56 protein-coding genes and 1 tRNA gene (2 of these 57 running past the window's edge) are annotated in these 56,756 nt (G+C 54.6%); 26 read left to right on the forward strand and 31 right to left on the reverse strand.

Annotated elements, in window-relative coordinates; all coding sequences use genetic code 11:
* The 3 genes in view from zwf to pgi are tightly spaced (at most 7 nt apart) and all read left to right on the forward strand, a layout consistent with a single transcriptional unit that may run on beyond the window.
* On the forward strand, positions 1-17 hold the 3' end of the coding sequence (gene zwf, locus H1D41_RS00835; RefSeq protein WP_107495926.1) for a glucose-6-phosphate dehydrogenase. The gene continues 1,435 nt to the left of window position 1, outside the view; the window shows 17 of its 1,452 coding nt (coding positions 1,436-1,452); its start codon lies off the left edge, out of view; it ends in the stop codon at positions 15-17.
* Positions 14-688: a 6-phosphogluconolactonase gene (gene pgl, locus H1D41_RS00840; protein WP_228847133.1), complete on the forward strand. Its 675-nt coding sequence runs from the start codon at positions 14-16 to the stop codon at positions 686-688. Before zwf ends, pgl begins: the two co-directional genes overlap by 4 nt.
* Before the next feature lie 7 nt (positions 689-695).
* Positions 696-2,309, forward strand: a complete 1,614-nt coding sequence (pgi, locus tag H1D41_RS00845) for a glucose-6-phosphate isomerase (RefSeq protein WP_324250244.1) — start codon at positions 696-698, stop codon at positions 2,307-2,309.
* On the opposite strand, the gene H1D41_RS00850 is transcribed toward pgi, so the two are convergent.
* The 7 genes from H1D41_RS00850 to H1D41_RS00880 all read right to left on the reverse strand — a co-directional run bounded on the left by H1D41_RS00850 (position 2,306) and on the right by H1D41_RS00880 (position 7,436).
* On the reverse strand, positions 2,306-2,785 hold the full coding sequence (locus H1D41_RS00850) for an acyl-CoA thioesterase (protein WP_228847135.1): 480 nt from the start codon (positions 2,783-2,785) through the stop codon (positions 2,306-2,308). The two genes, pgi and H1D41_RS00850, sit on opposite strands and share 4 nt — an antisense overlap.
* A gap of 9 nt (positions 2,786-2,794) precedes the next feature.
* On the reverse strand, positions 2,795-3,085 hold the full coding sequence (locus tag H1D41_RS00855) for an SCP2 sterol-binding domain-containing protein (RefSeq protein ID WP_228847136.1): 291 nt from the start codon (positions 3,083-3,085) through the stop codon (positions 2,795-2,797).
* Between the two features lie 76 nt (positions 3,086-3,161).
* Positions 3,162-3,425, reverse strand: a complete 264-nt coding sequence (locus H1D41_RS00860) for a hypothetical protein (RefSeq protein WP_228847137.1) — start codon at positions 3,423-3,425, stop codon at positions 3,162-3,164.
* Positions 3,426-3,521: 96 nt separating this feature from the next.
* The gene (locus H1D41_RS00865) at positions 3,522-4,679 is read right to left on the reverse strand and encodes a CaiB/BaiF CoA transferase family protein (RefSeq protein ID WP_228847138.1); all 1,158 of its coding nucleotides are present in this window, start codon (positions 4,677-4,679) and stop codon (positions 3,522-3,524) included.
* Between the two features lie 410 nt (positions 4,680-5,089).
* Positions 5,090-6,157 (reverse strand): dihydropteroate synthase, encoded by a 1,068-nt coding sequence (locus tag H1D41_RS00870; RefSeq protein WP_228847139.1) that lies wholly within the window; start codon positions 6,155-6,157, stop codon positions 5,090-5,092.
* An 11-nt stretch (positions 6,158-6,168) separates the two neighbouring features.
* A complete protein-coding gene (locus H1D41_RS00875; protein WP_228847140.1) occupies positions 6,169-7,098 on the reverse strand; it encodes a methylenetetrahydrofolate reductase in 930 nt (309 codons plus the stop codon).
* A gap of 38 nt (positions 7,099-7,136) precedes the next feature.
* A complete protein-coding gene (locus tag H1D41_RS00880) occupies positions 7,137-7,436 on the reverse strand; it encodes a virulence factor (RefSeq protein WP_107495937.1) in 300 nt (99 codons plus the stop codon).
* Positions 7,437-7,683: 247 nt separating this feature from the next.
* Here H1D41_RS00880 and H1D41_RS00885 point away from each other — a divergent pair, with 247 nt between their 5' ends.
* The 5 genes from H1D41_RS00885 to H1D41_RS00905 all read left to right on the forward strand — a co-directional run bounded on the left by H1D41_RS00885 (position 7,684) and on the right by H1D41_RS00905 (position 11,087).
* Complete coding sequence (locus H1D41_RS00885) at positions 7,684-8,427, forward strand: energy-coupling factor ABC transporter ATP-binding protein (RefSeq protein ID WP_228847141.1); 744 nt, start codon at positions 7,684-7,686, stop codon at positions 8,425-8,427.
* Positions 8,408-9,025 (forward strand): energy-coupling factor transporter transmembrane component T family protein, encoded by a 618-nt coding sequence (locus tag H1D41_RS00890; RefSeq protein WP_228847142.1) that lies wholly within the window; start codon positions 8,408-8,410, stop codon positions 9,023-9,025. Before H1D41_RS00885 ends, H1D41_RS00890 begins: the two co-directional genes overlap by 20 nt.
* A 74-nt stretch (positions 9,026-9,099) precedes the next feature.
* Positions 9,100-9,648 (forward strand): biotin transporter BioY, encoded by a 549-nt coding sequence (locus H1D41_RS00895; RefSeq protein ID WP_228847143.1) that lies wholly within the window; start codon positions 9,100-9,102, stop codon positions 9,646-9,648.
* A 246-nt stretch (positions 9,649-9,894) separates the two neighbouring features.
* The gene (aroQ, locus tag H1D41_RS00900; RefSeq protein WP_228847144.1) at positions 9,895-10,335 is read left to right on the forward strand and encodes a type II 3-dehydroquinate dehydratase; all 441 of its coding nucleotides are present in this window, start codon (positions 9,895-9,897) and stop codon (positions 10,333-10,335) included.
* Positions 10,335-11,087 carry a helix-turn-helix transcriptional regulator gene (locus H1D41_RS00905; RefSeq protein WP_107495942.1) on the forward strand — a complete coding sequence of 251 codons (753 nt, stop codon included), beginning with the start codon at positions 10,335-10,337 and terminating at the stop codon, positions 11,085-11,087. Before aroQ ends, H1D41_RS00905 begins: the two co-directional genes overlap by 1 nt.
* A gap of 437 nt (positions 11,088-11,524) precedes the next feature.
* On the opposite strand, the gene tsf is transcribed toward H1D41_RS00905, so the two are convergent.
* Positions 11,525-12,400: a translation elongation factor Ts gene (tsf, locus tag H1D41_RS00910; RefSeq protein WP_228847145.1), complete on the reverse strand. Its 876-nt coding sequence runs from the start codon at positions 12,398-12,400 to the stop codon at positions 11,525-11,527.
* Positions 12,401-12,477: 77 nt separating this feature from the next.
* On the reverse strand, positions 12,478-13,254 hold the full coding sequence (gene rpsB, locus H1D41_RS00915) for a 30S ribosomal protein S2 (RefSeq protein WP_107495944.1): 777 nt from the start codon (positions 13,252-13,254) through the stop codon (positions 12,478-12,480).
* Between the two features lie 276 nt (positions 13,255-13,530).
* Here rpsB and H1D41_RS00920 point away from each other — a divergent pair, with 276 nt between their 5' ends.
* From H1D41_RS00920 to H1D41_RS00930, 3 genes are read left to right on the forward strand one after another with little or no spacing between them, the layout of a single operon-like run.
* Positions 13,531-14,439 carry a PfkB family carbohydrate kinase gene (locus H1D41_RS00920; protein WP_228847146.1) on the forward strand — a complete coding sequence of 303 codons (909 nt, stop codon included), beginning with the start codon at positions 13,531-13,533 and terminating at the stop codon, positions 14,437-14,439.
* Positions 14,440-14,452: 13 nt separating this feature from the next.
* Positions 14,453-15,373: a pseudouridine-5'-phosphate glycosidase gene (locus H1D41_RS00925; protein WP_228847147.1), complete on the forward strand. Its 921-nt coding sequence runs from the start codon at positions 14,453-14,455 to the stop codon at positions 15,371-15,373.
* Between the two features lie 42 nt (positions 15,374-15,415).
* Positions 15,416-16,105 (forward strand): DUF502 domain-containing protein, encoded by a 690-nt coding sequence (locus H1D41_RS00930; RefSeq protein ID WP_228847148.1) that lies wholly within the window; start codon positions 15,416-15,418, stop codon positions 16,103-16,105.
* A gap of 63 nt (positions 16,106-16,168) precedes the next feature.
* Here H1D41_RS00930 and H1D41_RS00935 read toward each other — a convergent pair whose 3' ends face one another.
* The gene (locus H1D41_RS00935) at positions 16,169-16,942 is read right to left on the reverse strand and encodes a 3-hydroxybutyrate dehydrogenase (RefSeq protein WP_228847149.1); all 774 of its coding nucleotides are present in this window, start codon (positions 16,940-16,942) and stop codon (positions 16,169-16,171) included.
* Between the two features lie 274 nt (positions 16,943-17,216).
* Between H1D41_RS00935 and H1D41_RS00940 the strand changes: the two genes are divergently transcribed.
* The 6 genes from H1D41_RS00940 (at position 17,217) to H1D41_RS00965 (ending at position 23,145) form a co-directional block, all read left to right on the forward strand.
* The gene (locus H1D41_RS00940) at positions 17,217-19,031 is read left to right on the forward strand and encodes an extracellular solute-binding protein (RefSeq protein WP_228847150.1); all 1,815 of its coding nucleotides are present in this window, start codon (positions 17,217-17,219) and stop codon (positions 19,029-19,031) included.
* A gap of 2 nt (positions 19,032-19,033) precedes the next feature.
* On the forward strand, positions 19,034-19,147 hold the full coding sequence (locus H1D41_RS00945; protein WP_228847151.1) for an entericidin EcnA/B family protein: 114 nt from the start codon (positions 19,034-19,036) through the stop codon (positions 19,145-19,147).
* A gap of 78 nt (positions 19,148-19,225) precedes the next feature.
* Positions 19,226-20,749, forward strand: a complete 1,524-nt coding sequence (locus H1D41_RS00950) for a class I adenylate-forming enzyme family protein (RefSeq protein WP_228847152.1) — start codon at positions 19,226-19,228, stop codon at positions 20,747-20,749.
* Positions 20,746-21,408: a DsbA family oxidoreductase gene (locus H1D41_RS00955; protein ID WP_228847153.1), complete on the forward strand. Its 663-nt coding sequence runs from the start codon at positions 20,746-20,748 to the stop codon at positions 21,406-21,408. The genes H1D41_RS00950 and H1D41_RS00955 overlap by 4 nt, the downstream gene beginning before the upstream one ends.
* Entirely contained in the window at positions 21,405-21,908 is a 504-nt protein-coding gene (locus H1D41_RS00960; protein WP_228847154.1) for a metal-dependent hydrolase, read from the forward strand. The genes H1D41_RS00955 and H1D41_RS00960 overlap by 4 nt, the downstream gene beginning before the upstream one ends.
* Positions 21,898-23,145, forward strand: a complete 1,248-nt coding sequence (locus tag H1D41_RS00965) for a multidrug effflux MFS transporter (RefSeq protein WP_228847155.1) — start codon at positions 21,898-21,900, stop codon at positions 23,143-23,145. Before H1D41_RS00960 ends, H1D41_RS00965 begins: the two co-directional genes overlap by 11 nt.
* On the opposite strand, the gene H1D41_RS18445 is transcribed toward H1D41_RS00965, so the two are convergent.
* The 3 genes from H1D41_RS18445 to H1D41_RS00975 are packed head-to-tail and all read right to left on the reverse strand — an operon-like array spanning position 23,142 to position 27,518.
* Positions 23,142-23,417 (reverse strand): excalibur calcium-binding domain-containing protein, encoded by a 276-nt coding sequence (locus H1D41_RS18445; RefSeq protein ID WP_394355372.1) that lies wholly within the window; start codon positions 23,415-23,417, stop codon positions 23,142-23,144. The two genes, H1D41_RS00965 and H1D41_RS18445, sit on opposite strands and share 4 nt — an antisense overlap.
* A 48-nt stretch (positions 23,418-23,465) precedes the next feature.
* Positions 23,466-26,936, reverse strand: a complete 3,471-nt coding sequence (mfd, locus tag H1D41_RS00970) for a transcription-repair coupling factor (RefSeq protein WP_228847156.1) — start codon at positions 26,934-26,936, stop codon at positions 23,466-23,468.
* Positions 26,937-26,966: 30 nt separating this feature from the next.
* A complete protein-coding gene (locus H1D41_RS00975) occupies positions 26,967-27,518 on the reverse strand; it encodes a component of SufBCD complex (protein ID WP_228847157.1) in 552 nt (183 codons plus the stop codon).
* A 120-nt stretch (positions 27,519-27,638) separates the two neighbouring features.
* Here H1D41_RS00975 and hemB point away from each other — a divergent pair, with 120 nt between their 5' ends.
* From hemB to H1D41_RS00995, 4 genes are all read left to right on the forward strand, one after another.
* Positions 27,639-28,640 (forward strand): porphobilinogen synthase, encoded by a 1,002-nt coding sequence (gene hemB, locus H1D41_RS00980; protein ID WP_228847158.1) that lies wholly within the window; start codon positions 27,639-27,641, stop codon positions 28,638-28,640.
* Between the two features lie 212 nt (positions 28,641-28,852).
* On the forward strand, positions 28,853-29,287 hold the full coding sequence (locus H1D41_RS00985; protein ID WP_228847159.1) for a universal stress protein: 435 nt from the start codon (positions 28,853-28,855) through the stop codon (positions 29,285-29,287).
* 15 nt (positions 29,288-29,302) lie between these two features.
* Complete coding sequence (locus tag H1D41_RS00990; RefSeq protein WP_228847160.1) at positions 29,303-30,805, forward strand: alanine/glycine:cation symporter family protein; 1,503 nt, start codon at positions 29,303-29,305, stop codon at positions 30,803-30,805.
* A gap of 170 nt (positions 30,806-30,975) precedes the next feature.
* A complete protein-coding gene (locus H1D41_RS00995) occupies positions 30,976-31,545 on the forward strand; it encodes a lipid-binding SYLF domain-containing protein (RefSeq protein WP_228847161.1) in 570 nt (189 codons plus the stop codon).
* A gap of 63 nt (positions 31,546-31,608) precedes the next feature.
* Here the strand turns inward: H1D41_RS00995 and H1D41_RS01000 are convergent, their stop codons facing one another.
* Positions 31,609-32,478, reverse strand: coding sequence for an NAD(P)-dependent oxidoreductase (locus H1D41_RS01000; protein ID WP_228847162.1), 870 nt, complete (start codon positions 32,476-32,478; stop codon positions 31,609-31,611).
* 110 nt (positions 32,479-32,588) lie between these two features.
* On the opposite strand from H1D41_RS01000, the gene H1D41_RS01005 reads away from it, so the two are divergent.
* Positions 32,589-35,120 (forward strand): penicillin acylase family protein, encoded by a 2,532-nt coding sequence (locus H1D41_RS01005; RefSeq protein ID WP_228847163.1) that lies wholly within the window; start codon positions 32,589-32,591, stop codon positions 35,118-35,120.
* Between the two features lie 27 nt (positions 35,121-35,147).
* On the opposite strand, the gene hflX is transcribed toward H1D41_RS01005, so the two are convergent.
* The 9 genes from hflX to dusB all read right to left on the reverse strand — a co-directional run bounded on the left by hflX (position 35,148) and on the right by dusB (position 47,242).
* Positions 35,148-36,431, reverse strand: a complete 1,284-nt coding sequence (hflX, locus tag H1D41_RS01010) for a GTPase HflX (protein ID WP_228847372.1) — start codon at positions 36,429-36,431, stop codon at positions 35,148-35,150.
* 12 nt (positions 36,432-36,443) lie between these two features.
* Complete coding sequence (gene hfq / locus H1D41_RS01015; protein WP_107495963.1) at positions 36,444-36,680, reverse strand: RNA chaperone Hfq; 237 nt, start codon at positions 36,678-36,680, stop codon at positions 36,444-36,446.
* 188 nt (positions 36,681-36,868) lie between these two features.
* Complete coding sequence (locus H1D41_RS01020; protein ID WP_228847164.1) at positions 36,869-38,389, reverse strand: TrkH family potassium uptake protein; 1,521 nt, start codon at positions 38,387-38,389, stop codon at positions 36,869-36,871.
* 2 nt (positions 38,390-38,391) lie between these two features.
* On the reverse strand, positions 38,392-39,768 hold the full coding sequence (gene trkA / locus H1D41_RS01025) for a Trk system potassium transporter TrkA (protein WP_228847165.1): 1,377 nt from the start codon (positions 39,766-39,768) through the stop codon (positions 38,392-38,394).
* Between the two features lie 45 nt (positions 39,769-39,813).
* A complete protein-coding gene (ntrX, locus tag H1D41_RS01030; protein WP_228847166.1) occupies positions 39,814-41,223 on the reverse strand; it encodes a nitrogen assimilation response regulator NtrX in 1,410 nt (469 codons plus the stop codon).
* A gap of 7 nt (positions 41,224-41,230) precedes the next feature.
* Positions 41,231-43,501 (reverse strand): sensor histidine kinase NtrY-like, encoded by a 2,271-nt coding sequence (locus H1D41_RS01035; protein ID WP_228847167.1) that lies wholly within the window; start codon positions 43,499-43,501, stop codon positions 41,231-41,233.
* Between the two features lie 104 nt (positions 43,502-43,605).
* Positions 43,606-45,138 carry a response regulator gene (locus H1D41_RS01040; protein WP_228847168.1) on the reverse strand — a complete coding sequence of 511 codons (1,533 nt, stop codon included), beginning with the start codon at positions 45,136-45,138 and terminating at the stop codon, positions 43,606-43,608.
* The gene (locus H1D41_RS01045) at positions 45,138-46,256 is read right to left on the reverse strand and encodes a two-component system sensor histidine kinase NtrB (protein WP_228847169.1); all 1,119 of its coding nucleotides are present in this window, start codon (positions 46,254-46,256) and stop codon (positions 45,138-45,140) included. Before H1D41_RS01045 ends, H1D41_RS01040 begins: the two co-directional genes overlap by 1 nt.
* A complete protein-coding gene (gene dusB, locus H1D41_RS01050; RefSeq protein WP_228847170.1) occupies positions 46,253-47,242 on the reverse strand; it encodes a tRNA dihydrouridine synthase DusB in 990 nt (329 codons plus the stop codon). Before dusB ends, H1D41_RS01045 begins: the two co-directional genes overlap by 4 nt.
* Before the next feature lie 224 nt (positions 47,243-47,466).
* Here dusB and ispD point away from each other — a divergent pair, with 224 nt between their 5' ends.
* From ispD to H1D41_RS01065, 3 genes are read left to right on the forward strand one after another with little or no spacing between them, the layout of a single operon-like run.
* Complete coding sequence (ispD, locus tag H1D41_RS01055; protein ID WP_228847171.1) at positions 47,467-48,660, forward strand: 2-C-methyl-D-erythritol 4-phosphate cytidylyltransferase; 1,194 nt, start codon at positions 47,467-47,469, stop codon at positions 48,658-48,660.
* Between the two features lie 12 nt (positions 48,661-48,672).
* Entirely contained in the window at positions 48,673-49,176 is a 504-nt protein-coding gene (locus H1D41_RS01060) for a phosphatidylglycerophosphatase A family protein (protein WP_228847172.1), read from the forward strand.
* Positions 49,173-49,673, forward strand: coding sequence for a CinA family protein (locus tag H1D41_RS01065; protein WP_324250245.1), 501 nt, complete (start codon positions 49,173-49,175; stop codon positions 49,671-49,673). Before H1D41_RS01060 ends, H1D41_RS01065 begins: the two co-directional genes overlap by 4 nt.
* A 459-nt stretch (positions 49,674-50,132) precedes the next feature.
* Here the strand turns inward: H1D41_RS01065 and H1D41_RS18260 are convergent, their stop codons facing one another.
* From H1D41_RS18260 to H1D41_RS01085, 3 genes are all read right to left on the reverse strand, one after another.
* Positions 50,133-50,606 carry an acyltransferase gene (locus H1D41_RS18260; protein ID WP_267473558.1) on the reverse strand — a complete coding sequence of 158 codons (474 nt, stop codon included), beginning with the start codon at positions 50,604-50,606 and terminating at the stop codon, positions 50,133-50,135.
* 228 nt (positions 50,607-50,834) lie between these two features.
* Positions 50,835-50,911: transfer RNA gene (locus tag H1D41_RS01080), tRNA-Arg, on the reverse strand.
* A 106-nt stretch (positions 50,912-51,017) separates the two neighbouring features.
* Positions 51,018-51,173, reverse strand: a complete 156-nt coding sequence (locus H1D41_RS01085; RefSeq protein ID WP_228847173.1) for a hypothetical protein — start codon at positions 51,171-51,173, stop codon at positions 51,018-51,020.
* Positions 51,174-51,542: 369 nt separating this feature from the next.
* Here H1D41_RS01085 and H1D41_RS01090 point away from each other — a divergent pair, with 369 nt between their 5' ends.
* On the forward strand, positions 51,543-52,433 hold the full coding sequence (locus H1D41_RS01090) for a LysR family transcriptional regulator (RefSeq protein ID WP_228847174.1): 891 nt from the start codon (positions 51,543-51,545) through the stop codon (positions 52,431-52,433).
* Between the two features lie 10 nt (positions 52,434-52,443).
* Here H1D41_RS01090 and H1D41_RS01095 read toward each other — a convergent pair whose 3' ends face one another.
* The 5 genes in view from H1D41_RS01095 to sufD are tightly spaced (at most 19 nt apart) and all read right to left on the reverse strand, a layout consistent with a single transcriptional unit that may run on beyond the window.
* The gene (locus tag H1D41_RS01095; protein ID WP_228847175.1) at positions 52,444-54,177 is read right to left on the reverse strand and encodes a hypothetical protein; all 1,734 of its coding nucleotides are present in this window, start codon (positions 54,175-54,177) and stop codon (positions 52,444-52,446) included.
* Positions 54,161-55,378: a cysteine desulfurase gene (locus tag H1D41_RS01100; protein ID WP_228847176.1), complete on the reverse strand. Its 1,218-nt coding sequence runs from the start codon at positions 55,376-55,378 to the stop codon at positions 54,161-54,163. Before H1D41_RS01100 ends, H1D41_RS01095 begins: the two co-directional genes overlap by 17 nt.
* Positions 55,379-55,382: 4 nt before the next feature.
* Complete coding sequence (locus H1D41_RS01105; protein ID WP_228847177.1) at positions 55,383-55,982, reverse strand: YIP1 family protein; 600 nt, start codon at positions 55,980-55,982, stop codon at positions 55,383-55,385.
* Entirely contained in the window at positions 55,982-56,470 is a 489-nt protein-coding gene (locus tag H1D41_RS01110; protein WP_228847178.1) for a YIP1 family protein, read from the reverse strand. The genes H1D41_RS01105 and H1D41_RS01110 overlap by 1 nt, the downstream gene beginning before the upstream one ends.
* A 19-nt stretch (positions 56,471-56,489) precedes the next feature.
* A protein-coding gene (gene sufD / locus H1D41_RS01115) for a Fe-S cluster assembly protein SufD (RefSeq protein ID WP_228847179.1) crosses the window boundary here: on the reverse strand, positions 56,490-56,756 show its final stretch. Its footprint extends 1,017 nt past the window's final position; only the last 267 of its 1,284 coding nucleotides appear in the window; its start codon lies beyond the right edge, outside the window; it ends in the stop codon at positions 56,490-56,492.

Below are 56,756 nucleotides of genomic sequence, written 5' to 3' on the forward strand. Positions count from 1 at the left end.
GAGAGATCAAAGCATGAAGATTAACGAATACGCTGACGCGGAAATGATGATGATCGAGGTCGCGCAGGAAATTGCGTCTGATCTTGAAACCGCGCTGGAAGCCAATGGTAAGGCCAGCTTTGCGGTGCCTGGTGGCACGACGCCTGCGCCTTTGTTTGATGTGCTGTGCGCGGCGGATATTGACTGGGCCAATGTGACGGTGGTGCAGACCGATGAACGCTGGGTGCCGGACAGTTCACCCCGTTCCAATGCGAAACTGATCCGGGAACACCTGCTGGCGGATCGTGCGGCGCATGCGAAATTTGTTTCGCTTTATAATCATTGCGAAAATCCAGAGGACGAGATCGAAGAAACCCGTGCGAAAGTTGCGGATCTTCTGCCGTTGTCAGTTGTGCTTTTGGGGGTTGGGGCCGATATGCATACGGCAAGCCTGTTCCCTGGCGGTGATAATCTGGCGCTGGCGATTGATCCGGCGGCACCTTTGGTGATGCCAATGCGGGTCGACAGCCAGGATGAACCGCGTATCACCCTCACAGAACCTGCGCTGAACTCTGCCATGCACAAACATATTGTTGTAACGGGTGCTGAGAAAAAAGCAGCGCTGGAACGGGCGCAGGGCTTGTCCGGGATGAAAGCACCTGTGACGAAAGTCTGGGGCGGTGCCCGTATTCACTGGGCTGAAAGTTAATTTAAAAGTGGCTGATAAGATTATGTGGAATAAGTTAAAAACCTATACGGATGCGGCTTTGGATCTGAGCATTCCTGCGCTGTTTGAAGATGCCGGACGGGCGCAGGATTTCTCGGTTTGTGCCGCAGATATGCTGTTTGATTATTCCAAAACCAGCCTGACGGACGACAGCCGGGCCTGCCTGGTTAATATGCTGGGTGAGAGCGGTTTTGAAGCGCGGCGTAAGGCGATGTTTTCCGGCGAACATATCAATGAAACCGAAGGCCGCGCGGTGCTGCATACGGCTTTGCGGGCGGCTGCGGGCGCTGAAATCTTTGAGGATGGTGAAAATGTTGTGCCTGGCGTTCGGGAAACGCTGGACCGGATGCGGGCTTTTGCCGACGCGTTGCGCGATGGCAGCTTTCAGGGGCAGGGCGGCGCGATCACCGATGTGGTGAATATCGGCATTGGTGGGTCTGATCTAGGGCCGGCCATGGCCTGTCTGGCGCTGAAGCCTTACCACGACGGGCCGCGCACGCATTTTGTGTCCAATGTGGATGGCGCGCATATTCATGATATCCTGCAAGGGCTTAACCCGGAAACGACGCTGATCCTTGTGGCGTCTAAGACCTTCACCACCATTGAAACCATGACCAATGCGCAAACCGCGCGGGACTGGATGGCTTTAAGCGTATCTGATCCTGGCGCACAATTCGCGGCACTGTCATCAAATCTTACAAGCACAGCGGGATGGGGCATTCCGGCGGAACGGGTGTTTGGCTTTGAAGACTGGGTTGGCGGGCGCTATTCGCTTTGGGGGCCGATTGGCCTGACGATTATGATCGCGATGGGTGCCGACAAATTCGAAGAATTTCTGTCCGGCGCGCGGGCGATGGATGATCACTTTCGCACGGCAGCACCGCTGGACAATATGCCGGTGATGCTGGCGCTGACAGGGATCTGGCACAATCAGGGCCTGGGGTATGGAACACGCGCAGTTCTGCCTTATGATCAACGCCTTAGCCGTCTGCCTGCGTACCTGCAGCAGCTTGAAATGGAAAGCAACGGCAAGTCCGTCCGCATGGATGGATCTGACACGCCGGTGCATACAGGGCCTGTTGTCTGGGGCGAACCCGGGACCAATGGCCAGCATGCGTTTTATCAGCTAATCCATCAGGGCACGCGGGTCATTCCCTGTGAATTCCTGCTGGCGGTTGAAGGGCATGAAGCGGATCTGAAACATCAGCATGAACTGCTGGTTGCGAACTGTCTGGCACAGTCTGAAGCTTTGATGCTTGGCCGGTCTTTAGATGTGGCACGCGAGCTGATGGCCGCGAAGGGGCTGGACGGGGATGAACTTGAACGTCAGGCCCGTCACCGGGTTTTCCCGGGCAATCGTCCGTCAACCACGCTGCTGTATCCGAAACTGACGCCACATATGCTGGGCCAGATTATCGCGCTTTATGAACACCGGGTGTTTGTCGAAGGCGTGATGCTGGGCATCAATTCCTATGACCAATGGGGGGTGGAACTGGGCAAACAGCTGGCCGTGGCTTTGCAGCCGATTGTGTCGGGTGAAATGCCGGCCGATGATAAAGACGGTTCAACCCGGCAACTGGTTGACTTCATACGGGGAAATTAAGCCTCGGGCAGGGCGCCATCCAGGGTAATAAAGCGTTCTTTCAACGCGTCCGGCAGGGGGCGACGGGCGCTTCCGTCGGGTTCCAGCACCACGACAATTGCTTCACCGGTGGCGCGCAACCCATCCGACCAGATGGCGTATTCCATGGTGAAACTTGTGTTGCGAAAGGCTTTTGTGCGGGCGGTGACAAGGTAATCTTCGCCCATACACATTTCGCGTTTGTAATCGGCAGAAACGGCTTTGACCACAAGGCGGGGTTCGTTTTCAGGGTCACTGTAATCCGACAGACCCCAATCCTGCATATAGCGCACGCGGATGTTTTCAAACCACGAGAAATAAACAACATTATTCACATGGTTCAGACTGTCGAGTTCGTGAAAATGCACGCGATCTGCCATGCCATAGGGCCAGTCACCTTCACAGCCAAAGCGCGACATTTCTACAGGCGAAAGCGGAGTATGATAACGTGTTTCCATGGGCGGCAGTTAGCCGAAGAGCGCCCCGATTTTCAAGGCCAGAGACATGTCACCTGAAATTTTTAATTTACCAAGCATGACAGCCGCTGCCGGGTTCTGGCTGCCGTCTGCAATTGCGGCGAACACCTTTGGTTTGGCTTTCAGTGTGACATCACCTGCTTCATCCGCAATGCGCGCGCCATTTTCATCCACGACAAACACACCTTCGCCGGGCAATTCAAACCGCACTTTGTAATCAAAGCTGCGACCTGCGATTTTGCGGTTCATGGTTTCAACGGCGTCGGTGATGATGTCTGACATAAGCTTCCCCGGGTTTCTCATCCCGGGGTTGCATTCCTGACATGTCAGATCAAGCCGTCACGTGGCGTAAAGCGGGTCATTCCGCAGTTTCGAACATGTAAACGCTTTTCACCGCATGAAAGGCGATCATATAGGTTTTGAATTCCCGGAAATCCGTGCGGCGACGCACCTGAACATATTTCCCGTCCGGGACGGTCATCGTGCCACGATAGCGTTCGCCTGTCATCAGACGCAATTCGATCTGTCGCGTGATATTACCAGTAGGGCCAGAGGCCCAGCGAATAGCATCTTCAACAAGTTCTTTTACGCCGGTCGGCTCGCAACAATCAGTCGGTTTCATAATGGTCTCCATATATCGAATATCAAAATATGGTTACATAATACCGCACTTATCCCATTTGGAAATGGGGGGATTCCGTACCTTTTCTGTAAAAGCTTATTTCTGCTCCTTAAGCCAGCCACGGATGGAATCTGAGTGTGCATTCAGCTGCGGAGAGATCAGCGAGGGTTTTTCAGATATGTAAGCTGACAGTTTGATCGGGTTACCAGCGGCTTTATAGGCCGGGCCGCCGTGGGGATCGACCACATCAATCACCATGTCACGGGCCAGAATTTGCGGATCCCGCATGGCTTCAGCGACATTCTGGATCGGGGCACAAGGGATGCCGGAAGTGGTGAGTTTATCCAACCAGTGCGCGCGTGTGTCGCCAAGGGTGACAGCTTCGATCAGGCGTTTGAGAAGTTTGACATGTTCGCATCGGGCGGCGTTGGTGCTGAAACGGCTGTCCGTGGACAGCGCCGGAATTTCCAGCGCATTACAGAGTTTTGCAAAAAGATCATCATTGCCGGCGGCGATCACGATCAACCCGTCTTCCGTATGGAATGTCTCAAACGGGGCAATTGACGGGTGACGTGCGCCGGACGGGCCGGGTGCGTTGCCGGTTTCGCCGGTGATCGCAATGGCGTGTTCCAGAATGGCCAGCTGACTGTCGAGCATGGCGACATCAACTTTCTGCCCCAGGCCGGTTTTCTCACGCTGGTAAAGGGCGGCCATAATGCCGTGGCCCAGAAACATGCCTGCCACGATATCGCCGACAGAAGCACCGACCCGCACAGGTTCGCGGTCTTTTTCGCCCGTGATCGACATGACGCCACCGCGGGCCTGAACAACCATGTCATAGGCTGGTTTCAGGGCTTCGGGGCCAGTGTGGCCAAAGCCGGAAACAGCCCCATAAATCAGCCGTGGGAACTGTTTGTGCAATGTCTCAGATCCATATCCCAGACGTTCCATCACGCCGGGGCGGTAGTTTTCCATGAGGATATCGGCGCGGGACAGAAGATCTTCAAAAACAATGCGATCTGCCTGGTCTTTCAGGTCCAGCGCGATGCTTTCTTTGCCCCGGTTGATGGTTGCAAAATAGGCACTGTCGCCATTGGCCCGAAAAGGCGGGAAGTGGCGGGTATCATCACCTGTGCCAGGGCGTTCTACCTTGATGACACGCGCCCCGAGATCCGACAGGATCATGGAGCAATATGGGCCGGCAAGCACATGGGTGAGGTCGATGATCAGCAGATCTTTGAAGGGCGCAGTCATTACAGGATGTCCTTGTTGTTCGCCCTGGCCTGATAGCGGCAACATGTGACAACAACATTGCGCAGGATCAAATTTCCCACGGATCTTTCCAGGTCAACCGATTTAGGGGTCGCTGCGTGATCGTATCCAGATCGCAAGACACAGTAAAGCAAAGGAAATGCAGAACGGTCCGGCAGTAAATATGAAATCTTCCAGTGAAAGCGAAAATGGGGATCGGGCCGGGGGACAGCCATAAAGGGACCCGAAGCAGGCCATGGCCGATACAAAGAAGTACCAGAAAACAGACCCAGCGCAGGCAATCAGCGCGAATATGATAAACATGTGAACCCCGGAACAGAAAATACCTGAGGGGTACATACAAAACGCGGGAGTGTTTGACCACTCCCGCGCTTTTTTGATTTTCTGAACTATCAGCCGCGACGGCGGCGACGGCCACCACGGCCACCGGCTGCAGCGTCTTCAGGGGATTTGTTGAATTTGATCCATTCAGCACCACCTTCGTCATTATCGGTCAGGAAGTTGGCAGCGCGGATGGCTTCCATTTCTTTACCGGCGCGTGGCAGGGTGGAACCCAGACCAAAGACCTTGCAGAAGGCTTCATCGTCCATGTCTGCCGGGATCACGATGCCAGCGGCTTCAACTTCTGCTTTCTTCGCAGCCAGTTTCTTTGGACCAACGGGCAGGGCGACAGGGTTCATGATCGCAGAGGTCATGCCTGTTGCCATTGCCATTGGCAGGAAGGCGTTGTTGATGCCGTGACGGTTTGGCAGGCCAAACGAGATGTTGGATGCACCACAGGTGGTGTTTACACCGAGTTCATCGCGCAGACGACGGTTCAGAGCGAAAACCTGCAGACCAGCAGAACCCATCGCGCCAACCGGCATCACCAGCGGGTCAACCACGATGTCATGGGCGGGGATGCCAAAGTCAGCAGCGCGCTCAACGATCTTTTTCGCAACAGCGAAACGGACTTCGGGATCTTCAGAGATACCCGTGTCATCGTTGGAAATCGCTACAACAGGAACGTTGTATTTCGCAACAAGCGGCAGAACCAGTTCAAGGCGTTCTTCTTCACCGGTCACAGAGTTCAGAAGTGGGCGGCCTTTTGCGGCAGCCAGACCAGCTTCCAAAGCACCTGGCACGGAAGAGTCGATGCAGAGCGGGCAATCCGTCACAGCCTGGACAGTTTCCACCAGTTTGCGCATCAGGTCTGGTTCAACAAAGTTGTTGTCCGCGTAACGTGGATCTTCGGCCATTTTGCCAGAGAAAACAGCGCCAGAGTTGATGTCGAGAACACCTGCACCAGCTGCAACCTGTGCCAGCGCATCACGTTCCACGCGGGAAAAATCGTCGTTTTCCAGTTCCTCGTTGAGGATCTTACGGCCGGTTGGGTTGATGCGCTCACCGATCACGGTGAAGGGCTGATCAAAACCGATGATGGTGGTTTTGGTTGCGCTCTCAATAATAGTACGGGTCATTTGATTGCCTCTTATTGCTGGCTGACGGGGACGCCGGAAGCGCCGCCATGTGTGATCGCCCAGTTGGCGTTGGTTTTGATGCCACCGAGTGGGAAGAAATGAACTTTCTCGATGTTGAAATCAGGGTTTGCGGCTTTGTGCGCGGCAAGTTCGGTGATGAACTGATCTGGTTCAAACGGCAGCAGCAGTTTGGTGACGTCTTTTGCGCGCTTTTGCAGCACTTTCAGGGACGCGCCCACACCACATGCGATAGAGAATTTGATCAGGGTCTGCAGTTTTGCAGGGCCAGCCACGCCGATGTGAACCGGAATGTCGATGCCAGCTTCAACCAGGCTGTCTGCCCATTCAATCACAGGACCAGCTTCAAAGCAGAACTGGGTCGCCAGCGCCATGGAAGCGTCAGTGCGCTTGGAGAATTCCTGTTTCCAGCCAAGTGCTTCCATCACGTTCTTTGTGCTGCCGTCGGCGTCAATGTCTTTGTTGCCTTCCGGGTGACCGGCAACATGCAGATGGGTGAAACCAGCTTTGTCAAACAGGCCGGTGTCCAACAGCTGCATGGAAGAATGGTAATCGCCATGCGGCTTGTCGACACCACCGGCCAGCAGCAGCGCCTGTTTGACGTCAGCTTCGCCCTGATAGCGCGCAATCCAGTCGGCAAGGGTTGCTTCGTCTTTGATGATACGGGCCGGGAAATGCGGCATCACCGGGTAGCCTTCGTCATTCAGGCGTTTCGCGGTGGCGACCATTTCATCAATTGGCGTGCCTTCGATATGCGCAACATAAACGCGGGTGCCTTTTGGCAGAAGCGTGCGGAAATCTTCAACCTTACCAGCGGTGCGCGGCATCACTTCGATGGAATAGCCGTCCAGGAAGGCTTCGACTTCCGGGGACACGATCACGGGTTCTTCCGCGGCTTTCTTTTTAAATGGCAAAAGCGACATGATCGCCTCCTTTATGGTGTGTGTCAGGGGCACCTGGCTCAGGCCTCGTGTCCGTCATTTGCGATCAGGGCTTTCAGGCGGTCCTGGTCATATTCAGCGTCAATGCGCGCGGCCTCGGCTTTGGCGATCTCATCCTGATCACCTTCCATCGGGTAAGGCGCGGCTTTGCGGAAGCCCGCAAGATAGTCGTCGGAACCTTTTGCGTCGTCTTTCATGGCAGCGCGATCAATCGCCTGCTCGAAACGTTCTGGCAGCGCAGCTTTGGCACCACGGCGGCCTTTGCCAACGATGACCTGTGCCGGCATGTCACGCCAATATACGATAGTTACGTCAGGCATTGCGATTCCTCCTCTTTCCTTGCTTGTAATCGCCACGACCCGCAAAGATGGGTCTGTTTTCGACATACTCCGCTTTGTGTGCGACTCTGACGGGCAGGCCAGTTGATAACGGATGCGACATGAACTGGCCTGAAATGCGTCGCGTGAACAGGGTGCTTCTGTTCATAAAAACTATGAGCCCGGCATGTCCCGGGACAGGGGCCGTGGCCTTGCGCATGCATGTTGCCGTAAATATACGGAAGCGAACATGAATCAGGGCAAAGAGCAGATGAGCGGAGATCACCAGGGAATTGAAGTAGATGCTCTGCGGTTTTCACGCGGTGAGCGGCTTGTTCTGGATCTGCCCGATTTGTGCATTCCCGAGAAACGGGTCGGAATTGTCGGACGCAACGGATCCGGAAAGACCACGCTGATGCGGGTGCTGGCCGGGTTGCAGGCGGTGGATGCGGGCAGGGTGCTTGTGAACGGGGCGGATGTTGCCGGGGATCGTCAGGCGGCGATCCGGGCGGTTGGTATCCTGTTTCAGAACCCGGATCATCAGATCATTTTTCCGACAGTTGAAGAAGAGATTTCATTTGGCCTGCAACAGTTGGGCCAATCCGGGGATAAGCTTGTGGATAACCTGTGTAAAACTCTGGCACGTTTCGGAAAGGAAGACTGGCGGGAACGCCATATTCAGACGTTATCCGGCGGGCAGAGGCATCTGGTTTGTCTGTTGGCGGTTCTGGCGATGAAGCCGGGAACAATCCTGCTGGATGAACCTTTTGCCGGGCTGGATATTCCTGTCACCCGTGCGCTGAATCATGCGATTGACGGCCTGGAAGAACAAGTTGTGATGATCACCCATGATGCGGCGCGGCTGGAAGGGTTTGACCGGGTGATCTGGCTGGAAGGTGGACGGATTGAACGTGACGGAACACCAGCCCAGGTGCTGCCAGCATACCTTGAAACGATGAACCGTGAGGGCACTGATGCTATCGCTGACCTCTGAGGAAAGAACGTTCTGGCATGGATTAAGAGCCAGCCACAAGCTATTGGCAATGTTGATTGTATCAGTTGTTCTTTTCGTGTTTCCCGGCCTGTGGGTGCAGGTTGCAGCGTTTCTGATTGCTCAGCTGTGCTGGCTTTTTGGGGGGCTTCGGTTCTTCAGCGAAGGCGTGCGGAATCTGCTGCGGATCTGGCCTGTTGCGGTGTTCATCGCTGTCTGGCACGGGATCACCGGGGAATATGCGACAGGTGTTGCATTGTTGTTAAGGTTGGCGGCGGTGGTTGCGCTGGCGAACCTTGTGACGATGACAACCGCATTGAAGGACATGATTGATGTGTTGCACTGGCTGGCAACACCCGTTCGAAAATTGGGCATTTCGACACGACCTGCAGAGATCGCGCTTGCGATGGTGATCCGTTTTATTCCGGTTTTGCATGAAAAATCAGATACTTTGCGGGAAAGCTGGAAGGCACGCAGTGTAAAGCGGGCAGGGTGGCGTATCATCACGCCGATTGCAGTGCTTGCCATCGATGACGCAGAGCAGCTATCAGAGGCCCTGCGCGCCCGTGGTGGTCTCATCCAGCCAGCAACAGAAGATTAACCAAAGAACCCCCGATCTGTGGATAACTTGTGTATAACGGACGGGGTAAAGCTTTCTCAGGACAGGAAACGCACATGGAAAGAAATGTAACCTTCATCGCCTTGATGGCCGCTTTTACAGCGGTGCTTGGCCTCATACCCACAATTAATCTTATTCCCGGCGTGCCGATTGCCTTGCAGGTCATGGGGGTGATGCTTTGTGGTCTGGTCCTTGGCGCAAAGCGCGGGGCGCTTGCCGTCGTTCTTTTCCTGGTTCTGGCCGCTATCGGTCTGCCGATCCTGACAGGGTTTCGCGGCGGGCTTGCGCCGTTCGCAGGCGCAACAGCCGGGTTTCTGTATGGATATGTCGCGGCGGCCTTTGCGACCGGATTTGTCTTTGAGCGCTGGAAGGGCAATCTGATTGTCGGCGCGATCGTTGCGTCGCTGATTGGCGGCGTTCTGGTGCTTTATCCGATCGGGACCGTCTGGCTGGCGTCATACCTGGAGAAACCTGTGATGGCGATGGCACAATCAATGCTGGCTTTTGTACCCGGGGACATCATCAAAGCGGTGATCGCAGGGTTGATTACAGCAAAGATCGCCAAGGCGCGTCCTGCTGCGATACTATCCAGACAAGCGAGCTGAATATATATCACCACAGGGCAGCCACGTGTTGCCCTGTATTTTTACCATCATACATCTCATAATTGGTATTATGTAATTATAAGATGTAAATCGTATGCTGGTGATCCCCTGTGGCCTGAAATGCAAAATAGCGACAGGAAGCGCGGAAAATATAATAATCGGCATTTAATACAGGCAAAAATCACGTTAAAAGCTCGACAAAACCGATTAACTCAACCTAGTGTGATACAGGAATGAGGACACCACGTGACTATTTTACTGCTTAACGGACCGAACCTGAATCTGCTTGGAACCCGTCAAAAGGAAGTTTACGGCGGCACGACGCTTGCTGAAATTGAAGAAATGACGCGTGAGCATGCGCAAAGCCATGGCTTTGAACTGAATTCCCTGCAGTCAAACCATGAAGGTGTTCTGTTGGATGCCATTCATGACGCGAAACAATCGGCCCGTGGCATCATTCTGAACGCCGGCGCTTTTACACATACGTCTGTTGCATTGATGGATGCGATTTCCTCGGTGGAACTGCCCGTCGTGGAAGTGCACCTGTCCAATATTCATGCGAGAGAACCCTTTCGACATAAATCCTATATTGCACCGGTTGCCCTGGGTCAGATCGCGGGGTTCGGTTCACAGGGCTACCTTCTGGCTGTTGATGCGCTGGTTCAGCACTTGTCCGGGATGTCGTAATGATTTCAGAGTATCTGGAAAAACTGACTGCCTGCCAATGCCTTGAGGACGTCTGGTCCCTGCATATGGAAAAAATGGCGGAATATGGTTTTACCCGGGTTATGTATGGTTTTACCCGGTATCGTAACGGTTCTTCCCTTGGCGATCAGGATGATCTTTTGATGCTGTCAAATCATGATCCGGGCTATCTGGACGGGTTTTTCGGGGAGAAACTGTATTATAATGCCCCTATGGTGCGCTGGTCGCTGGAAAACGAAGGCGCCTGCTCGTGGAGCTGGATGGCAGAGCAGATTGAAAGCGGAATGTTCACAGAAAGTGAAATGAAGGTGGTCGGGTTTAACCGGCGCTTTGATGTGACGGCGGGTTATACGGTAAGTTTCAAATCTGTTTCTTATCGCGAACGTGGCGGCATCGCCCTTACAGCGGCGCCTGGCGTCAGTCAGGCTGACGTGGATCGCACCTGGGATGAGCATGGTCAGGATATTCTGGTGATGTGTAATGTTGCGCATCTGAAGATCATCAATATGCCCTGGTCGGGTAAGAGACGCCCCCTCACCCATCGCCAGCGCGAGGTTCTTGAATGGGTTGGTGAAGGGAAAACCACACAGGATATCGCCTGTATTATGGGCCTGACACCTGCGACGGTTGAGAAACATTTGCGCCTTGCACGCGGGGCACTGGATGTTGAAACCACGGCCCAGGCTGTTCTGAAAGCCTCTGTTCAGAAACAAATTTTTGTTGTGGATGGGTGATCCGGGGGAAATGTCACCCTGGTAGCGCTGACATGAGCGCAACTATTTCCTTAATAAATTCAAGCTATTAAATATTCCACCTAACGTGGCAGGAAAGGTAAGGAATACCTTACTTACATATTGTCTAAAAATGAGGCATATAGGACGTGTTCCGTCGTGGTGGCAATTTTGCCTTGGAACTTACGAAGATGTGAGGCCTTGCAATTTCACAGGCATTACGTTTTCCCGGGTAACCGGACCGCCGGCTACATCTGGTGTTTGACCAGAGTGGCCGGCACTTATGTCTCTATCCTCATCCCAGGGCATAGGTATAATTCAGGCGACTTCCTTCACCGGAGTCGCCTTTTTCGTTGTGCCCTGCCCTGTTTCTGCATCACCCGCCACGAAAAAAGCCGGGCAGTTTCCTGCCCGGCTTTCGTAAGATTATGAAGGAAGGCTTAGCCCTGTGCTGCTTTCGCAACTTCTGCAGCGAAGTCTTCTTCTTTTTTCTCAATGCCGTCGCCAACTTCCATGCGAACAAAACCAGTGATCTCAACACCAGCTTCTTTGGCAGCAGCTTCAACAGTCAGGTCTGGGTTCACAACGAACGCCTGGCCCAGCAGTGTGACTTCGGACATGAATTTCTTCATGCGGCCAACGATCATTTTTTCGATCACAGCGTCTGGCTTGCCGGATTCTTTCGCGATGTCGATCTGAACCTGACGTTCTTTTTCAACAACAGCAGCGTCCAGGTCAGCTTCGGACAGAGCAGCAGGGTTTGCAGCAGCAATGTGCATTGCCAGCTGTTTGCCGATGCCGTTGTCCGCGCCTTTCAGGCCAACCAGAACACCGATTTTGCCCATGCCGTCAGTTACGGAGTTGTGGATGTATGAAACAACAGTTTCACCTTCAACAACAGTCATACGACGCAGAGACATGTTCTCGCCGATTGTCGCAACAGCGTCGGTGATCATGGTTTCAACAGGCTTGCCGTCAACTTCGGTTTTTGCCAGAGCTTCAACAGTGTCAACGCCGGTCGCAGCAGTTGCGATCTTGCCAACCATAGCCTGGAAATCAGCGTTTTTGCCAACGAAGTCAGTTTCGGAGTTCACTTCAACTGCAACACCTTTGCCGCCGTTAACTGCAACAGCAACAAGGCCTTCCGCAGCAACACGACCAGATTTTTTAGCAGCTTTTGCCAGACCTTTGGTACGCAGCCAGTCTACAGCAGCTTCCATGTCACCATCGGTTTCGGTCAGGGCCTTTTTCGCGTCCATCATGCCAGCGCCTGTGGAATCGCGGAGTTCTTTAACCAGAGCAGCGGTAATCGCCATGTCGGTTCTCCTTGGGAGTATTCTGAATAGGAAAATCCGGGAAGATATAAACCTTCCCGGTATCAGTTTTGTGAAGCTTAAGCTTCAGCAGCAACTTCTGCTTCTTCAGCGATGGATTCTTCCAGGGAAGCTTCCATTTCGCCGAGATCCAGACCAGCAGCGCCCATCTGAGCAGTCATACCGTCCAGAGCAGCGCGTGCTGCCAGGTCAGTGTAGAGTGCGATTGCGCGTGCCGCATCGTCGTTGCCTGGGATGATGTAATCAACGCCAGCAGGGTTTGCGTTTGTATCAACGATACCAACAACAGGAATGCCCAGCTTTTTCGCTTCTGCGATTGCGAGGGATTCTTTGTTTACGTCGATGACGAACAGCAGATCAGGAACGCCGCCCATGTCACGGATACCGCCAAGAGAAGCCTGAAGCTTACCCTGGTCACGTTCCATACCAAGACGTTCTTTCTTGGTCAGACCTTCTGCGCCTTCAGACAGTTTTTCGTCGATGGACTTCAGACGGTTGATAGAGTTGGAAACAGTTTTCCAGTTGGTCAGCGTGCCGCCCAGCCAACGGTGGTTCATGTAGTACTGAGCAGATTTCTCAGCTGCATCAGCAATCGCACCCTGTGCCTGACGCTTGGTGCCAACGAAGAGAACGCGGCCGCCTTTAGCAACAGTTTCACGCACAGCATTCAGAGCTGCGTCCAGCAGAGGAACCGTCTGTGTCAGGTCGAAGATGTGGATGCCATTCCGTTCGCCGTAGATGAACTCCTGCATGCGCGGGTTCCAGCGTTGTGTCTGGTGGCCAAAGTGAACGCCAGCTTCGAGCAGCTGACGAATAGTGAATTCAGGAAGAGCCATGTCTTATCCTTTCCGGTTTTACGCCTTGACGAAGCCAATCAGGAACTGCTGTTCCAACCGGTGGATCTTCAGGGATTTCTCCCCCTCGGACCCGGACTTCGTCTGTGAAGTGGGGCGGCTATAGCTGCCTTAGATCAGCCGTGCAAGGGCCTTGGCCGTAAAATAAGCAGGAAAACAGCAGTTTTTTGCCTGAAATCCCGCCAAAAGCCGATTTTCATCATCCGCGCCTCTGTCAGCCCTTGCAAACCACGCCCTGCCCTGCGACGTATCATCGCCATGACGAATTTGCAAAACAATGATCAGCCGCGTGTTCTTTGCGTTGGCGCCATTCTCTGGGATGTGATTGGCCGCACGGAACGCCATATGCGCGTGGGCTCTGATGTGCCTGGCCGTATCCTGCGTATTCCCGGCGGTGTTGCCATGAATATCGCAATGACATTCACCCGTTTTTCCCTGACACCTGTGCTGCTTGGGGCCATTGGGCGTGACGATGGTGGCGAAGAACTGATGCGCGCGGCCGGGTCTATGGGGATGGTGACGGATCATTTGTATCGGTCTGACGATCTGCCCACAGACGTTTATATGGCAATCGAAGGCGGCAATGGCCTGATCGCGGCGATCGCAGACGCCCATTCACTGGAAGCCGCCGGGGCAAAGATCCTGCGTCCGATGGAAGATGGCACCCTGGGATCTGCTGGTACCCCTTATAATGGCACAGTGGCCCTGGATGGCAATCTGACGCTTGCGTTGTTGGAAGAGATTTCCCACAGCCCGCTGTTTTCAAAGGCTGATCTGCGGATCGCGCCTGCGTCGCCAGGGAAGGCCGAACGCCTTCTGCCCCTGATGAACCATCCGGGGGCGACGTTTTATGTGAACCTTGAAGAAGCCGGGCTTTTGCTGAAGCGTGACTTTGACAATGCGTCTGACGCGGCCCTTGCCCTGACGGATCGTGGCGCAGCCCGTGCCATGGTGTCAGATGGCGGCCGTCCTGCCGGTTTTGCGGCGGATGGCGAGGTCATCAGCCAGGCTCCGCCTGAGGTTATGGTCACACGTGTAACCGGTGCGGGTGACACATTCATGGCCGCCCATATTGCGGCTGAGTTGCGTGGGGAGGGTGCGGAAGCCGCATTAACCACCGCTTTGAAAGCTGCTGCCAATTACGTTTCCGGGAACTCCCCGCAATAAAAATGAGAACAACATGAACACGACCTCCCTGCCCCTTGTTTTTTCACAGGAAGTTTCTGATGCGTTGCAATCCGGCGCGCCCGTTGTGGCCCTGGAAAGCACCATCATCACCCACGGTATGCCCTGGCCACAGAATGTAGAAACCGCCCGCCGGGTAGAGGCGACGATCCGTGAAAACGGTGCAACCCCTGCAACAATCGCGATCATGAACGGTAAGATCCATATCGGTTTGTCAGATGCGGAACTGGAAGAACTGGGTCAGGCAAAAGACGTCGCCAAACTGTCGCGCGCTGATCTGGCTGCGCGCCTGGTCACCGGTGGTTATGGGGCAACCACCGTTGCCGCCACCATGATCTGCGCGCACCTGGCGGGTATTTCTGTTTTCGCCACCGGTGGTATTGGCGGTGTGCATAAGGGCGCTGAGGACAGTTTTGATATTTCAGCCGATTTGCGCGAACTGTCAGAAACCCCGGTAACCGTTGTTGCCGCGGGTGCGAAAGCGATCCTTGACCTGCCAAAAACCCTGGAAGTGCTTGAAACGCTTGGGGTTCCTGTGATCGCCCATGGTCAGGATGACTTCCCAGCTTTCTGGTCCCGTTCCTCTGGTCTGGCCGCACCGATCCGCATGGATGACCCGGCTGACATCGCGCGCGCCCAACAAATGCGCACAAAGCTTGGCCTGCCCGGTGGACAGCTTATCGCGAACCCGATCCCGGAAACTTCTGAAATCGCTTCTGAAACCCTTGCACCGGTCATTGCACAGGCGATATCTGAGGCCGATGCGCAGGGCATTGCCGCGAAATCTGTAACGCCTTTCCTGCTGCAGCGCATTTTCGAGCTGACAGATGGGAAATCCCTCGCGGCCAATATTGATCTTGTGCTGAATAACGCGCGACTTGCAGCAAAAATCGCCGCCGGACTGGTTAAATCGTAAAACACTTCTTAAGTCCTAAGAAACCCTCAGACAGGCCGGATCATGACAAACCACAATAAAGAAGAACGTCGCCATCGCCCTTCCCGCTTTGCCGGGCTGCGCGCCAGCTTCCTGACCGGCCTTGTCGTGATTGCGCCGATTTTCCTGACGGCCTGGTTGATCTGGAACCTTGTCGGCTGGATTGACAGCTGGGTTCTGCCTTTTGTGCCGCAGGAACTGATGCCGGAACAATATATCGGTATCAATCTGCGTGGCGTTGGCGTGATCATCTTCCTGATATTCACGGCTATTGTCGGCTGGATGACGAAGGGGATCTTTGGACGTTCTCTGTTGCACATGGGCGAACGTCTTGTGGATCGTATGCCTGTGGTAAGATCGATCTATAATGGATTGAAACAAATCGCAGAAACCGTTTTCAGCCAGGCTGACAATACGTTTAAGAAAGCCTGCCTGATCGAATACCCGCGCAAGGGCCTGTGGGCGATTGCTTTTATCTCTACCTCTGCCAAAGGTGAGATCAAAAAAGACATTCCTGAGGATGACGACATTATGTCTGTCTTCCTGCCAACCACACCGAACCCGACGTCTGGTTTTCTGCTGTTTGTTCCGCGCAAAGACATTGTCGAGTTGGAAATGAGCGTCGAGGATGCCGCAAAACTCGTGATTTCTGCCGGTCTGGTCTACCCAAACAGCAAAGATCCATCCCAGCCCCCGGAAATCATGGGCAAGTAATCCCTATTTTGTCTCCACAAATATCCCGGGGTGCGCGAGGGGCTGGCCCCTCGCTTCCGAACCTTACAGCGCAGTCCAGCCGCCATCGACTGATATAGACGTGCCGGTAATCTGCGCCGCCGCATCGGAACACAGAAAGACAGCCGTGCCGCCCATTTGTTCCGTGGTCGCAAATTCACCTGAAGGCTGACGTTGCAGCATCACTTTCGCAATCACATCCTCACGTGACATCCCGTGTACTTCCATCTGATCCGGGATTTGTTTTTCAACGATGGGCGTCAGCACATAGCCGGGGCAAATCGCGTTGCAGGTCACACCCTCTCCGGCAGTTTCCAGACCGATCGTCTTTGTCAGGCCGATAATCCCGTGTTTCGCCGCGACATAAGCCGATTTATAAGGCGATGCGGTCAGTCCATGGGCCGATGCAATATTCACGATCCGTCCCCAGCCCTTTTCACGCATGCCGGGCAACGCCGCGGCAGTGGTGTGAAACGCGGAACTCAGATTGATCGCGATAATGCTGTCCCAGCGTTCCGTCGGGAAATCTTCCACTGGGCTGACGAATTGAATACCCGCGTTATTCACAAGAATATCACAGCCGCCTGCTTTCTCAATTAGCGCCCGGCACTGGTCCCCATCCGACATGTCCGCCTGAATATAGGTTACATTTGATCCATATTTTGCACTTAGGTCCGCCGCCAGCGCATGGTCAGAATCATCATTGGTGAAGGAATTCAGAACCACATTTGCCCCGGCCTTTGCCAGTTCTTCCGCAACCCCAAGGCCAATCCCGGAATTTGAACCGGTCACAACGGCCTTTTTGCCTGATAACGTCATATCGTCCCCGTAAAATAAGCATTTTCAAGGGTACTATACAAAACCCGGCCGGTGAGGAAAGCCTGATATCAAGACAGATCAGCGCACAAAAAAACGCCGGCACAAGGCCGGCGTAAAGTTATTGAGGCAGGTTTCATACAGGCAAGAAACCTATCGAGCAGTGAGTCTTTTATAAGCGATCTGCCGCCTTCGGCCAAGCTAAAAGTTTGAATTACCCACAGGTCGCGGTATATCCTGGGGATAACTAAAGAAACGGGCAGAGGGAAAACCATCAATGAAACCAGTATTTGCAGGCCAATTCAGCCTGATTTCGGCAAGTTTCGGGCTTGCAGCCGCAGGTAGTATTGCACTGGCTGAACCGCAACACGGAATTGCAATGTATGGTGATCCGGCTTTGCCTGCTGACTTTTCATCCCTGCCCTATGCGAATCCGGACGCGCCAACGGGTGGTCGTGTGGTCACGGGCGAAGTGGGTAGTTTTGATTCCCTGAACCCGCATATCCAGAAAGGCCGTGTGCCATGGCAGCTGCGTTTTCTGGCCTATGAAAGCCTGATGGGCCGCAGCTATGATGAACCGTTTTCGCTTTATGGTCTGCTGGCTGAAAGCATCGACACGGCTGAAGATCGCAGCTGGGTGGAATTCACCCTGCGTCCCGAAGCACGTTTTTCCGACGGCAGCCCGGTCACGGTTGAAGATGTGCTTTGGTCTTATGAAACCCTGGGGACTGAAGGCCATGGCCGGTATCGCGGGCTTTGGGATAAGGTGGAAACAGCGGAAATCACCGGTGAAAGCAGCATTCGCTTTACGTTTAAGCAGCCGGAACCTGAACTGGCCCTGATCATTGGCATGCGTCCGATCCTGCAAAAAGCACAATGGGACGGCCAGGAGTTCACTGAAAGCGGGCTTGATGTTATTCCTGTTGCCTCGGCCCCTTATATCATCACTGATTTTGATGCCGGGCGATCTGTCACCCTGACACGCAATCCTGACTACTGGGGCAAAGATCTGCCTTTCCGCCGGGGCACCAATAATGTTGATGAGGTCCGGCTGGAATTTTTCACCGATGCCGCCGTGATGTTTGAGGCGTTTAAGGCCGGTGAAATCAACACATTCCGCGAAACAAATTCGGAAAAATGGCGCACGCAGTTTGATTTTCCCGCCGTTCAGAATGGCGACATGGTGCTGTCTGAAATTCCGCATGAACGCCCGACAGGTATCACCGGTTATGTCATGAACACCCGCCTGCCCCAGTTCGCGGACTGGCGCGTGCGAGAGGCGATGATCACACTGTTGAATTACCCGTTCATCAGTGAAACCCTTGTCGGTGCAGATGCGCCGCGCGTGACGTCGTATTTCTCAAACTCCCTGCTTGGCATGAAGGAAGGTCCGGCTGAAGGCGATGTTCGCGCGTTGCTTGAACCCCATGCGGAACATCTGCTGCCTGGTGCGCTAGACGGTTACACCCTGGCAGAAGGCAGCAGTTCTGAACGCAACCGTGGCGATCTGCGCCGTGCGATTACGCTGTTTGAGGACGCTGGCTGGACCATTCAGGATGGCGTGATGACAAATGCTTCGGGCGAGGTTTTCACCTTCGAAATCCTGCTAAGCCAGGGCAGCAGCGAAGTTCAATCAACCATTGATATCTACGCAGAGGCTCTGGCCCGTGTTGGCATTACGCCAACCATCACTGTTGTCGATGGTGCGCAGTATAAAGAACGTACCGATCGTTTTGACTTTGGCATGACCTATTATCGTCGCTCTGCCTCCCTGTCGCCGGGCAATGAACAGTTGGCGATCTGGGGCAGTGATGCTGCTGATATTCCCGGGTCCCGGAACTGGATGGGTGCGGATAACCCGGCCATTGATGCGCTGTTGCAATCCATGTTGAATGCACAGACGCAGGACGGCTTCGTTGCCGCCACGCGCGCATTGGATCGTGTGATCGCAAGCGGACGCTATGTGGTTCCGGTCTGGCATAACCCACAAAGCTATCTCGCGCATTCGGTGGAACTGCACTATCCCGAAGATTTGCCGATTTATGGTGATTACCTTGGGTTTCATCCGGATGTCTGGTGGTGGGAGGAATGATAATGCTGCGTATCACACTGATTTCAATTGTACTTACCCTGTCGGCCTGTGGCACGGTTGAAGGCATCGGAGAAGACATTTCTTCCGGATCCCGTACCGTGAAAGGCTGGTTCTGAACCAAAGGGCGCCGCGTCAGGCGCCCTTTTTTATGCAGCCCCCTTGCAACGCGGGCCTTGCAGGCGTAGCCAGTTTTTATGCTTTCCGAATTTAAAAACGGCACGCCGCCTGCGTTGCCAGAGTCCTTCAATATGGCCGCCTGGGTGTTGCAACATGCATCCGACCTTGGGGGCAAATCCGCGCTGGAAGTGATCCGCGCCGGTGGCAAGGATGTGCTGACCTTTGCCCAGGTCGAAAGTGCTGTGCGTGGGATCGGGACTGGCTTGCTGGGCGCAGGCCTGAAACCCGGCGACACCGTGCTGATGCGGCTTGACAATACGCCGGAATTTCCTCTGTGTTATCTGGCCTGTATCGCCGTCGGGCTTGTGCCCGTGCCCACCGCAGCCCAGCTGACCGGGCCAGAGGTCGCAAAACTGTGTGATGTGGTTCAGCCTGCCCTGATCATCGCAAGCCCCGGCGTCGCCCTGCCAGATACACCGTCCTGTAATGTGTTAAAGGCCGACGCGCTTGAACCGATGCACAGCCTGCCGCCTGCGGATTACAATATGGGTGATCCGAACCGGCTGGCGTATATTATCTTCACCTCGGGTACCTCTGGCGCGCAGCGCGCGGTTTGCCACGCGCATCGCGCCATTCTGGCCCGCCAGATGATGATGCAAGGATGGTACGGGCTGACACAACAGGACCGCCTGATGCATGCTGGCGCGTTCAACTGGACCTACACATTGGGAACCGGTCTGATGGATCCCTGGACCATGGGCGCAACCGCGTTGATCCCCGAACCTGGCACGCCGCCTGCGGATCTGACGGGGCTTATGGCTAAACATCACGCCAGTATTTTTGCCGCTGCACCAGGTGTTTACCGGCAAATCTTAAAGGCTAAAGAAAACCTGAATCTGCCGGATTTGCGCCATGGGCTTTCCGCCGGTGAAAAACTGCCTGACAGCACGCGTCAGGCCTGGAACCAGGCAACCGACACCAAAATCTACGAAGCATTTGGCATGTCTGAATGTTCTACCTTTATCTCAGGTGCGCCAGACCATCCGGCCCCTGCAGGCAGCCTGGGCCATCCACAGCCGGGCCGTCATGTGGCGATCCTTGGGGAGGATGACAGGCCGGTTCCGCAAGGTGACGAAGGTGAAATCTGTATCAACCGTTCAGATCCCGGCCTGATGTTAACCTACCTGAACGCGCCCGAAGACACGGCTTCGCGGTTTACGGGGGATTGGTTTCGCACCGGGGACAGTGGTTCTATGGATGAAAGTGGTGCCATCACCTATCTGGGACGTGCGGACGATATGATGAATGCCGGTGGTTTCCGGGTGTCACCGATTGAGGTTGAATCTGCGCTGACCCAACATCCTTCTGTGCAGGAATGCGCGGTTGTGGAATTGCCGGTAAAAGCAGATGTTAGCGTCATCGCGGCGTTTTACGTGGCATCAGATGATCCTGGTGAAGATGGTCTGAAAACCTGGTTGTCGGAACAGCTGGCGCATTACAAGATGCCGCGCATGTTCATGCCCATATCTGCCGTGCCCCGCGGTGCAAACAATAAAATACTGCGCCGGAAGCTGCGCGAAGACTGGAAGGCAAGTCAATGATTAAACTGGATATTATATCTGATCCGATCTGTCCCTGGTGCTTTATTGGTAAGTCTTACCTTGATCGCGCCCTGGAAAAACACCCGGACCATCCGTTCACGATTGAATGGCATCCTTTTCAGCTGAACCCTGAGATGCCGTCAGAAGGTATGGATCGCCGCGCTTATCTGGAAGGTAAGTTTGGCGGTAAGGATGGCGCGCTGAAGGCCTATACGCCGGTTGTGGAACACGCCAAAACTGCGGGCCTTGAGATCAACTTTGATGATATTCAGCGCACGCCCAACACGTTGGATGCCCACCGGCTGATCCATTGGGCGGGGATTGAAAGCAAACAAACCCTGGTGAAATCCGCGCTGTTCAAAGCCTATTTCACCGATGGTCGTGATATTGGTGACAAGGACGTTCTGGCCGAGATTGCTGGCGAATGCGGCATGGATAAAATGGTGGTCGGTCATCTGTTGAAATCTGATGCTGACGTTGATGATATCCGTCAGCGCGATACCCATGCCCGTGAACGCGGCGTCAGTGGTGTTCCTTGCTTTATTATTGATAATCAACATGTTTTGTCCGGTGCCCAACCCCCTGAACTTTGGGGGAACGTGATTGAAGAGATCATGGGGCAGCTGGAAGACCAGCCCAACGACGCGGCTGAAGAATGATCACCGCGCATCTGCCTTCAGGTTATGTGCTGGCAAAGCTAACGCGTGCGCCGCGTCAGCTGATGCCTTTCGCGCTGCTGGGGGCAATTCTGCCAGATTTTGATATGTTCTGGTTCCATCTGGTCAATAACCGGGCCTTTCATCACCATAAGTACTGGGTGCATGCGCCGGGGTTCTGGCTGCCTGTTGCCCTGATTACACTGGCAATTCTTTACCGGGTCATCCGTCCGCGTGTGAACTTTCCGGTGATGCAGGCGGCCTGCCTGTTCTTTGGTGCGATTTTTATGCATGTCGTGCTGGACACGTTCACTGGTAGTATTATGTGGCTCTGGCCGCTGAACGACACACTTTACGAAGTTGTCACAGTGCCCGCGCGCTATGACAACTGGGTCTGGTCTTTCATTCTGCACTGGACGTTTGGTGCCGAACTTCTGATCTGGGCTGCCGCGATTTACCTGTATTTTAAACCCCTTCCTGAAAGCTCTCTTGATGCAATCTGATACGCCCATACATCCTGATATGCCCCCGCGCCTGCCCATGGCAGAATTTGTGGCGCTGATTGCGATGCTTTTTGCCACAATCGCCTTTTCCATTGATGCCATGCTGCCGGGCCTGCCATCCATCGCGGCAGAGCTGACGCCAGAGGATACCAACCGGGCGCAGCTTGTGGTCACCAGCTTTGTGTTTGGCATGGGTATTGGCACCTTTTTTACCGGCCCTCTGTCAGATGCGTTCGGGCGTCGGCCTGTTCTGCTTGGCGGGGCTGCGGTCTATATTTTCGGGGCGTTCCTGGCCTGGTACAGCCAATCTGCTGAGGGGCTGTTGATCGGACGGGCCTTGCAGGGGCTTGGTGCGGCCGGGCCACGTGTGGTGGCAATGGCGATTGTGCGGGATCTTTATTCCGGGCGTCAAATGGCGAAGCTTATGTCGTTTGCGATGATGGTGTTCTCTCTTGTGCCTGCAATCGCACCGGCCATGGGCGCGCTGATTATCGCGGTCAGTTCCTGGCGTGGCATTTTCATGGCCTTTATGGTGTTTTCCATTGTCTCGGCGCTTTGGGTTTACATCCGTCAGGGCGAAACCCTGCCCCGCGATCAACGTATCCCGCTGGAGGCAAAGCGTTTTGCCTATGCGATCCGCGAAGCGTTCAGCAACCGGATGTTTCTGCTTTCCACCCTTGTGCAAACTCTGATCTTTGGGTTGTTGATGGCGCTGATTTCCTCAACTCATCAGATCTATGACATCACCTTCCATCGCGAAGCTGAATTCCCGTTCTGGTTTGGTGCCTCTGCCGTGATTTCCGCCAGCGCCAGTATGATCAACGCCAAACTTGTCGTGCGCATGGGGATGCGGGCGCTGATTTCTGGTGCGCTCCTGACGCAGCTGGGCGTGTCCCTTGTGATGATCTTCATGGGCGCGTTTGATCTCTGGCCTGCCTGGATGGCCTTCCCGGCCTGGTTCTTCTGGTCAACCTCGCTGTTCTTTATGCTGGGCTTTACCATGGGCAATCTCAACGCGCTTGCGATGGAACCCATGGGGCATATCGCGGGTATGGCAGCCTCGATCATCGGTGCTGTGTCTACTGTAATTGGCGTCGCAATTGCCGCCCCCATCGGGCTGAGCTTTAACGGCAGTTACCTGCCCCTTGCGGTTGGTTCTGTGGTCTGCACGGGGCTGGGCTGGTTGATTATGCTACAGATTAAAAATCTGGAACGTATCAGTCACAACGCTGGTTAACGGCAACGGCTGCTGCACAGGCTTTCACAGGGTATACCATCACCGTCGCCATCCCGGCGGCGGTGGCCGCAAACTGTAAGTTTGTAACAGGCCTCAGCACAGCTTGAAATCTGCGAGCAGGTTTTACGTGAGCAATCCCAGTTTTGGGCAACAAGAAACTCACTTAACTCAAAGGCGCTTATCCCCTGATGGGCCGTGTCATCAGGATTTGCTGTAGCAAGATCAGCAATGAAAGCGGAGGCAATACAAGCCAGAAGAATTGTCTTTTTCATAATGAAAAAGCAACTAACATGTCTAGGTTGTACCTGGGATGCGACAGATTAACCTTTCTTAACGCGCGCCTTTTCAGCCTTCACTTTTTCCGCCAGATCCCGGGCAATCGCAAAGGCGCCTTTGATTTTATCTGCGGTCTTTGCCCAGTCACGGCGCACAACGATTTTGTTGTCGCGGATCTTTGCCAGACCATTCTGCGCCTGCACAAATTCCACAAGCCCCGTGGGGGACGCAAACTTATCGTTGTGGAACTGGATCGTCGCGCCCTTCGGCCCGCCATCCAGTTTCGCGATCCCTGCCCGTTTACACATGGCTTTGATACGCACAACCAGCATCAGTGTGTTGACCTCTTTCGGGAGTTTACCAAAGCGGTCAATCAGCTCGGCTGCAAACCCTTCCAGTTCAACCTTGGTGGTCAGCCCGGACAGGCGACGATACAGGCCAAGGCGCACGTCCAGATCCTGAACGTAAGCTTCCGGGATCAGCACGGGCACGCCAAGGTTAATCACCGGTGACCATTGGCCGTCATCATCCGTCAGGCCTTCCATCTGGCCGGATTTGATCTTGGCCACGGCTTCTTCCAGCATGCTTTGATACAGCTCATAGCCGACTTCGCGCATCTGGCCGGATTGTTCTTCGCCAATCAGGTTGCCCGCACCGCGAATATCCAGATCCTGGCTGGCCAGCGTGAAACCTGCGCCAAGGCTGTCAAGGCTGCCAATCACCCGCAGACGTTTCTGGGCGGTTTGGGTCAGCGGCATACGCGGGCGTGTCGTCAGATAGGCGTAGGCCCTTGTTTTCGAACGACCAACACGCCCCCGGATCTGGTACAGCTGCGCCAGACCAAACATATCGGCCCGGTGGATGATCATTGTGTTCGCGGTTGGGATATCGAGGCCGCTTTCGACAATGGTTGTGGCCAGAAGCACATCATATTTGCCGTCGTAAAAGGCGTTCATGCGATCATCCAGTTCACCCGCTGCCATCTGGCCGCTGGCGGTGACAAAGCTGATTTCCGGCACGTGATCGGTCAGGAAATCTTCGATCTCTTTCAGGTCTTTGATGCGCGGCACAACATAAAAGCTTTGCCCGCCGCGATAATGTTCGCGCAACAGGGCTTCGCGGATGGTAACGCCGTCAAATTCGCTGACATAGGTGCGGATCGCCAGGCGGTCGACGGGCGGTGTGCCAATGATTGACAGTTCGCGAACACCAGACAGCGACATCTGCAGGGTGCGTGGGATTGGTGTTGCGGTCAGGGTCAGCACATGCACATCTGAACGCATGGATTTCAGGCGTTCTTTATGGGTCACGCCGAAATGCTGTTCCTCATCAATAATCATCAGGCCAAGATTCTGAAAACGAATGTTTTTCGCCAGAAGCGCATGGGTGCCGATGACAATATCAACGGTGCCCTCTTCCATGCCTTTGCGGGTGTTTTCCGCTTCCTTGGCCGTGACAAATTTCGACAGCTGGCGGACTTCGATCGGGAAGCCACGGAAGCGTTCAGAAAAGCTTTTAAAGTGTTGGCGCGCAAGCAAAGTTGTCGGCGCAATCACCGCGACCTGTGTGCCGGACATGGCGGCGACAAAAGCGGCGCGCATGGCGACTTCGGTTTTGCCAAAGCCAACGTCGCCACAAACCAGACGGTCCATCGGTTGACCTGAGGCTAGATCGCCCAGGACATCTTCAATCGCGCCCAGCTGATCTTCTGTTTCCTGATAAGGAAAACGCGCGGCGAAAGCTTCCCAGATTTCCTGAGGTGGTTCCATGATCTGCCCGGATCGCAGGGCACGTTCCGCGGCGATACGGATCAGTTTATCCGCGATCTGGCGAATGCGTTCTTTCAGCTTCGCTTTTTTCGCCTGCCAGGCCCCGCCGCCAAGCTTATCAAGCAGGCCTTCGTCGGCGCCAAACTTTGAAAGAAGTTCAATGTTTTCAACAGGCAGGAACAGACGGTCGCCACCCGCATATTCCAGCGCAATACAGTCATGTGGTGCGCCCATGGCAGTGACGGTTTCAAGCCCGTTATAGCGCCCAACCCCGTGATCGACATGCACGACCAGATCACCAGGGGACAGGCTTTGGGCTTCGGTCAGGAAGTTTTCGGCGCGGCGTTTGCGTTTTGGCGCACGGATCAGGCGATCACCCAGAACGTCCTGTTCAGAGATCACCGTCAGGCCAGGTGCTTCAAACCCTGCCTCAAGCGGCCAAATCGCAAGGAAAACCCCGCCTTCGCCTTCAGGAATGTCGCGGTAGTCTTTGATTTCTGTTGCACCGGTCAGACCTTCATCCGCCATCAACCCGCCAAGCCGTTCCCGCGCGCCTTCGGACCAGGAGGCAATCACCACCTGCCCGCCCTGGCGTTTCACCTGAATGTGATCTTTCAGGGCGCTGAAAAGACTGACGCTTTCAACCTGACGTTCGGGTGAAAAATTGCGCCCGATGCGACCACCGGAATCTGTCATGCCCGGTCCGGGTGCCTGTTGCAGCGGTGAAAGCTGCAACAGACGATGATCCTGCGCTGCGTCCCCAAAAGCATCGGCATCAAGATACATCATCGCCGGTGGCACGGGCTTATAGATCGTATCCATCCGATTGCGGTCTTTCATGGCAATCAAACGGGTTTCATACTGATCTGCGATCATGTCCCAGCGCGAGTCAATCATCGCATCCGCCTGGTCATCAAGGGCGATTGAGGCATCTGGCAGGTAATCAAACAGGGTTTCCAGGCGCTCATGAAAAAACGGCAGCCAGTGTTCGACACCGGCGTATTTCATACCTGCGCTTACATGTTCATACAGCGGATCATCGGTGCCGGCTGCGCCGAATTCAATGCGGTAATTCTGGCGGAACCGCGTGATGGCGGCGTCATCCAGGATGACCTCGGATACGGGCGCAAGTTCAATTTTATCAAGCTGTTGCGTTGTGCGTTGTGTGGCGGGATCAAAATGGCGGGCACCGTCAAGGATATCGCCAAAGAAATCAAGCCGCACGGGTTGTCCGCCTTCGCCACCGGTTGGCGGGAAAATATCAACGATGCCACCGCGCAGGGCGTAATCACCGGGTTCCATCACTGTCGATGTCTGTGAAAACCCCATGCGCACCAGGAAGTCACGCAGATGGGCTTCGTTCACCCGCTCGCCTACATTTGCGGTGAAACTGGCGTTTTGCAGGACCTCACGGGCAGGTATTTTCTGGGTTGCGGCCTTTAGCGTGGTCAGCAGGACAAAGGGCCCTTTTACGCCCTGGGCAAGCCCGGCAAGTGTTGCCATACGGGCGGCGGACATTGCGGCATTGGGTGAAATACGGTCATAAGCCAGACAGTCCCATGCCGGGAAATCCAGAACCGTCAGCTGAGGCGCAAAGAAAGCCAGTGCCGCACGCATTTGTGCCAGCCGTTTGTCATCGCGTGCAATATGCACAACCGGACGGTTCTTTTTCGAAATTTCCCGGGCGATCAGCAGCGCATCATAGCCTTCAGGTGCACCGCCCAATGTTACTTTTTCAGTTGCCATTTTCCTGCGCTCCTGGTCAAAATATCCGGATCAGATGCCCAGAACCATCGCTGAAATGTTCTGATACATGCCCCACATGGAAGTTACCAGAATAGAAAACATCCCGATCAGCTGTGTCTGAAAGCGCAGCCGTCCGAGATGGTTGATCAGGTCTGCCCTGGCAGGCGAATCCCGGTGTATTTCCAGGGCTTTGCGCACGGTCAGCAGGATCACGACAGACAGCGGGAACAGCAGCAGAAACAGCGCCTGGGAAAATTCCAGCCGGTAAACGAACCCCAGCGTAAACAGACTGCTGAGAAGGAAGAACAGAAAGCTCATCAGCCAGAGGCCTGACAGATCCGAGATATAGGTCATCCGGTTGATGTTCAGGCGCACCAGATCTTCCAGATCGTTCAATGCATCCCGGGACTGATCAGACTGTCCGTTGTTAAGCTGATTGCGGGCGCGCTGCACCACATCGTAAGGTACGCCAAGAACCCAGTGACTGGCAGAGGACCACATGACAGCGAGCACAATCCAATACCAGAGGTTGGAGAATGATCGCATGTCGATCAGCTCAAAAACACTGTCGTAGATATCCAACGGGACCTCATCAGTTTCGGTGACCTACCAGCGGATCGCCCGGGGTCTGAGGAATGCATAAGACAGCTTGAGCCTGCGTGCAATCCATGCGAACTCTTACGCGACGAAAAGAGGTTCACAATGACATCACCGATTGTTCCGCCCTTCCCTGCTTCCCGCCTGCGCCGTCTGCGTAAATCTGATGCGCTGCGCCGTCTGGTACGTGAAAATACGCTGACCAGCGATGATTTCATCTGGCCGGTGTTTGTGACCGCTGGCAAAGGTCAACGCGATGCGGTGGTATCTATGCCGGGTGTGGAACGCTTGTCAGTGGATCTTCTGGCACAGGCTGCCAAAGAGGCATACGCCCTGGGAATTCCGGCGATTTGTATCTTTCCTTACACCGACCCGGCGTTGAAGACGGAAGACTGCGCCGAGGCCTGGAACCCCGACAATCTGTCAAACCAGGCGATCCGTGCGGTCAAAGATGCGGTGCCTGAGATGCAGGTGATGACTGATATTGCGCTGGATCCCTATAATATCAACGGGCATGACGGTTATGTTGTGGATGGTCAGATTGTGAATGATCAGACGGTTGAGGCGCTTGTAAAAATGGGCCTTGCCCAGGCAGAGGCCGGGGCTGATATTCTTGGCCCGTCTGATATGATGGACGGGCGTATTGGTGCGATCCGCACAGCGCTTGAGGCGGAGGGACATCAGAACGTTTCGATCCTCAGCTATACCGCGAAATATGCGTCGGCTTTTTATGGGCCGTTCCGCGATGCGGTTGGCGCATCTGGTGCCCTGAAAGGTGACAAGAAAACCTATCAGATGGATCCGGGCAATTCGGATGAGGCCATGCGTCTGGTCGCACGTGACCTGTCTGAGGGCGCGGATATGATTATGGTGAAACCGGGAATGCCCTATCTGGACATATGCCAGCGTGCGAAAACTGAATTTGGCGTGCCGGTCTTTGCCTATCAGGTGTCCGGTGAATACGCGATGGTTAAGGCCGCCACACAAAACGGCTGGATCGACGGTGAGAAAGTCATGCTGGAAAGCCTGATGGCGTTTAAGCGCGCGGGCTGTGATGGCATTCTGACCTATTTCGCACCGGAGGCCGCGAAGATCCTGAACGGCTGATCGCAACAATTTCGCCACATTGATTTTCAATATGCGCCAGAAATGGGCTGATACCGTCGGTTTCAGTCCATTTTTGCTGTCGTTTTACCCAAAACTGGCCCTACCGCCCTTCCCTCACGTCAATCAGGCTGTGCGGATCAGAATAGTTCTGAAGGTACCGAAAGCTGGCGCAGATCAGCGGCACTTAATAAGTACAAACAGCGAGGGAAAACATGTCTAATACTGTTTTACTGGCCGTGGACGGAAGTGACGGAAGTCACCGTGCGACCGCCCATGCCATAGCGCGCGCAAAGCTTGGAGGGGCGAAAATCCTTCTGACCTATGTGATCGAATGGTCTGCCTATTCATTTAATACACCTGAAGAAAACGCACAGCGTCATAAGCGTCGTGAGCAGGAAATCGAGAAAGCCACTTCATCCGTTGTTGGTCCGGCCGCCGATCGTCTGCGTGAAGCGGGCATCGAGGTGGAAACCGTGGTGCAACATGGCCCGCCTGCGGAAACTCTGATCCGTCTGGCGAAAGAACATGATGTTGCCCAGATCGTTATTGGCCGACGTGGCGAAAGCGGGATCAAATCCCTGATTTTCGGATCCGTTGCGGGCAATCTCATTCAGACCTCGCCGGTTCCGGTCGTGGTCGTGCCATAAGGGAAAGGACATAAAATGAAACGCGTTCTGATGTCCCTTGTGGCACTTATTCTTTTCACCCTGCCGGCAACTGCCGGAATTGACGAAACCATTAACGACATTACAAAACCTCTGGCCTCTTTCATTGGCTCGGTTGTTTTTGTGAAAATCCCGCTGTTTGGCGCGCAACTGCCGATTGTTGTGCTTTGGCTTGTGATCGGTGCGGTGTTCTTCACCGTCTATATGGGCTTTATCAACCTGCGCGGCTTTGGTCATGCGATCAAACTGGTGCGTGGCGATTATGCGGATCCGAATTCATCCGGTGAAGTCAGTCATTTTCAGGCGCTTGCGACTGCCGTTTCCGGCACCGTGGGCATTGGTAACATCGGTGGTGTTGCTGTTGCGGTGACCGTTGGTGGTGCTGGTGCAACCTTCTGGCTGATCTTTGCTGGCCTTCTGGGCATGTCCACGAAATTTGTGGAATGTACTCTGGGTGTGAAATACCGCCTTGAAAATGAAGATGGCTCTGTTTCCGGTGGCCCGATGTATTACCTGGACAAGGGTTTTAATGAAATCGGCAAGCCCGGCCTTGGGCGCTTCCTTGGTGTGTTCTACGCGGTTGGTATCTGCATCGGTGCGCTTGGCATTGGTAATATGTTCCAATCAAACCAGGCCTATGTTCAGCTGAACACAGTGGCAAATGGTGCGCTGGACGGTCTGGGCTGGCTGGTTGGCCTGATCCTGGCGGCAGTTGTGTTTGCTGTGATCATCGGCGGGATCAAATCCATTGCCCGTGTGACTGAGAAAGTCGTGCCTTTCATGGCGGTGTTCTATTGTGTCTTCGCGATCATCGTGATCCTGATGAACTTCCCTGCCCTGCCTCAGGCGATTTCCAATATCTTTACCGGTGCGTTCACAGGCGAAGGCGTTGCCGGTGGTGCCCTGGGTGCATTGATCATTGGTTTCCAGCGTGCGGTCTTCTCTAACGAGGCCGGTATTGGTTCTGCATCTATCGCCCACTCTGCGGTGAAAACATCTGAGCCCGTGACCGAAGGCTATGTGTCCCTGCTGGAACCTTTCATCGACACGATTGTGATCTGTACGATCACAGCGCTGGTGATTGGCACAAGCCAGGTGGCAGACCCGAACTTTGCGGGTGATGCAACCGGTGTTGCCATGACATCAGCGGCGTTTGAACGCCAGTTCTCCTGGTTCCCGACACCGCTGGCGATTGCTGCCCTGCTCTTTGCTTTCTCAACCATGATCTCATGGTCGTACTACGGGCTGAAGGGCTGGACTTACCTGTTTGGCGAAGGCGAAGGCAGCCAGATGGTTTACAAAGTCATCTTCTGTGTCTTCGTGGCCCTGGGCTGCATGGTTCAGCTGGGACCGATCCTGGACATTTCTGATGCGCTGGTCTTCCTGATCTGTGTGCCAAACATCCTGGGTCTTTATTTCCTGGCCCCCATCGTAAAACGGGAAATGCAAAAGTATCAGGCCAAACTGGACAGTGGCGAAATCAAAAGCTTCCGTCACTGATTTTCCCTCCCGTTGCCTGAGAAGCCCCGCCGTTGTGCGGGGCTTTTTATGTGCGGGGTTTTGCCAGCCTGCGACATGTATAACGAATGCAGGTGACAGCTTACACGAATTGATCTACCTTGCGTTTAAAGGGTGAAAACACCCAATCTCAACCTGAGGCGGAGCAAAACATGAGCAATTCCCAAAACACATCCACGCGTCGGAACTTTCTGATTTCCGGTGCAGCCCTTGCAACCACCACAGCCTGTGGCAATGGCATCAGTTCTGGCGGGGCATCGCGTATTGATGCGCGTGTATCCCAGACCGTGCAGCATATGTATGCGCAATATCCCGGCACACGTGATCTGGCGCAGAAAGCCGTCGGCATGCTGGTGATGCCCCTGATCACCGAGGCCGGATTTGGCATTGGCGGATCTTTCGGCCGTGGCGCGTTGCAGATCAATGGGGCAACCGTCGACTATTATTCTGCAGCCTCCGGCAGCTTCGGCCTGCAGATTGGCGCAAAGCAGTTTGCCCATGTGTTGTTCTTTATGACCAATGAATCGCTTTATGACTTCCGCAACAGCCATGGCTGGGCGGCGGGTGCAGATCTGGAATATGCGGTGTCTGATCAGGGCGGCGATATTTCCACGGATACCACCACTGTGCTGTCCCCGGTGATTGCGGTGATCTTTGGCCAGGCCGGGTTGCATATCGGTGCCAGCCTTGAAGGCACAAAATACACCCGTATCATCCCTTAAATCCGGGAGAATACAGAAATAAGAAAGCCGCCCTTTCTATTGAAAAGGCGGCTTTTATTTTGATCAGAGCTTTTGCAGGCGTTTAAAAAGGCTGGATGTATCCCAGCGCCCGCCGCCCATTTTCTGAACGTCTTTATAGAACTGATCCACCAGTGCAGTGACCGGCAGGCTTGCGCCGTTTTCATCCGCGGCATCCATGCAGATCCGCAGATCTTTACGCATCCAGTCCACGGCAAAGCCGTAATCAAAGTGATCATCCAGCATGGTTTCATGGCGGTTCATCATCTGCCAGCTGCCCGCAGCGCCTTTGCTGATGACTTCAACAACGGCACGTCCGTCAAGGCCTTCTTTCTCAGCGAAATGCAAAGCTTCTGACAGGCCCTGCACCGCCCCGGCAATGGCAATCTGATTGCACATTTTGGTAAACTGACCAGAACCGCTTTCGCCGATCCGGCGGCAAATTCCGGCAAAGGCGTCAATCATGGGTTCCACGCGGTCATAATCGGCCTGCGCTCCGCCACACATGACGGACAGCACGCCGTTCTCGGCACCGGACTGACCGCCAGACACTGGCGCATCCACGAATGAAATGCCTTTTTGGGCCGCGATGTCATGCAGTTCTTTTGTGACCTTGGCAGAAACCGTGGTGTGGTCAACAAAAATGCTGCCTTCTGCCATGCCCGCGAAAGCACCGTCTTCCCCAAGACAGACAGAACGCAGATCGTCATCATTGCCCACACAACAGAACACCACTTGCGCATCCGCCGAAGCTTCGCGGGGAGTCGGCGCAAAATTGCCGCTATGTTCTTTTACCCAGCTTTCAGATTTTGCCGCTGTCCGGTTGTAAACCGTCAGCTCATGCCCTGCTTTTGCAAGGTGCCCGGCCATCGGATACCCCATCACGCCCAGCCCCAGGAACGTCAGTTTTGCCATGATCTTCCCCATTTCTTTGAATTGCTTTTCAGATGTCCATTTCGTAATGAAGTGGAAAGCTTAAAAGGTCAATTCCGGACGCTCCGGAAAACAATTACAGAGGCGGTCAGATGGCACGACTAATGCGCTGGACATATAGAATTTTTGTCTCAGCAGTGATCCTTTCTGCCGTGTCAGCGGTTCTGGTTTATTATCTCGCGACACGATCATTGCCTGAATATGATGCCGACTATTCGGTGACAGGTTTGTCTGAACCGATTGAGATCATTCGGTCCAACGCGGCTGTCCCGCATATCTTTGCCAGCAGTGACGCTGAGGCCTGGTTCGGGCTGGGGTTTGTACATGCGCAGGACCGGCTCTGGCAGATGGTTGTTGCCCGGCGGACGGCCCAGGGGCGTTTGTCAGAAGTCTTCGGTGAAGACACGGCTGATACGGATGAACTGATGCGCCGGATGGGTCTTTACGGCACGGCGCAGCAATCACTTGCGGTGCAGGATGAAGAAACGCTTGCTGTGCTGGAAGCCTATGCCGCGGGTGTGAATGCCTGGATTGATACAGTGAATGCTGAATCGCTCGGACGTGGTGCACCAGAATTTTTCTTCTACCCTTCAATCGTTGAACCCTGGCAGCCGGCAGACAGTATCGCCATGGTCAAACTGATGGCCCTGCGGATGTCTGGCGCTTTTGAACATGAAGTCCTGCGTGCCCGGATGGCTCTGTTCCTGACGCCGGACCAGCTTAAAGATCTTCTGCCGGACATTCCTGGCGACGCGGTTGCAGAACTGGACGCTGTCGGGTCTGCTGCTGTGTCACCTGCGCGGCAAAACCGTATAACAGATGTGCCTGATATGCGCGCGATCCCGGGGCAGGCAACTATGGCCTCTTCGTCTGATCTGACCTCACCGGATTTGCCCTTATCGCCCTTTCCGCATCGCGCGTTTGCTGGGGCGTCCAACGTCTTTGCGGCTGCTCCGTCCCGTTCAGCCACTGGTGCAAGCCTGCTTGCGAATGATCCACATTTCGATCTGACAGCCCCTGCCATCTGGTATCTGGCCCGACTGGAGCTTACCCGTGGCGGTCTGATCGGTGCAACAGTTCCGGGGATTCCCGGCATCTGGTCCGGACGCAATACAGATCTGGCCTGGGGCTTCAGTGCAAGCACATTGGATGATCTGGATATTTTTCTGGAAGAGCTGAACCCTGAAAATCGCAATGAATATGTCAGCCCGTCTGGCCCCCGCGAGTTCACCACGCGTGAAGAAACGATCCGCATTCGGGATGCTGCCCCAAGACAGATTACCCTGCGCTGGAGCGACAATGGCCCGATCCTGCCTGCCTGGCATTATAGTGTCGGGGATGTCACCCCGCCCAATCATGTCGCGGCGGTATCCTGGACCGCGCTTTCTCCGGCCGATACTTCTGTTGCGGCGATTATCGGCATTTCACAAGCGCATAGTATTGAAACTGCGATAGATGCTGGTGAGGCCATGATTGCCCCTTCCATCAATTTGACGATTGCGGAAAGCGGGCGTGTTGCGTTGAAAACCCTTGGGGCATTTCCCCGCCGTGGTTTCCGTCAGACCGGCCAGGGGCGTATTCCATCGCTTGGATCTATTGCGTTCAATCAGTGGCAGGGACGTTTGCCATATGACCAGAACCCAGAATTTGTTGATCCTGATGGCGGCATTGTCGGAAATACAAACAACAAAATTACAGATGCGCCCTTTCCCCGTCATATGACCTTTAACTGGGGCGACAGCCAGCGGGTGCAGCGCTGGAAGTTCCTGATGCAAAACCGCCGCGTACATACGCGTGACAGCTTTATTGATGTGCAGCTGGATGAAGTTTCCACCGCGGCCCGGACCCTGCTTGCGCTGGTCGGGGCAGAGCTTTGGTATAGTGGAACCCCTGCCCCGGATGGCACGTCAGAGCGACGCCGGCAACAGGCATTGGAACTGCTGTCTGTCTGGAATGGGGAGATGAACGAACATCTGCCGGAACCTCTGTTGTATGCAACATGGATGCGCCATCTGCAGGATCGCCTGATCCGCGATGATCTGGGCGATATGGCAGATGCGTTTACATCTGTGGAACCTCTGTTTCTGGAACGGGTGTTCCGTGACATTGACGGTGCGTCACGCTGGTGTGACATCGTGCAGACAAGCAACGTCGAAACCTGCCCTGATATGGCGCAGCTTGCGCTGGATGAAGCCTTGATCTGGATTGACGAGAACATCGGCGGCACGCCGGAAAGTCAACGCTGGGGCGATCAGCATGAAGCCTGGCAGGATCATTCTGTTCTGGGCGACAATGGTGTGCTGGGCTGGATCGTGAATATTCGTCAGTCCACCAGCGGCAGCGACGAAGCCCTGATGCGTGGCCGGATGATCGGCAGCGGTAAGAACCCTTACGCAAACGTACATGCCGCCAGCTATCGCGGTGTTTACGATTTTGCGGACCCCGACAGTTCGGTATTTGTCCTGTCCACTGGCCAGTCCGGTCACCCGCTGTCGCGTTTCTATGACAATCTGGGGGAACTCTGGCGGCGCGGTGAATATATCCCGATGTCTCTGGACCCGGAGCTTGCGCGCGCGGCAAATGCCGGGATCAGCGTTTTGACCCCGGCTGAGGCTTCAGAGTGATTTGAAAGCAAAAGCTTCCGGGATTTTTCAAAGTTCCCGGAAGCGTTTTTTCTGACGGGCGGTCCAGAGAAGATCCAGCTCGAACCCTTCCTCTGTCTGACGTTCCTCTTCAACCACGCCCTGATCAAAGAGCCAGGCGCGTTTGCGACCATCCGACCACGGCAACAGAAGGGTTTCTTCTGTCTTCGGATCGGTCAGCGCCTCTGACACCTGCGTCAGAAGATCATCAAGGCCGTGCCCTGTGACTGCTGAAATAGCGAAATGTTCATCAGATCGTTCCGCCCGGATTTGCAGCCCCTCACGCCCGTCTGCATCCAGAAGATCCAGCTTGTTCCAGACTTCAAACCGTTTGGTTTCCTCGCCAATTCCAAGGGTTGCAAGGATCTCTTCAACGTCTTTCGCCTGGGTTTCCGTGTCTGGATGCGAAATATCACGCACATGCAGAATGAGATCGGCACTCAGGACTTCTTCAAGCGTCGCACGGAAGGACGCAACCAGTTCTGTCGGCAATTCAGATATGAAACCTACAGTGTCGGACAGGATCACATCCTTGCCCGAAGGCAGTGTAACAGCCCGCATGGTTGGGTCCAGCGTGGCGAAAAGCATATCTTTCGCCATAACATCCGCACCGGTTAAGTGGTTGAACAACGTGGATTTTCCGGCGTTGGTATAACCGACAAGCGCAACAATCGGATAAGGCACTTTGGCACGGGCAGACCGGTGCAGATCACGGGTTTTGACGACTTTATCAAGCTGACGGCGCAGACGCACGATCTGGTCATCAATGGCGCGGCGGTCGGCTTCGATCTGGGTTTCCCCCGGACCACCAACAAAGCCAAGCCCGCCCCGCTGGCGTTCAAGGTGGGTCCAGGCGCGGACAAGACGTGTGCGCTGATACGACAGCGCGGCCATTTCGACCTGCAGCACGCCTTCACGGGTCTGGGCCCGGTCTGAGAAAATCTCAAGGATCAAACCCGTGCGATCAAGGATCTTCACGCCCCAGGATTTCTCAAGGTTGCGTTGCTGCACAGGCGTCAACGGCCCGTCCACAAGCACTAGCTCGACCTCCTGGTCAGCCAGCATATTGCCAAGTTCATTGGTTTTACCCGATCCAAACAGATAGCCCGGCCGCACTTTTGGCAGCGGGACAATTGTTTGCCCCACGACGTCCAGTGCAGGCAGCGCACGCGCCAGAGACACGGCTTCTTCAAGCGCGTGTTGTGGCGCGCGACGGGTGTCTTTGCGTGGATCAGATGATTTTATATCGGGGTGCAGCACCCATGCACGGGTTGGCTGCTCCTGTCTTTCAATGCCGCCCAAAGGTTACTCTTCTTCACCTTCATAGAGACTGATCGGCTGGGACGGCATGATTGTGGAAATCGCGCCCTTAAACACCAGCTGGGACTGACCATCGCGACGCAGAAGCACGCAGAAATTGTCAAACCAGGAGATCACACCCTGCAGTTTCACGCCATTGATCAGAAAGATGGTCACAGGAACTTTTGCTTTCCGCACATGGTTCAGAAATGTTTCCTGGAGGTTTTGCTTGTCGGCAGCCATAGGTTTTACCTTTTTTGTTGTTCTCGCCGGCCCGGCACCACAAATTCTGCGATGCTGTTGGCAAATATTCGTCCTTCAGGGGCCTTTTCCATCATGGATCCGGAAAAAGCGCCCTCCCTTCCTTTCTATTTCAGCCCGAAAACAAAGCGATATGCAACCGACTTTTGTATTTTTCTGCATGGAATCTGTCAGCGACGCCAGAAATCCGGGTTGAGCAGCGCAATAACCGCCAGGGTTTCCATTCTGCCAAGGATCATTGCGATTGCTGAAATCAGCTGCCCCATGCCGGATAGTTCGGCCCAGGACAGCGGTTGGGTCATCGCGACGCTGGCCAGCGGCCCGGTTGTTGAAAGGGCAGAAACTGCGAAAACCACGGAGGTTTCAAAATCCAGCCCCGTCAGGGACAGCCCCAGGCTGATCAATGCAATACTGACAGCCATCAGCATAAAGAAGATCCAGGCCATATAAGCGCCCTGCCGCCCGAGGTGGCGGGTGTTTTCGCCGACACCGCTGACGATGCTTGGTTGTATAAGTGTTTCCATCTCCTGGGTGCCATGTTTGTAAAGCGCATAGACCCGCAGAAGTTTCACCCCCCCAGCTGTGGTCGCAACGCCACCGCCGACCATCGCCAGCCCCATCAGGATCAGACCAGGTGTGGCCAGGCCTGACCAGCCCCGGGCTTCGGACCAGGCCTGACTTTCAAAGCCTGTGGTCGTCAGGAAAGAAAGAACCGTAAAGGCCGCACCCCAGAGCGCGTTGATCGCGCGCGGCAGGTTTTCCTGATCGTCAAATTCAAGCGCGCCCCACCAGTGGCGCAGAAACAAAAGGGCGGGCACGGTAATGACAAGCGCGATACCTATCCGGAACTCAGGATCTTTGATCAGGCGCGCGATGCTGTCTTTTTGCGTTTCGGGTGCAAACGTCAGGCGGGAAATGGCGAAGAACAAGAAGATGAAGATCAGGGTTTCGCCAATAAACCCGCTGTCAGCACCGCTTAGCCCGCCAACCGGTGAAATGCCACTTGTCGACAGCACAGCCATTGCATGACACATGGCGACAAATCCGTTTTCCCCGCTGATGTATAGAAATACGGCCAATGCGGCTGTGATACCGCCGTAAACCGGCGCAAGCTTGCCTGCATGGTGCGACAGACGTTTTGCAGGCGATGCCTCACGGCCGATCCAGTTAAAGTAGTTCCCGGTCTGTGACAGACGCGACCGCGCGGTGACTTCAAATCCACCAAGGTTCAGGGGCGCAAGAATGGCAATCGCGATCACCCAGACGAAGAAACCGCCCATCCATCCCACAAGGCTGCGCCAGAAATGCAGGGCCATGGGCAGGCGTTCAGGATCATCAAACAGCGTTGCCCCGGTTGTCGTAAAAGCAGATAGCATTTCGAAGTAAGCGTTTGCAAAACTGGTGTTGCGCAGTGCTTCGTAAAAAGGCACGGCCAACATGAGGGGCAGCAATATCCAGGCCCCGGCCAGAGTCAGCAGATGACTGCGCAGAACAGAGCGGTTTTCATTATGCTCCATTGCGATGGCAATCAGAATTGTCAGGATCAGGAACAGCACCCCGCCATAAAAGAACACACGCGCCGCGTGGCTTTCATCCATGAATGTGCCAACAAGGGCGACGGGAAACATCAGGAGCGATGAAATGCCCATCAGAAGCACCATGAATGGCAGTTTAAGGATACGTTCCGCCATGATCAGAAGAAATCGACCGAAACCTGAAGCAGGCGTTCGACTTCGCTGACGTCACCTGCCATGGCAAACATCGCAATCACATCGCCTTCATCAATACGCGTGCCACCCGTCGGACGCAGGATTTTGTTGCCTTTCCGCAAAGCCCCGATCAGTACGCCTTCGGGAAAATCGATGTCACGGATGTTGTGACCGCAGATCGGGGATGTGGACAGAACCTGGGCTTCGATCACTTCGGCCTCTGCGTTGCCGATGGAATAAATCTCGCGCACGCGGCCGTGGCGGATGTGGCGCAGAATCGAACTAACGGTGGTGATCCGCGGGTTGATATAGGCATCAATATTCAGGGGCTGCATCAGGCTGGTCAGGGTCGGATCATTGATCAGACAAATCGCCATCGGGCAGCCTTCGGCTTTGGCGCGTACGGATGTCAGGAGATTGACTTTGTCGTCATCGGTTACAGCCAGAATTGCGTCGGCGGCAGAAATATTGGCTTCGGCCAGAAGATCAGCGTTCATGCCGTCACCATTGAGAACAATCGTGCGTTCCAGTTCATCCGCTGCCACTTCTGCAACTTCGCGGTTCATCTCAATCACACGGGCGCGGATGCGGTTTTTCTCATTTTCCAGCGCATGCGCCACGGCAAGGCCAACGTTCCCGCCGCCAACAATGACCACACGTTCCTGTTTGCTTGAGGACTTCCCGAAAATATCCAGGGTCCGGGCCAGATCTTCTTTCAGTGTGAAGACATAGATTTCATCGCCAGCGAACAGCTGATCCCCGGCTTCGGGCGCAAACAATGCGCCTTCCCGGCGCACACCAACAACCGTTGCCGATAGCGTGGAAAACAGATCGGTCAGCTGGCGCAATGGCGTGTTCAGGACCGGACAGTCTTCGTCCAGCACAATGCCCAGCATATCCACCTGGCCATCCAGAAAGCTTTCGCGATCAAAGGCGGAAGGCGCGGAAAGGCGTTTCAGCGCGGCTTTGGCCACCTCACGTTCCGGGCTGATCACCACGTCAATCGGCATGTGGTCGCGACGGTACAGATCTGAATAAATTGCATCCAGATAAGACTGACTGCGCAGGCGCGCGATCTTTCGGGGGATGGCGAAAACCGAATGGGCGATCTGACAGATTACCATATTCACTTCGTCTGAATAGGTCGCGGCGATGATCATATCCGCATCCCGCGCCCCTGCCCGCGTCAGAATATCCGGATAGGATGCGGAACCGGCAATGCCCTGTACGTCCAGTGTATCGGTTGCCCGGCGCACCAGTTCGGGATTGCTGTCGACAACCGTGACATCGTTTTTCTCACGGGAAAGATGCCGGGCAATCTGCCAACCAACCTGACCCGCGCCACAGATGATAACTTTCATGATCTGTTCCTTTATGCACCAGACGGGCGAACCCGGACAGCGGGCTTATTCTTCGATTTCGTCGTCGCTGACATGGGCCACGCGGGCGCCGGATTTACTGGAGGTCACAACATTCAGGGACTTCAGTTTCCGGTGTAGCGCAGACCTTTCCATACCAACGAAATTCGCGGTTTTCGAGATATTTCCACCAAACCGGTTGATCTGCGTCATCAGGTATTCCCGCTCAAACAATTCCCGCGCTTCCCGCAGAGGCAGTGTTGCGAGGGATCCGGACAGAACCACGCGTCCGTCATCGTTCACCGGTTCTTCGCCATGTGGCACTTCGGACGGTTGAATATCGCCGCTGTTTTCCCCGAGGATCAGAACCCGTTCAAGCAGGTTTTTCAGCTGACGTACATTTCCCGGCCACAGGCTTGTCTGCAGTAAGGCACAGGTTTCATCCGCCAGCCCGCGCAAAGGCAAGCCCTGAGAGATGTTCAGCTGTTCAATGAAATATTCCGCCAGTTCGGGAATATCTTCGCGGCGCTCTTCCAGAGACGGCACAGAGATTGGAACAACATTCAGACGATGATACAGTTCTTCCCGGAAATTGCCCCGGGCAATCTCTGTTTGAAGGTCTTTCGTCGTACTTGAAATCACACGCACATCCACATGGATTTCCTGTGCGCCGCCTTCGCGTTTGAATTTCTGGTCGACCAGCACCCGCAGGATCTTGGATTGCGTACCAAGCGGCATATCTGCGATTTCATCAAAGAACAGAATGCCGCCGTTGGCGCGTTCCAGAAGCCCTTCTTCAACGGTTCCGTCTGGTTTTTCACTGCCAAACAGCACCTGACCCATTTGTTCGGGTTCAACGGTTGCGGCGCTGACAGAAACAAAAGGGGCGTCGACGCGGTTTGAATTCGCATGGATATAGCGCGCAGCGACTTCTTTCCCGCAGCCGGACGGACCGGCAAGCATTACACGTCCATTGGATTTGGTGACCTTATCAAGGTTCGATTTCAGCGCCTTAAAGGCCGCGCCGGAACCAATCATAACATCAGAACCTTCGTCCTGGCGTTTCAGTTCCTGGTTTTCGTGCCGCAGGCGTGAAGCTTCCATTGCGCGCCGGACAACCACCATCAGCTGATCAATGTTAAATGGTTTTTCGATGAAGTCATATGCGCCCTGCTTAATGGCCGCGACTGCGATTTCGATGTTCCCGTGGCCCGAAATAATAACCACCGGAATAGACGGCATATCGCGTTTGATGGTTTTCAGGATGTCGATCCCGTCCATATTGCTGTCTTTCAGCCAGATATCGAGCACCATCAGCGCCGGCGGGTTCTCTTCAACCAGCTTCATACATTCATCAGATGTCCCGGCCAGACGGGTTTGATAGCCCTCGTCCTGAAGAATATCTGAAATCAATTCGCGAATATCGCGTTCGTCGTCCACAATCAGAATGTCACTCATGGAAACCTCACGTAATCCTTCCAATATCATTCGCAGCTGTATCACGAAGTGGCAGCAGGATCACTGCTTTTGCCCCATGATGGCTGCATCCGTCAAATAGTTCAGCTTCAGTCAGTTCAAGCGAACCGCCGTGTTCTTCAACGATTTTCTTAACAATCGGCAGGCCAAGGCCCGTGCCGGTGTCGCGTGTCGTTACATAGGGTTCAAACAGACGCGCCCGGTCTTCGGGCAGACCGGTACCATTGTCTGAAACCGTAATTTCGATATTCATTTCAGTAACCTGAAGTGTCACTTTTACCTGGGCCTGATATCCTGCCGGTGCCCGGCCTTCATCGGTCAATGTCTGGGTCGCTTCGCCCGCGTTTTTGATCAGATTGGTCAGGGCCTGGGATAGCATCGTCTGATCGATGTCAGCAATCAACGGTGTTTCAGGCAGTTCACCTGACACCCGGACGTTTTCCTGCCCGGTATCCTGCAGCGTCACCGCATCGCGCACCAGCGCCGTCAGATCCGCGCTTCGACATACGGGTTCCGGCATACGGGCGAATTGCGAAAACTCATCGACAATACGACGCAGGTCACCGGTCTGCCGGATGATCACATCAGCCAGCTGAACAAGGGTCTGGCCGTCGGCCTCTGGCAGTTTGGGTTCATATTTTCGCTTCATACGTTCTGCGGACAGCTGGATCGGCGTCAGAGGGTTTTTGATTTCATGGGCAATACGACGGGCCACATCCCCCCAGGCTGCCATACGCTGGGCCGACACAAGATCGGTCACATCGTCAAAGGCCAGAACATAGCCTTCGGCCTGTCCTTCCTGATTGCGACGGATCGCCATACGCACCAACAGGATTTCCTGTTTGCCGTCACGGGTGACCCGAATTTCTTCCTGCATCACGTCCCGGCCACTGTCGCGTAATTCTTCAAACATCGCAGAAAATTCGGGCACCGCGATTGAAATCGGATCAGGGGCCGCGTCTGCGGCATCATGCGGATCCATGGACAGAATGCGCGTCGCAGCGCGGTTCACAAAGGCAATACGCCCCTCATCGTTCAGGCCAATCAAACCTGCGGTGACCGATGACAGCACTGAATCAAACATTCGGCGCCGACGTTCAATCTGGCGGGTGTTTTCGATCAGATTGTCCCGTTGCGCCCGCAGTTGCAGCGTCATCTGGTTGAAAATACGGCTGAGCATGGCGATCTCATCATCGCCTTCTTCCTCACGCACCTGAACATCAAAATCCCCGGCACCGACTTTCTGCACCGCACCGGCAAGTTGCCCCACCGGCCGCGCAAGGCGTTCGGCAAACCACAGACCCAGCCAGATCGCCGCAAGGATCAGCATCACAGCAAACCCAAGGTACAAAAGGCCAAATTCAAACAAAAGCCGTCCCCGGTCGCTTTCAAGCTGCTGATACAGCCCGGCGGTTTCACGGGTGTCATCCAGAAGTGACAGCAATTCGCCATCAACCGTTCGACTGACATAAAGCAGATGATCGGGATAGTTACGCAAAGCAATCAACGCCCGGAATTCATTGTTGGCCCAATCCTGAATAACCGGCACCTTACCAACCAGGGCTTTTGCCAGATCTTCCGGGGAAATCTGTTCAAAATCGAAAAGGTAAGACCGATCCCCGCGGCTGCGCAGAACCCCGCTTCCATTGACAACAAAAGCTTCTTTTAAGCCGCGCTGCACTTGCTGTTGCCCATTGGCCAGAACGGCCTGCAATTCACCATCGGACAGAAGTACCCCCCGCCGGCCACGTTCTTCGTCCAGAAAAACGCCAAGCGCACGGGCGTCACGCACCAGATCACGGCGGTGTTCAGCCTCATAGGCTTCAGCGGCCCCCAGGGAGGATCCAATCACCGTACGGACGCGTTCAGAAAACCAGCCTTCCAGGCCGAAATTGATTGTCAGAGCCGCGAAAACAGCAACCAGAATGGTGGGAAGCAAGGCCACAACCGCAAAAACACCGGTCAGCCGCAGGTGAAGCCGTGACCCGGCGGAACGGGCCCGGCGGGCAGCAATCATCTGGGCGATACGTTGCAAAACCAGTGTGGAGATGACCATCACATAAATGAAGTCAGCCAGCAGAACCGGACGCAACCAATATCCGCTGCGCGCTGCATCTACAGGCCCGAGAACAAGGAAGGTCAAAACGGCAAGAACCGGCCCCAGAAAGACCAGGCCTAATGTTAAGAGAGTCTGAAAACGCCGTCGTTTACGAAGCGTGTTCAGCTTCGCAAGCGTCGTGTGCCTCCTGCGCAGACGCATGTTGTATCCCTATACATTCACGTCCGGCCCAAACCGTACGTAACCGCCAAAATCCGGTAACCTGTTTCGCGATTTCTGCAAAATGGTCACTCTCTGTTGCGGTTTTACATCAACTTGCGCCCGCGTGTCACGTGAATATCCAGAGTGGTCAGTTTCTTGCGTAAAGTATTGCGGTTGATGCCCAGAAGTTCGGCGCAACGCGCCTGGTTGCCACGTGTTGCTTCCAGCGCAATTTCAAAAAGCGGAATCTCCATTTCTTTCAATATACGTTGGTAAAGTCCGGGTGCCGGCAATGAATCCTGATGGAGATCGAAATACCTGCGCAGGTGTTTCTGAACGCTGTCAGACAGGTTTCCGTCATCGGTCTGGCCATCGGATGCCCCGGACATCAGCCCATGCGCGCCCCCTGAACCTGGCGAAACATTGCCGATCATCTGCGACGTATAGCTGCCGGGCACCGCAACGGAACCCGCAGAGGCACCTGACAGGAGGCTGCGGACATCATCTGCTGAAATTACGGGTCTGGTGCTGACGGCGACGAGCTGACGGATGGTGTTCTTCAGTTCGCGTACATTTCCGGGCCAGCTGTGCTGACAGAGAAGTTGCTCTGCGTCCGGGCTGAATGCGCGTGCCACACCGTTGCTGCGGCCAACGCCCGGCCCCTGATCATCCAGGTCATCGCTGCGCAAAAATTCTTCGGCCAGAATGCGTATATCTGACATGCGTTGCACAAGCGTCGGCACATGAAGTTCCGCCCCTTTCAGGCGGTAATACAGATCCGCGCGCATATGACCATTGGCAAGAAGAAGGTTCAGATCCTGCTGGCTTGTGGTGATCAGACGCGGCTCTGAGCTTTCAGTCCGGGTGAAACGATCCAGAAAACGGTTCAGCTTCAGCTGTTCTTCCGGGCTATATTCCCCCGGTTCATCAATAACCAATGTGCCGCCCCGGAGTTCTGACAGAAGATGATCTTCCTGCTGCCTGTCCCCTGGCAGCGCAGGATCAAGGATCTGGAAACCGGCGGCGTTCCGTTGACTTAACCCATGCACGGCGCGGGCCACTCTGGATTTACCCGTTCCGCTTTCGCCAGTGATCAACACCGGGATATCCGTGTTCATGACACGTGCAATCGACTGATACAGGGCCTGCATTTCCGGTGAACGTCCCGCAAGCGTTACGGCTTCCGACGCATCCCGTTGTGCGGCCGGGGCCTGGGGCGCGCTTGCATTCTCTGTTGTGGCCTCACTGCCAAGAGCGGTCCTGCGGCGTTTGCGGCTTTCTTCTAAAGCCAGGGCAGAACGGTGCATAAGATGCGGCAGATCAAAGGGTTTTGGCAGATAGTCCCAGGCCTCTGCTTCGCTGGCGCGAATGGCTGTCATAATCGTGTTCTGTGCGGAAATCACGATGACCGGCAGTTCGGGCCGCAGTTCTGCGATCCGCGGGATCATCTCAAGTCCATTTCCGTCCGGCATTGCGACATCTGTGATCACCAGATCCCCCCGCCCTTCAGACACCCACCGCATCAAAGTTGTAAGTGATGAGGTTGCATGCACCTGCATCCCTGCCCGGGTCATCGCCTGGGTCAGAACGGTTCTTATGGTGCGATCATCATCTGCAATCAGAACTGTACCATCCATCAGAATTCTCCCTGCCGTTCTATAGTGTTTTCTTTGCCGGTGCGTTTCAGCGGCATCGATACGGTAAAGCAGGTTTGCCCCGCCTCAGATGTCACCCGGATCATCCCGCCATGCCCCTCGATAATATGATTGACCAGGGGCAACCCCAGCCCCGTGCCATTCAGGCGCCCGGACACGAAGGGTTCAAATATCTCGCCGATCATATCCTCAGGAATTCCGCCGCCATTATCGCTGATTTCAATATGCAGTGGCAGGGCTGCAAACCCGCCAACCGTAAGCTGCCGTCGCAGGCCCGGTTCATAATAGCTGCGTATACGGATCTGTGCCGGTGCCTCATCAGAAGCCCCCTGATCGCGTTGCAGGGCCTCTGCCGCATTCTTCAATATGTTCAGAAACACCTGTACCAGTTTATCCGCGTCACCGCCGGTTTCTGGCAAAGACGGATCATATTCCCGCCGGATCGTGATATCTTTTGCAAAACCCAGACTGGCAGACCGTACAGCCCGGTCGAGCACATCGTGCAGGTTTACCGGCTTAAGTTCCGGCGGTTGCAGATTGCCGAATTCTTCCACCTGAGACAGCAGTTTAACGATGCGCTGACATTCATCAACAATCAGGTCGGTCAGTTCCTGCGTGCCTTCATCTGCGTTCATACGGATCAGCTGGGCTGCGCCTGATATACCTGCCAGCGGGTTTTTGATTTCATGCGCCAACATGTCAGACATGCCAACCACGGAACGGACATGCCCTTCCGCGCCGGATGAATGATGGGTCAGTTGCGGGCTTTCATTCGGTTGAAATAAAAGAAAAAAGCCCCCCTCGACATCCTGCACCTGAAGGCGGCAGGTCAGAGGGGCCCGGTTGCGAAAGCGCAGCCGCATGTCATTCACGCTCACGGATGGGTTCCCGGCCCGGATGCGCCCGGTCAGATCTGATACAAGCGGATGCGCTTCCAGCAGATCGTCGGGCAAAGCCCCAAGCATCCGGCGCTGCGAAATGTGAAAACAGGCCTGTGCTTCTGCGTTTGCCTCAAGTATCCGGCCGTCTGCATCCAGCATCAGCATGGGCAGCGGCAGCAAGGACCAGAGATCCCGGGGGCGATGAATAGCTGCGTTCATAAAGCGGCCCTCACCGGTTCCTGGCTGGTCAGCGCGTCTGGCAGACGGCTGAAAACACCTGCCGGATCTTTTTCAGTCAGAATTTCACGCCGCAATTGTACGCTTGTCCCGGCTTCATCCATATACCAGCCCAAATGTTTGCGCGCCGTGCGATTGCCCAGATCTGTGCCGTAAAACGACAGCATATCTTCATAATGATCAGACACCATAGAAACCAGATCCGGCCCGGTCGGTATCACGGGTGCAGGCGTGCCAGTCAGTTCCGAAGAGACCTGTGCCAGCAGCCAGGGTTTCCCCTGTGCGCCTCGTCCGATCATAACGCCATTTGCACCGGAAAGTGACATAGCTTCAGTGGCATGGCCCGCATCTTTAATGTCGCCATTTGCGATCACAGGCAAACTAACAGCATCCTTCACCGCACGGATCGCGGCCCAATCCGCCTGACCTTTATAGAACTGACAGCGCGTGCGCCCGTGGATGGTAATCATCTGAATACCTGCTTCTTCCGCGCGCCTGGCAAGATCGGGCGCATTCAGTAGGTTATCATCCCACCCCAGGCGGGTTTTCAGCGTGACTGGCAGTGAAGTCGCGGCAACTACTGCCTCAATCAGGGTCAGGGCGTGATCAAGATCCTTCAGCAAAGCGGATCCTGAATAGCCGTTCACAACTTTCTTTGCGGGGCATCCCATGTTGATGTCGATAATCCGGGCCCCGCTGCCTTCAACGATCCGGGCCGCTTCCGCCATCCACGACGCATCACGTCCGGCAAGCTGCACTGATGTATTGGCCGCCTGAAACCCCAGTTCCGCTTTTTCACGCACGCCGGGCTTGCGCTGTACCATTTCCTGGCTGGCCACCATTTCACTGACCACAAGTCCTGCACCGAAGCGTGACACAAGGTTCCGGAACGGCAGATCTGTAATCCCCGCAAGCGGTGCAAGCAAGACAGGTGTTTTCAGGTTTATATTGCCAATTGTCAGCGTCAAACTTTGATCCTTTCCGGAACTCTGAACCATTTCCACGGTACTGACGGCAATTGCTCACCCGGCGGCACATGGTTGTTATTTGTATGATTGCACATTTTTTAAGCACGCACGAGTATTTGCGCACAATATATGATCATTCAGTCAAAGCGTTTGCCCTCCTGGTGGCCAGGGTTTAGACAAGCAGCTGAGAAAAACGGCATGAAAACAGGCAGACTGACCCAGCGATGCAACAGAAGAAGACCGCAGCAATTGTCGTTTCAGCAGGCGCTGGCACACGGGCCGCCGCTTACGGAGACCCGGACACCCCGAAACAATACCACAGGCTTGCGGGACGTCTGGTTGTTGAACATTGCCTGGAAAAATTCGCAACCCACCCCGAGATTGACCTGATCGTTCTGGTGATCCGGCCACAGGACCGGGAATTTGTGCAGAAAAACATAGCGCTGCCGGATGGTGTGCAGGTTATCCTGCAGGATGGCGGGGCTGAACGTGATTTATCTGTAAAGGCAGGGCTTGCCACGATACCGGAGAACTTTCACCTGGTTCTGATCCATGATGCGGCGCGGCCCCTGGTTTCGCATGCTTTGATTTCTGAGGTTCTGACCGCATTGCGCGATCATCAGGGCGCGGCCCCGGCCCTGCCCGTGACGGATGCGCTGTGGCGCGGGGCTGACGGAACGGTTCAGGACACGGTCAGCCGTGAAAACCTGTGGCGGGCGCAGACACCTCAGGGGTTTCACCTGTCGTTTATCCGCAGTGCCCATGCAAGAGCCACGGCCCGGGCCGCAGATGATGTGGAAATCGCCCGGCTTGCAGGTGCGGATGTCCGGATTGTCACGGGTTCTGAGAACAATATAAAAATCACGCATCCCGCAGATTTTTCACGCGCAGAACAATTGCTGAAAGAAGAGGCTGAACAGACCATGGATATTCGTACCGGAAACGGGTTTGACGTGCATAAATTCGGACAGCGCGAGGACGGTGCTAACGATTATGTCGTGCTTTGCGGTACCAGAGTGCCCCACAGTCAGGGGCTTCTGGGGCATTCAGATGCCGACGTCGGGATGCATGCGATTTCTGATGCAATCTATGGTGCCCTGTCAGAAGGCGATATTGGCCGCCATTTCCCGCCATCTGAAGCGCAGTGGAAAGATGCCGACAGTCAGATCTTTCTGAAACATGCTGTAGGCCTGGCCCGAAACCGAGGCTTTAGCATTTCAAACATCGACTGCACGCTGATCTGTGAGTTTCCAAAAATCGGCCCGGTCGCCGGGGCGATGCAAAACCGCCTGTCTGAAATTACCGGGATTGCGGCTGACCGCATTTCTGTCAAGGCGACAACATCGGAAAAGCTGGGCTTTACCGGACGCGGCGAAGGCATCGCAGCACTTGTGACAACCACATTGATCAGCCAGTAACGGACTCATAAAATGCAACATTCTATCGCACGTATGATCGCAGTCTTCTTTGGGGCCGGCCTTCTGAAACCTGCGCCTGGCACCTGGGGGTCTGCTGCTGCGGTTCTGACCGGCTGGGCCCTGCATGAGATCGGCGGCACCTTCTTGCTTTCGATCGGCGTGGTTGTAAGTTTCTTCGGGGGCTGGTGGGCCACCGCAGTTGCGACACGCGGCCAGGACAACCATGACCCGTCTGAAATCGTTATTGATGAAGTTGCCGGTCAGTGGCTTGCTTTGCTGCCGGTTTCTATCGGCGCCATGCACACGGGGCACGGGATGCTTGCCCTCTGGCCTGGCATGGTCACGGCTTTCATTGCATTCCGCATCTTTGATATTCTGAAACCTGGCCCTGTGGGATGGGCCGACAGGCGCAGTGATGCGTTTGGTGTGATGCTGGACGATGTGATTGCCGGGATTATGGCAGCAGTGGTTGTTCTGCTTGGCGCATGGATAAGCCACGGGGTGTTTGGGCTGTGAGTGATGTCACCCCTCTTGCGCAACAGGTTCTGACCCTTGCGACTGAAAAGCATAAACGCGTGACCTGCGCGGAAAGCTGCACCGGTGGGCTTCTTGCGGCAGCCCTTACCGAGTTGCCGGGGTCCTCTGCCATTTTCGAATATGGTTTTGTAACCTATTCCAATCCCGCCAAGTCAGATCTTCTTGGGGTGCGCTCTGAAACTCTGGAGGTGTTCGGGGCGGTGTCTGAGGAAACCGTGCGTGAAATGGCTGAAGGCGCTTTGATGCGCTCTGGTGCCGACCTTGCTGTGTCCATAAGCGGTATAGCCGGCCCAGGAGGATCAGAGTTCAAACCAGAAGGCCGGGTCTGTTTCGGGCTTGCCAGGCGAACAGAGATTTCGGCCTGTGAGGTTACCACAGAGAGCGTTGAATTGGGTGCGACCGGGCGATCCGAAGTCCGCAGGCAAGCAACTTTGCACGCATTAAACATGTTGTCTCAGGCTTTGATTTCGATCTGAAATCTGAATAAAACTGCCTAAAAAATACTCAATCATGTCTATATTTTCAGCGAAGCGCTTTAATTTCACGCAGATCCGGCGTTTCTTTTTGGTGTCCCAGCTATTTTGACATACCCTGAGGACAGCGAGCAGGTGTTGGTGCAGTTTTTTACGGTTTTCGCGGCGATCTTCGATCATCGAAGAAAATGGCATCACCTCTTATCACAAAGTTTACCCGCGCCCGACTCTTGTCGACCTCTCTCTCTCTGGCGCGTTTTGGATCTTCCCTGAATTTACAGGGAAGGTCCTTTTTTAAAGCAACTTAATAACCTGTCCCTCGAAACTTCCCCTGTTCTGATGCAGCGCCTGCCGACCTTCTGAAGGAGCAAACAGATGCGAAAGAGCCGTTCGACCTGATCACCAAATGGGAGCAATACACCTCTGCTCCTCATGATCGTCGCACAACCTGATTAAATGTACTCAGGGATGGGCCAAACGTTTTTCTACAGCACTACTCCCGTATACAACCGAATTAGGTTTCACGTCTTTTGTTACGACAGCGCCAGCTCCAATGAGAGAACCTTCTCCAATTGTGATCCCAGGAAGTATCGTTGCGCCCCCACCAATTGAGGCACCTTTCCCTACTATTGTTTTGGGGAATTCTGAAGGTTCTGCCTCTGTACCGCGCTTACTTTTAGGATAAATATCGTTTGTGAAGGTAACATTTGGTCCGATGAAGACATCATCTTCAATATAAATTGAATCAAATATATACACGCCGTTCTTGACTGTGACCCTATCACCGATGATGACGTCATTCTCAATAAAACAATGAGAACAGATATTGCAGTTACTGCCAATTTTTGCACCGGGCAACACAACACAATACTGCCAGATCGTGGTATTTTCCCCCACGTTATTTGATTGAACATCGCTTAGAGTGTGGGCTTTCATTTCATGATCCTTCAGCAAGTGATAACAAACGAATAAGCTATAGTTACGTAACTTCCCATATGTCATTTAAATTCGGCAAAAGTGATCGACAAAGAGGTGGTCCTGGATTTTCGACCTGTTTGCAGTGAGCAGCCCGCGGGCCATCTTTTTCGGATCGCGCTTGCTAAACCTGAAGGAACCATCTTTGTGTCAATATGTTCGGAAAATAAGGCCCCGCGAGGGGATCTTTGGTGCACCTGAGAGGATTCGAACCTCTGGCCTCTGCCTTCGGAGGGCAGCGCTCTATCCAGCTGAGCTACAGGTGCATGCGCCCGATATAGCGGCCATGTGAAAGTGACGCAATCGGGAAATGGCCTGATGTCCAAATTACTTCCTCCGGGCCATTTCCTTTGCATTGCGATGCAATCGCAATCACGATTTACTGTGGGTCGGGCAAACCAGCAGGGTCAGGCTGACCAGTTGGATCACGTGGACGGTCATCATCATCCCAGGGATCGCAGTTTTCATAGGATGGGTCGCAACCTTCATCAATCGGTTCACAGGATGTGGATGTTGAATCCAGCTCATAGCCACCTGTACACCCCGTTGCGACACCCAGTTTATTGAATATCGGCTCCGGATGTATGATCGGCCGGGGTTCTGGTTGCTGTGCACATGCTCCCAAAACAAAAACTAAACTTGTTACAACTGCTGTAAGTTTTCTATTGCTCATTGGCTTATTCCTGATTTTTCGCGTCCGGCCTGTTTCAGTTGAGTAAATGCAACCTGCTGTCTGTCAAAACAGAGCTGGCAGCCCCTGTACGACCGGTCGCATTACGGAGGACAGACAGCAGGTCTTGCTTGCGCTTCTTTCCTATAACGTGTCAGCATCAGGCAAATAAGAACGCATGATGCAGGAGGATCCTGCAAATTTGCATGACATGACTGAGGAAACATATGCACCCGGATTGGAGCCATCTGAAAATTGTTCTGGCCATTCATCGCGCCGGTAATCTGACCGCTGCCGCACGGTTGTTGCATATGGATCAGACAACCGTCGGCCGGAGGTTGTCGGCGCTTGAGGCACAGCTTGGCGCGACATTGTTTGTACGTTCAAAAAACGGGTTCTCGGTGACAAGACAGGGGGAACTGGTCACCACACACGCGCTGGCCATAGAGAAAACCGTTTCTCAAATGCAAAACGACCTGATCAGCGACGACGAAGGTGTTACCGGAATTTTGCGCCTGCAGGGAAATGTCTGGATGCTGGAACGATTGGCGGAGACCGAAGTTCATACGCTTTTGGCTGACCATTCCCAGCTGGAACTGCGCCTGTCAGGTCGCCTGCCCCCGGCAAGCCTGTCCGGTGAGGCCACGATATCGCTTTGGTTTGATGCGCCTGCGGTCCACTCTGGCTTCACGACCCCCCTGTGTTCTGTGCCCTATGGGGTGTTTGAATCGATCACGTCACCACCTGCCCCGGACCGATGGGTCATGTTTAAAGATGATGAAGTCACCGGCCCAAGCATTGCGCATGAAATCCGCCGTCGGATTGGCCCGGACAGAACTGTTCGCATGACGGCGACGGACGCAAGCCTGCTGCACGGGGCGATACGCAATGGTGTTGGACGCGGGATCCTTCCGTGGTGCCTGGCCAGGGAAGATCCGGAACTGCACTGCCTGTCCGGTGACAGGCCCGAAGTCGAACGCCAGCTGTTTGCGCACCTGCATCCGGACACCGTAGATACCAAACGGGTTCAACTTGTCCTGAACTGGCTGCGCCGGGTTTTACCGCCTTTGCTTATGAGCCGGGATGCAGCGGAACACACGCGGCCGAAATGGAAATAGCGCGCGGGTTTTAATTGATCGATGTCAGGATCTGAGAGAATTCATCAAGGTCCTGACAAGGATATACGCCTGCGTCACGCAGGGCATCGGTAACATCAACCGGAAGGCCGGTGTTGCTGTCTTGCGGCACTTCATTCAGGCGCCCGCCGATAAAAACCGGACGAGACAGACCTTCTTTTTCAAGCGCGGACAGCAGTTCCTTTGTGCTGCGAAGGGCCACACCGTTCCAGGTGGAAAGTGCTATAATATCAGCATCCTGAGCAAGCGCGGCAAGGTCTGACATATTGGCAGAAACACCGCCATCCACAACCGTCAGATCGCAGGTTTCAAACACCATATCCATCAGGATTTTGGCATGTTCATGCACGTCGCCACAGGCGGTCAGAATACGAAGCTTCTGCTTTGCCAGATCTTTCAGACGCACACCTGTTTCGCTGTTGCTGATCTTTTCAGCTTTTTCACGCAGCTCAAGAAATGTTGTGGCCGGAACGATGGGGGTCTTTGCACCAAATCGGGCTTCAATTTCTCGCGCGCCCATACGACGCAGGGCAAGCAACATCTGAAACGGATCCTGTGTATCCACGCCGCCGTCTTCCAGACCCTGCATGGCCTTCTGTGCAAACGCCTGTGCGTCCGTCAGAATTTCATCCCGGACCTGCGCGACTGCATTCAGATCCATCAAAGGACCAAACCCAGGGGCAAGCGTGGCCAGACGTGCAAGGTTCAACTGCGCATCAATCACCTCATCCGGGGCCGGAATGCGGGTGTTTTCAGTGACTGGTACCGGGTTTACAGCATGACCAGAGGGCAGATGATTTTGTGCAAGAATGTCGGGTAGAAGATAGCTGGCGAGGCTTGCATAATTTTCTGCCGCATCGCCTTCATATAGCACGGTAGCGCCATAAACCTGCGACCCGGGCGTATCCCCGAGAACCTGTGTCAGGGCCTGTTGGAAGGCAATACGTGTGACCGGATCGGTGAAGTGATGCCCATAACACACTGTATAGGCCGCGCCGCAAAGCGTTGATACAATGTGTTTTTCCACCATAGCCATGCCAAGGGCGGAACAGAGATCATGGAAGGATGCCGCAAACCCATCGTCAAGATTGGAATGCACCAGAACCTCAATCTCTTGCGCTGCGATCAGGCCCAGGGCGCGAACCGTTTCTGCGGTGGCGGCGATGTCATCGTTATCCCCTGGCAGGCGGAAGGTGAAATACTGGCCAAGGTTGCCAAGGGTCGTTGCGCCTGCGGCCAGCGCATATTTTGCGTTCTCAAAGGCCCCGGGAAAGCCCAGCATGAAATCGCCAAAATGCATGGCGGCGGGCACGGTTTCTGTGATGCGGCGGAAATCGTCAGGGCCATCAAGGATAACACCGGTGCCACGCATTCCCCCTGCCCGATCCGCCACTTTATGGCCCATGGACCAATCAAGACACATGCCAAAGCGATCAATACGCACGCCTTTTTCAGCACAGGTTTTGTGAATATCACGCAGCGCATCCAAAGTGGTTTCAAGGGAACGATAACCAAGATGGGCGTGCTGCATGACACGGCCCTCTGACATCATACGACGTTTGTATTCTGCTTCTGAGGTTACCTGAAACGCCCGCTGAAAGGCAGATGGTTCTACCTTCCATTCCTGCGCGGCGGCACGGCCCTCAGCCAACAGATCAGCACCCCGGGGCAAATCACCCTGCCCCAGAAGCGCGTCATGTTCAATTGGATCAGGCAAAGAGCTCATGACAAAGTTCCAGCGCATCGACGAGCGTATCAACTTCGGCTTCTGTATTATAAAGCGCAAAGCTTGCACGCGCTGTCGCTGGTACGCCAAGATGTTCCATCAGAGGTTGGGCACAGTGATGACCTGCACGCACGGCCACACCGCGTTTGTCCAGCACGGTAGACAGGTCATGGGCATGCGCTGCACCTTCCATAGTGAACGAGAAAATCGCGCCCTTGGTTGCAGAATTGCCCTGCACGTTCAGCCAGTTGAGGCCATCCAGTTTTGTGCGCGCATAATCCCGCAGTTGGCGTTCATGAGCTGCGACATTATCCATGCCCAGATCCATCAGATATTCAAGTGCCGCGCCAAGCCCTATCATCTGAACGATACCTGGCGTGCCCGCTTCAAATTTCATGGGTGGATCATTGTAGGTCACCGTATCACGGGACACTTCGCGGATCATATCGCCACCGCCCATGAAAGGCTGCATCTCTGCCATACGTTCCTTGCGCGCATAGATCGCGCCGGAACTGGACGGGCCATAAAGCTTGTGGCCTGTAATGGCGAAGAAATCACAGCCGATGTCTTTCACATTCACCGGCATATGGACTGAGGATTGCGACCCATCAACCATAACCGGAATTTCTCGATCACGTGCGAAATCACAGATGGTTTTCACATCCACAACCGTGCCCAGAACATTGGACATATGCGTGATCGAGATCAGCTTTGTCTTATCCGTTACCGCGTCGATCACACGTTGTGGATCGAGATCACCGTTGCTGTCGATTTCCACCCATTTGATCACGACACCCAGACGTTCACGCAGGAAATGCCAGGGCACGATATTGGCGTGATGTTCCATGACAGACAAGATGATCTCATCCCCCGCCTGCAGGTTCGCAGCCCCCCAGCCATAGGCCACCATATTGATGCCCTCAGTGGTGCCGGAATTCATGATAATTTCATCTTCTTCCGCACCAAGAAAACGTGCAATCGTGCCACGCACTGCTTCGTATTTCTCGGTCGCGAGATTGGACAGATAGTGAAGCCCGCGATGAACGTTGGCGTATTCTTCGCCGTAGCCGCGCGTGACTGCATCAATCACCACCTGCGGTTTTTGCGCGGATGCACCATTATCAAGGTAGGTCAGCGGCTTACCGTTTACCTGACGCGACAGGATCGGAAAATCAGTGCGGATTTTTTCGACGTCATACATGGATTCAGACACCTTCCAGAGGCACAAGGCCCAGAGAGATCATCAATGGCGCAAGCGCAAAGCTGATCAGAATTACTGCAACGCAACCCCAGAGGAAAACCACCAGAGCCGACTTAAAACCGTGCACTTCAGCGACGAACTGGCACAACTGCCAGATCAGAACGACCAGCGTGCTGAGGCCGAACATGACAGCAAACGCCGGTGATACAAGCGCAATCAGCAGCTGAAACAGGTTCAGAACGAACATAATCAATTGCTGAAAGATGATCATCGTCAGAACGTCGTCAAAACTGCCCTGCCCGCGTGCAATTTTCCCGGCAACAACGGTTCCCAGAAACAACAAAAGCCCCTGGCTAAGCAAAAGGATCAAGCCCAGACGAAACGGGCTGATCTGGCTGGCCTCTGTTCCGTCAGGCAGTTGGGGCTGAGGCAGGAAAGACCCGGTGATATAGCTGACGACCACCGAAACCGTGCAGGTAAACAGCAGAAGCTGCCAAAGCGTTTGCCGCGAAATTCCAAGCGACAGAACCTGTGCCATCGCTGCGCGGGGTTCCTGAAAGCTGCGCAGAAACAACTGCCAGAGATAAGCAAAGGAAAGTTGCATCAGTCCGCCTTTGTGCGCATGTAAGCGATGCGCATTGCGATGGTGAAAAAGGTGATAAAGGCCACAAGCCAGACCAGGGCAACCAGTTGCAACTCATTGCTCTGCCCCATAATGCCTTCGGTCAGCCCGCGTAGTAAAAGCAGCGGCGTGGTCGCCAATGCCACCCAGAACAGCCCAAGCCGGATGTTCAGACCTGAAATCGCGGCAAAGGGGCGCGTGAGAACCCAGATCAGACCTGCCAGAATGTAGAACGCCAGCGGTGCCAGAAAGACGGCGCCCAGAAATCCACTGTAAACGAGGCTGGGAAAATTCCCCAGTTCGGGTTGCAATTCGGATTGGCGTGACCAGGCAGGCAACAGGCTGACGAAAACCATCAGCCCGAAGATGATCACATAAGTCAGTGCCAGGCCTTCGTCACCCTGCATGCGGCGTTCAAACACCTCACGCGGGCGACGGTAACTGGCCAGAATATCACGAGTGACGGACATTTCTGTTCCTTACGACAGGTTATGCGCGACGGCGTGCAAGCCAGGCTTCAAGCCGGGTCAACAGCAATTCACGAATAGCTTCATCTGCGACTTCGTCAATGGCTTCTGCAAGGAAAGCCAGCACCAGAAGGTCCTGGGCGTCTGCCGCAGGCACACCGCGAGACCGCAGATAGAACAGAGCTTCGTCATCAATCGCACCAACGGTTGACCCATGGGAACAGGCCACGTCATCCGCGTAGATTTCCAGTTCAGGCTTTGCCAGGAAATTGCTGTCATCATCCAGAAG

Source organism: Halocynthiibacter styelae, from assembly GCF_016123485.1.
GTDB lineage: Bacteria > Pseudomonadota > Alphaproteobacteria > Rhodobacterales > Rhodobacteraceae > Halocynthiibacter > Halocynthiibacter styelae.

What these genes read in the sequence shown, in the direction of transcription:
- H1D41_RS01005 (WP_228847163.1), top strand. Translation starts at nt 32,589, where the DNA reads ATGGCACGACTAATGCGCTGGACATATAGAATTTTTGTCTCAGCAGTG.
- H1D41_RS00950 (WP_228847152.1), top strand. Translation starts at nt 19,226, where the DNA reads ATGCTTTCCGAATTTAAAAACGGCACGCCGCCTGCGTTGCCAGAGTCC.
- H1D41_RS00990 (WP_228847160.1), top strand. Translation starts at nt 29,303, where the DNA reads ATGAAACGCGTTCTGATGTCCCTTGTGGCACTTATTCTTTTCACCCTG.
- H1D41_RS01090 (WP_228847174.1), top strand. Translation starts at nt 51,543, where the DNA reads ATGCACCCGGATTGGAGCCATCTGAAAATTGTTCTGGCCATTCATCGC.
- H1D41_RS00870 (WP_228847139.1), bottom strand. Translation starts at nt 6,157, where the DNA reads ATGACCCGTACTATTATTGAGAGCGCAACCAAAACCACCATCATCGGT.
- ispD (WP_228847171.1), top strand. Translation starts at nt 47,467, where the DNA reads ATGCAACAGAAGAAGACCGCAGCAATTGTCGTTTCAGCAGGCGCTGGC.
- H1D41_RS01095 (WP_228847175.1), bottom strand. Translation starts at nt 54,177, where the DNA reads ATGAGCTCTTTGCCTGATCCAATTGAACATGACGCGCTTCTGGGGCAG.
- H1D41_RS18260 (WP_267473558.1), bottom strand. Translation starts at nt 50,606, where the DNA reads ATGAAAGCCCACACTCTAAGCGATGTTCAATCAAATAACGTGGGGGAA.
- H1D41_RS01000 (WP_228847162.1), bottom strand. Translation starts at nt 32,478, where the DNA reads ATGGCAAAACTGACGTTCCTGGGGCTGGGCGTGATGGGGTATCCGATG.
- H1D41_RS01040 (WP_228847168.1), bottom strand. Translation starts at nt 45,138, where the DNA reads ATGGATGGTACAGTTCTGATTGCAGATGATGATCGCACCATAAGAACC.
- H1D41_RS00890 (WP_228847142.1), top strand. Translation starts at nt 8,408, where the DNA reads ATGCTATCGCTGACCTCTGAGGAAAGAACGTTCTGGCATGGATTAAGA.
- mfd (WP_228847156.1), bottom strand. Translation starts at nt 26,936, where the DNA reads ATGGCAACTGAAAAAGTAACATTGGGCGGTGCACCTGAAGGCTATGAT.
- H1D41_RS00855 (WP_228847136.1), bottom strand. Translation starts at nt 3,085, where the DNA reads ATGTCAGACATCATCACCGACGCCGTTGAAACCATGAACCGCAAAATC.
- hfq (WP_107495963.1), bottom strand. Translation starts at nt 36,680, where the DNA reads ATGGCTGCCGACAAGCAAAACCTCCAGGAAACATTTCTGAACCATGTG.
- H1D41_RS00940 (WP_228847150.1), top strand. Translation starts at nt 17,217, where the DNA reads ATGAAACCAGTATTTGCAGGCCAATTCAGCCTGATTTCGGCAAGTTTC.
- H1D41_RS00930 (WP_228847148.1), top strand. Translation starts at nt 15,416, where the DNA reads ATGACAAACCACAATAAAGAAGAACGTCGCCATCGCCCTTCCCGCTTT.
- H1D41_RS00875 (WP_228847140.1), bottom strand. Translation starts at nt 7,098, where the DNA reads ATGTCGCTTTTGCCATTTAAAAAGAAAGCCGCGGAAGAACCCGTGATC.
- H1D41_RS00865 (WP_228847138.1), bottom strand. Translation starts at nt 4,679, where the DNA reads ATGACTGCGCCCTTCAAAGATCTGCTGATCATCGACCTCACCCATGTG.
- H1D41_RS00985 (WP_228847159.1), top strand. Translation starts at nt 28,853, where the DNA reads ATGTCTAATACTGTTTTACTGGCCGTGGACGGAAGTGACGGAAGTCAC.
- H1D41_RS00850 (WP_228847135.1), bottom strand. Translation starts at nt 2,785, where the DNA reads ATGGAAACACGTTATCATACTCCGCTTTCGCCTGTAGAAATGTCGCGC.
- H1D41_RS00965 (WP_228847155.1), top strand. Translation starts at nt 21,898, where the DNA reads ATGCAATCTGATACGCCCATACATCCTGATATGCCCCCGCGCCTGCCC.
- trkA (WP_228847165.1), bottom strand. Translation starts at nt 39,768, where the DNA reads ATGAAAGTTATCATCTGTGGCGCGGGTCAGGTTGGTTGGCAGATTGCC.
- H1D41_RS00935 (WP_228847149.1), bottom strand. Translation starts at nt 16,942, where the DNA reads ATGACGTTATCAGGCAAAAAGGCCGTTGTGACCGGTTCAAATTCCGGG.
- H1D41_RS00895 (WP_228847143.1), top strand. Translation starts at nt 9,100, where the DNA reads ATGGAAAGAAATGTAACCTTCATCGCCTTGATGGCCGCTTTTACAGCG.
- H1D41_RS01020 (WP_228847164.1), bottom strand. Translation starts at nt 38,389, where the DNA reads ATGGCGGAACGTATCCTTAAACTGCCATTCATGGTGCTTCTGATGGGC.
- H1D41_RS01035 (WP_228847167.1), bottom strand. Translation starts at nt 43,501, where the DNA reads ATGCGTCTGCGCAGGAGGCACACGACGCTTGCGAAGCTGAACACGCTT.
- H1D41_RS00995 (WP_228847161.1), top strand. Translation starts at nt 30,976, where the DNA reads ATGAGCAATTCCCAAAACACATCCACGCGTCGGAACTTTCTGATTTCC.
- H1D41_RS00960 (WP_228847154.1), top strand. Translation starts at nt 21,405, where the DNA reads ATGATCACCGCGCATCTGCCTTCAGGTTATGTGCTGGCAAAGCTAACG.
- H1D41_RS00905 (WP_107495942.1), top strand. Translation starts at nt 10,335, where the DNA reads ATGATTTCAGAGTATCTGGAAAAACTGACTGCCTGCCAATGCCTTGAG.
- H1D41_RS01085 (WP_228847173.1), bottom strand. Translation starts at nt 51,173, where the DNA reads ATGAGCTGGATTCAACATCCACATCCTGTGAACCGATTGATGAAGGTT.
- H1D41_RS00945 (WP_228847151.1), top strand. Translation starts at nt 19,034, where the DNA reads ATGCTGCGTATCACACTGATTTCAATTGTACTTACCCTGTCGGCCTGT.
- H1D41_RS00860 (WP_228847137.1), bottom strand. Translation starts at nt 3,425, where the DNA reads ATGAAACCGACTGATTGTTGCGAGCCGACCGGCGTAAAAGAACTTGTT.
- H1D41_RS00920 (WP_228847146.1), top strand. Translation starts at nt 13,531, where the DNA reads ATGACGAATTTGCAAAACAATGATCAGCCGCGTGTTCTTTGCGTTGGC.
- H1D41_RS01100 (WP_228847176.1), bottom strand. Translation starts at nt 55,378, where the DNA reads ATGTATGACGTCGAAAAAATCCGCACTGATTTTCCGATCCTGTCGCGT.
- rpsB (WP_107495944.1), bottom strand. Translation starts at nt 13,254, where the DNA reads ATGGCTCTTCCTGAATTCACTATTCGTCAGCTGCTCGAAGCTGGCGTT.
- H1D41_RS00925 (WP_228847147.1), top strand. Translation starts at nt 14,453, where the DNA reads ATGAACACGACCTCCCTGCCCCTTGTTTTTTCACAGGAAGTTTCTGAT.
- H1D41_RS01110 (WP_228847178.1), bottom strand. Translation starts at nt 56,470, where the DNA reads ATGTCCGTCACTCGTGATATTCTGGCCAGTTACCGTCGCCCGCGTGAG.
- hemB (WP_228847158.1), top strand. Translation starts at nt 27,639, where the DNA reads ATGACATCACCGATTGTTCCGCCCTTCCCTGCTTCCCGCCTGCGCCGT.
- H1D41_RS18445 (WP_394355372.1), bottom strand. Translation starts at nt 23,417, where the DNA reads ATGAAAAAGACAATTCTTCTGGCTTGTATTGCCTCCGCTTTCATTGCT.
- pgl (WP_228847133.1), top strand. Translation starts at nt 14, where the DNA reads ATGAAGATTAACGAATACGCTGACGCGGAAATGATGATGATCGAGGTC.
- tsf (WP_228847145.1), bottom strand. Translation starts at nt 12,400, where the DNA reads ATGGCGATTACCGCTGCTCTGGTTAAAGAACTCCGCGATTCCACAGGC.
- H1D41_RS01045 (WP_228847169.1), bottom strand. Translation starts at nt 46,256, where the DNA reads ATGAACGCAGCTATTCATCGCCCCCGGGATCTCTGGTCCTTGCTGCCG.
- H1D41_RS01105 (WP_228847177.1), bottom strand. Translation starts at nt 55,982, where the DNA reads ATGCAACTTTCCTTTGCTTATCTCTGGCAGTTGTTTCTGCGCAGCTTT.
- H1D41_RS01060 (WP_228847172.1), top strand. Translation starts at nt 48,673, where the DNA reads ATGCAACATTCTATCGCACGTATGATCGCAGTCTTCTTTGGGGCCGGC.
- ntrX (WP_228847166.1), bottom strand. Translation starts at nt 41,223, where the DNA reads ATGAGTGACATTCTGATTGTGGACGACGAACGCGATATTCGCGAATTG.
- H1D41_RS00880 (WP_107495937.1), bottom strand. Translation starts at nt 7,436, where the DNA reads ATGCCTGACGTAACTATCGTATATTGGCGTGACATGCCGGCACAGGTC.
- H1D41_RS00955 (WP_228847153.1), top strand. Translation starts at nt 20,746, where the DNA reads ATGATTAAACTGGATATTATATCTGATCCGATCTGTCCCTGGTGCTTT.
- H1D41_RS00885 (WP_228847141.1), top strand. Translation starts at nt 7,684, where the DNA reads ATGAATCAGGGCAAAGAGCAGATGAGCGGAGATCACCAGGGAATTGAA.